The following is a 54,138-nucleotide window of genomic DNA, read 5'->3' as shown; positions in this document are numbered from 1 at the left end:
AAGGCCAGCGCCACGGACAGCCCGTCCGGCGCAATGCCGTGGCCGGTGCCCTCCATGACATGGGCGAAGACCTCGAACCCGGCGGCCTGCAGCGCATCGCCCGCCAGCCCCATGTCCTGGAACGGCACCATCGGGTCCTGGTCGCCGTGGATCAGCAGGACCGGAGGCTTGACGCGGGCCTCGTCCTCCAGCATCTCGGGCACCAGCAACCGGCCGGAAAAGCCGACGATGCCCGCCACTTCGGCGTCCCGGCGCGGCAGCACATGCAGCGCCATCATCGTGCCCTGCGAAAAGCCGATCACGATCATGCGGTCCGCTTCCAGCCCCTCATCGGCCAGAACCCTGTCCAGAAAAGCGTTCAACGCGGTGATCGACCGACCCATTGCCGCTTGCGCCTGCGCCTCGGTCGAGCCGTCCAGCCAGGGGATCGGAAACCACTGATAGCCCATCGGATTGTTGATGCTGCGTTCCGGCGCGTCGGGGGCATGGAAGGCCGTGCCCGGCAGATGCGGCGACAGCGGGTCGGCAAGGCCCAGAAGATCGGCCCCATCGGCGCCGTAGCCGTGCAGGAAGACCACGACGGCATCGGCCTTTTCGGGGCCCTTGCGGGCGGATGTCAGGTCGGTCATCGAATTCCCTCGCGTCCTTTGGCCTGCCGGTAATAGGCCCACAGCCCGCGCGCCGCAACCGCGCGCCAGGGCCGCCAGGGCTGCGACATCGCGCGCAGGGCGGCGGGGCCGGGACGGGCCTCCAGCCCATACAACATGCGCGCGGCCTCTTGCAGCGCCAGATCGCCCGCGGCCAGCACGTCGGCCCGGCCGAGCGCGAATTTCAGATAGATCTCCGCCGTCCATGTCCCGACTCCGGGCAGGGCGACCAGCGCGGCGATGGCCCCGTCATCGGACAGCGTGCGCAGCCCCTGCCAGTCCAGGCCCGCTTTCGCGATCCCTTTCAGGTAGCGCAGCTTGGGCCGCGACAGTCCGGTTGCGCGCAGGGCATCGTCATCGGCCGCCGCGATGGCCTCGGGCGCGACCAGCCCCGCCGCCTGCATCCGCGCCCAGATCGAGGCAGCGGCCGCGACCGAAATCTGCTGACCGGTAATGGCCTGGGCAATGGCCTCGAAGCCGTCGCCGCTGCGGCGCAGCGGCAGCGGGCCAAGCCGCGGAAGCACCCGTGCCCAGACCGGGCAGACCGCCGCCAGATGGGCCGCGCCAAGGGCCAGATCGGCCTCGGTCTCGATCAGCCGCATCTCTCAGCCGGGAACCCGCGCCGCCCGACCTCCGCGCCGCCGGGGCTGCCCCCCGGCCCGCGCCTGCGCGCCCTCGACCAGAACGCCGACCATCGGATGGGGCTGATCGCCCGGCGCGGCCTTGGGCGCGTAGTGATCCAGCAGAAACCGGATCGCCCGGACCGCATCGACGCCCGGAGGCAGCGACAGGGCCCAGTCCACGAAGATCGATCGGCATTCGCCAATTCCGATTCCCTCGATGCGGAAGCTTTCGCGGATCAGGTTCTTGGGATCGGCCTCGGCCATGATCAGCGGGGGTTCAGTCATGATCGGCCTGCGCCTCCAGTTTCAGCCTTGTCTCCCAGGCCATCGAGATATGTCTGCGCAGGGCCGAATCCGCCGCCGCGCCATCGCCGGCCGCAATTGCCTCGACGATCCGGCGATGTTCGACCAGCGCGGTTTCGCTGCGGCCCTCGGCTGCCAGCGAGGTGCGCGCCATCAGCGCCATGCTGCGATGGACAAGGTCCAGTTGCTGCACCAGGTATCGGTTGTGCGAGGCCAGATGAATCTGGTGGTGAAACCGCTTGTTGGCGCGAGCCAGCGCCTCGGGGTTGCGGACGCATTTCTGATCCTCGTCCAGCATCTGCGCCAGAACGCGCACCTCTTCGGGGGTGGCGTGGCGGGCGGCCAGGCGCGCGGCCAGCGCCTCCAGTTCGGCGCGCACGGTGTAAAGCTCGGCCAGTTGGTTGTGATCCAGCGAGGCGACGATCAGGCTGCGTCCGTCGCGGACCAGCATTGCCTGCGTCTCCAGCCGTTGCAGGGCCTCGCGGACCGGGGTGCGGCTGACGCCGAACCGCTCGGCCAGTTCGGATTCGACCAGCCGGTCGCCGGGGCGATAGGTGCCGGCCTCGATGGCCGTCAGGATCAGGGAATAGGCGTCCTTCATGGGCGCCACGATTGGCCGCGCCGGCGCGAATTGCAAGCGCGAGCATACCGGTCTAGGCAGGGTCATGGATTTCGCCGAAGCCGATATCTGGATCTTCGATCTGGACAACACGCTCTATCCGCCCGAGATGGCGCTGTTCCCGCAGATCGAGGCGCGGATGACCGAATGGGTCATGCGCATGCTGTCCGTCGAACGCGAGGCCGCCGACCGGCTGCGCCGCGATTACTGGATGCGGCACGGCACGACGCTGGCCGGACTGATGGCCGAACATGCGATCGACCCTGCCGCCTATCTGGGCCATGTCCATGACATCGACTTCACCGGCCTCGTGCCCGCGCCCGGACTGGCCCGCGCCATCGCGGCCCTTCCGGGGCGCAAGATCGTCCATACCAATGCCGACAGCGCCTATGCCGCCAGGGTTCTGGCGGCGCGGGGGCTGGACGTCTTCGAGGCTGTCTTTGGCGTCGAGGAGACGCATTTCCACCCCAAGCCCGATCCCCGCGCCTACGAGGCGGTGATCGACATGGCCGGGATCGACCCCGCCCGCGCCGTCTTTTTCGAGGACGACCCGCGCAATCTGCGCGTGCCGCACCGGCTGGGGATGCGGACGGTTCTGGTCGGGCCGGGGCGCCACGGTCCGAACGACAGCGCGCCCGAGGCCGAGATCGGCAATCACGTCGATCACCGGATCGGCGACCTCGAAGCGTTCCTGTGCCGGATTGTCCCCGGGCAGCCGCCGGGGCAGAATGGCGGCCGGGATCGCAATGTCCGGGGCCGCCGATGTCGATGATCAGGAAACCTGCCGCCGATGAGGTCGATGTCCTCGTCTCGGGCGGCGGAATCGCCGGGCTGATCGCCGCGGCCGCGTTCGGCGCCGAGGGCTTGTCGGTCCTGTGCGTCGATCCCGCGCCTCCGGTCACGGATGCAGGCGCCTCGGGGGCCGATCTGCGCACCACCGCCTTTCTGGCCCCTTCGGTCGATCTGCTGCGGCGGATCGGACTCTGGGACCGGCTGGCGCCCCATGCGACGCCCTTGCAGGTCATGCGGATCGTGGATGCGGGCGGCGCGCGCCCCGAGCCGCGGCTGATCCGCGATTTCGATGCCGCCGAGATCGGCGACGCGCCTTTCGGCTGGAACCTGCCCAACTGGTTGCTGCGCCGCGAGATTGCGGCCCGGCTGGGCCAGTTGCAGAACGTGCGGTTCCAGCCCGGAACCGGCACCGCCGGGGTGGTCGCGCGCGACGAGGCGGCGCTGGTCACGTTGACCGATGGTCGGCGCCTGCGCGTCCGGCTGCTGATCGGCGCCGATGGGCGCGATTCACCCGTGCGGCAGGCCCTGGGCATCGGCGTGCGGACGTTCCGCCATGGCCAGAAGGCGCTGGCATTCGCCGTCACGCATGAGCAGCCGCACGGCAACGTCTCGACCGAGGTGCATCGCTCGGGCGGTCCCTTCACGCTGGTGCCGCTGTCCGATCGCGACGGGCGGCCCTGTTCAGCCGTGGTCTGGATGGAAAACGGGCGCGAAACCGCGCGTCTGGCCGCGCTGCCGCCAGAGCAATTCGAGGCGGCCCTGAACGCGCGTTCGGCCGGGGTCATGGGACATCTGACCCAGGCGACACGGCTGACCGAATGGCCGATCATCAGCCAGATCGCGGACCGGTTCTGCGGCCCGCGCACCGCGCTGATCGCCGAGGCAGCCCATGTCCTGCCGCCGATCGGCGCGCAGGGACTGAACATGAGCCTGGCGGATCTGACCGCGCTGCTGGATCTGATGCGCGCGGCGCCGGGCGATGCGGCAGGGCTTGCGGCCTATGACCGTTCCCGTCGGCCCGAAGCCCATGCAAGGCTTCTGGGCATTGATGCGCTGAATCGCGCCAGCCAGGCGCAGGCGCGGCCGCTGCGCGACCTCAGGGCGGCCGCACTGGGCGGGCTTTATGGCATCGGTCCGGTGCGACGGATGATGATGCGGGCCGGTCTGGGGCTGCGCTGAAACCCGCGGCTTGCCCGCGCAGGGCCCCCCGCGAAACGGAACGGGGCGTCGGCGGACGGCCTTGAAAGCGCCGCCAACCGGACCCATCTGGCTGGTTCCGGGGACGACCTCGCCTTCATGATCTGCATTGCCGGGACGACCCGGCCCGCCTGAGGTCGTTGCCATGCCCTGGATCATTCTCATCATCGCCGGTCTGCTGGAAATCGTCTGGGCCGCTGCGATGAAGCAGTCGCACGGCCTGACCCGCCCGCTGCCCACCGCGATCATGCTGGCCGGAATGGTCGGCTCGTTCTGGCTGCTGGCGGTTGCCATGCGGCAATTGCCGCTGGGCACCGCCTACATGGTCTGGACGGGGATCGGTGCCATCGGCAGTTTCTTGCTGGGAATCGCGCTGTTCGGCGAGGCCGTCAGCGCCGGCCGGCTGGCCGCGGCCGCGCTGATCGGGACCGGCATTCTGGTGATGAAGCTGTCATCGTGACGCCTGCCGGCAGGGCGGCAGATGGCACGGCCCAGACGTCGCACAGGGCAATTTCCTTCCGGCAGAGGCGGTGTTAAAGGACCGCCAGCCACAGGAGATCAGCCATGCCCGCCTATCGTTCCCGCACCACAACCCATGGCCGCAACATGGCTGGCGCACGCGGCTTGTGGCGCGCGACAGGCGTCCGGGACGAGGATTTCGGCAAACCCATCATCGCCATCGTCAACAGCTTCACCCAGTTCGTGCCGGGCCATGTCCATCTGAAGGATCTGGGCCAGCTGGTCGCGGCCGAAGTCGAGGCAGCCGGCGGCATCGCCAAGGAATTCAACACCATCGCCGTCGATGACGGGATTGCGATGGGCCATGACGGGATGCTGTATTCGCTGCCCTCGCGCGAGATCATCGCCGACAGCGTGGAATACATGGTCAATGCCCATTGCGCCGACGCGATGATCTGCATCAGCAATTGCGACAAGATCACGCCGGGAATGCTGATGGCGGCGCTGCGGCTGAACATCCCGGTCGTGTTCGTTTCGGGCGGGCCGATGGAGGCTGGCAAGGTCGTGCTGGAGGATGGCCGCGTCAAGGCGCTGGATCTGGTCGATGCCATGGTCGCCGCCGCCGATGACAGCGTGTCCGAGGCCGATGTGGCCGCCATCGAACGATCCGCCTGCCCGACCTGCGGGTCATGCTCGGGCATGTTCACCGCCAATTCGATGAACTGCCTGACCGAGGCCTTGGGCCTGTCGCTGCCCGGCAACGGCTCGACCCTGGCCACCCATGCCGACCGCAGGCGGCTGTTCGTCGAGGCGGGACACCTGATCGTCGATCTGGCGCGGCGGTATTACGAGGGCGACGATGCCTCGGTCCTGCCGCGTTCCATCGCCGGATTCAACGCCTTCAGGAACGCGATGACGCTGGATATCGCGATGGGCGGGTCCACGAACACCGTGCTGCATCTGCTGGCCGCCGCGCATGAGGGCGAGGTGGATTTCACCATGTCCGATATCGACAAGCTGTCGCGACAGGTGCCGGTCCTGTGCAAGGTCGCACCGGCCAAGTCGGATGTGCATATGGAAGATGTCCACCGCGCCGGCGGCATCATGGCGATCCTGGGCGAACTGGACCGGGCCGGGCTGCTGGACACCTCGGTCGGCAACGTTCATTCCGGCACGCTGGCACGGGCGCTGGACCGCTGGGACGTGGCGCGCACGGACGCCGCATCCGTCCATGATTTCTATCGCGCCGCGCCCGGCGGCGTGCCCACGCAGACCGCCTTTTCGCAGGACCGCCGCTATGACAGCGTCGATCTGGACCGTGCGGGCGGCGTGATCCGCGATGCCGCCCACGCCTTTTCGCGCGATGGCGGGCTGGCTGTCCTGTATGGCAATCTGGCCGAGGATGGCTGCATCGTGAAGACGGCGGGCGTGGACGAATCGATCCTGACCTTCACCGGTCCGGCGCATATTTTCGAAAGCCAGGATGACGCGGTTTCGGGCATCTTGACCGGCAAGGTCAGGGAAGGCGAGGTCGTGCTGATCCGCTATGAGGGGCCGCGGGGCGGACCAGGCATGCAGGAAATGCTGTATCCCACCAGCTACCTGAAATCGAAGGGGCTGGGAAAGGCCTGTGCGCTGGTCACGGACGGGCGGTTCTCGGGCGGCTCATCGGGGCTGTCGATCGGCCATGTCTCGCCCGAGGCGGCCGAGGGCGGCACGATCGGTCTGGTCGAACAGGGAGACCTGATCCGCATCGACATTCCCAACCGGGTGATCGCGCTGGAGGTCGATGACGCCACGCTGGCCGCCCGCCGGGAAGATCGCGAGGCGTGGGGCTGGAAGCCTGCAAGACCGCGCCGGCGCAAGGTCTCGACCGCGCTGCGCGCCTATGCCGCGATGACCACCAGCGCGGCCAGGGGCGCGGTGCGGGTGGTGCCCGAATAGCATTGGCCGCGTCTGACGATCAAAGGGCGCTTGGCCTTGGGGCGATGGCCGTGGCGATGCTGATCCTGCCGGCCGGCGACGCGATCTCGAAGGCTTTGATGAGCTTTGCCGGACCGTTCGAGGTCACCTTGTGGCGCAGCGTCGCCAACGGGATGCTGTTCGGCCCCGTCGCCATCCTGGCGCGGCGCAGGCTGGGCGGTCCGCCGGTCTCGGGGGCGGCGGTGTTCTCTGGCCTGTTGCTGATCACAATCTCGTTTCTGCTGATCTCGGCCTTCCAGCGGATGCCGATTGCCACCGCCATCGCGATCTTCTTCGTCGAACCGCTGCTGCTGACCCTGCTGGCCGGACCGTTTCTGGGCGAGGTGCCCGGCCCGCGTCGGCTGGTCGCGGTCGGCGTGGGATTGATCGGCGCGCTGATCGTGATCCGGCCGAATTTCCAGATCTTCGGCCCGGTCGCCCTGATGCCGGCCCTGGCGGCGCTGGCCTATGCGGCGAACATGATCGTGCTGCGGCGCGCCAGCATGCGGCAATCGGCGCTGAGCCTCCAGATCGGCGCGACGCTGACGGCGGCCCTGCTGGCCGCTCTTGCCGCGCTGACGGCCGCCTTGTCCGGCCGTGGCGGGCCTTCGTATTTCCTGGCACCGGTCTGGGTGCAACTGGCCGTCCCTGCTGCGGCGATATTGTTCGCGGCGGCCTTCCTGCTGATCACCTTCGCCTTCAGCCGCTGCGAGGCCAGCACGCTGGCGCCGCTGCAATATCTGGAAATCGTCGGCGCGACCCTTGTCGGCCTGATCTTTTTCGGCAGCCTGCCTGATGCCTGGACCTGGATCGGCACTGCCATCATCCTCGGCTCGGGCCTGTATATCCTGCATCGCGACCGACGGGCCTAGATCACAAATAGCCGCGTCAGCGTGAACAGGCCCATGGCGATCATCACCAGATTTTCGGTCAGCGACACGAAGCCCAGCGGCACGTTGCTGTTGCCGCCGACGCAGGCGCATTTCAGTTCGCGTTTCTCGATATAGACGGCGCGAAAGACCGACCATGCGCCGAAACAGCCGATGAACAAGGCCACGGGGCCGGACAGCCAGGGCAGCAGCCCCGCGATCATCAGCAGTCCCGCGCCGGTTTCGAGAAACGGATAAACATAGCCGTAGGGCACCCATTTCTGGGCCAGCAGATCGTAGTTCAGGAACATCGTGGAAAAACTTTCCACGTCTTGCAGTTTTTGCAGACCCAGCAGGACCATCGCGGTTGCGGCGAAATGCGGCAGCACCATCCAGAGCGGCCCGCCGGCGAAGGCGAAGATCGCCAGCGCGATCAGCGCCGAGACGGCGAAGATGGCGATTACCGGCGTGTAGCTGGTTGTTTCCGCGTCAGGCAGAGGCTTGCCGAAGAAGGCACGGAGATCATCATAACCGCCGATCCGCTTGCCGTCGATCCAGGCCTGCGGGGTCGTCTCGACCTCATGTTTCCGCATGAAATCGTCGGTTTCCTCGCGGGTGCGCAGCGGGTGATCCTCGACCTGGTAGCCGTTATGTTCCAGCAGCCACTTGGACTTGCGGCCATAGGGGCAGAGATGCTTGGGCATGACCATTCGGTAAAGGGCGGCGCTTCGGGCCATGGCATTCTCCTTGGACTGAACCTTGGGTCCAACGCACCGGGCCGCGATTCGTTCAGTCGGGCGCGCCCAGCGGACCCGGTCGGCGTTCTTCGGACAGCATCACATTCGCCTCGACCTGCCCGACGCCGGGCAGGGTCATGATCCGGCGACGCAGGATGCGTTCGAAATCGGATATGTCGCGGGCGGTGACGCGCAGGCGATAGTCGAACTGGCCAAGGACGTGCTGGACGATCTGGACCTCGGGGATCGCGGTCACGGCGCGTTCGAAATCTTCCAGGCTTGTTCGGCCCTTGGTGGCAAGCCGCACACCCAGGAATACCGACACCCCGAAACCGAGGGCGGTGTTGTCCACCACCACGCGCCGCCCGGCAAGAATGCCCTGATCGGTCAGCTTGCGGATGCGCCGCCATGCGGCGGGCTGGCCGATGCCGACCGCGCGCCCGATCCGGGCGGCGCTTGTGGTCGCGTCAGAGGCGAGGATGCGCAGGATCGCCAGATCGGTCGGGTCCAGGTCGCTCACAGCGCCAGCTCCACGCTGTCCTTGATCGTCGACACCAGCATCAACGCGTCGCTGTCCGAGACATGCGGTAGCCGCAGGATCCGGTCGCGATAGATTTGCTGCCAATGCGCCATGTCCCGCGCGATCACCGACAGACGCAGATCGACGCTGCCGAGGAAGGTCTGGATTTCCAGGACCTCGGGCACCTCGCGGGCGGCGGCGATGAAGTCGTCGAAAGCGCGCGGATCGGTCTTGTCCAGCGTGAAGCGCAGGCTGACCTGCACTTCGTAGCCAAGCGCGCGCCAGTCGATGCGGCCCTGGATCGCCGCGATGATCCCTGTCGCGCGCATCCTGTCCAGCCGCCGCCACAAGCTGGCCTGCGTGACGCCCGCCCGCTGCGCCAGATCGCTGTTCGGGGCGTCGGGATCGGCCAGAAGATGGCGCAGGATGCGGCGGTCGGTGGCGTCGTGCATGAATTATTCACATGAAGGGTCAACAGGCATGATCTTCGCGCTTTATTGCCATATTTCGATCAGAATGACCAAACGTCTTGTCCCGATTGATCGTAAAACCCGCTGATCGAGAGGAAAGGAAGAACCGATGCGTGTTTACTATGACCGCGATTGTGACGTGAACCTGATCAAGGACAAGAAGGTCGCGATCCTGGGCTATGGGTCGCAAGGCCACGCCCATGCCCTGAACCTGCGCGATTCCGGCGCCAAGAACGTCGTCATCGCCCTGCGCGAGGGCAGCCCCTCGGCGAAGAAGGCCGAGGCTGAGGGCCTGAAGGTCATGGGCATCGCCGAGGCAGCCGCCTGGTGCGATCTGATCATGTTCACCATGCCGGACGAATTGCAGGCCGAGACCTACCGGAAACACGTTCACGACAATCTGCGTGAGGGCGCAGCGATCGCCTTCGCCCACGGTCTGAACGTGCATTTCGGCCTGATCGAGCCGAAGCCCGGTGTCGATGTGATCATGATGGCCCCCAAGGGCCCCGGCCACACCGTGCGCGGCGAATACGTCAAGGGCGGCGGCGTGCCATGCCTGGTCGCGGTGCACAACGACGCGTCGGGCAAGGCGATGGATCTGGGCCTGTCCTACTGCTCGGCCATCGGCGGCGGCCGTTCGGGCATCATCGAGACCAATTTCCGCGAGGAATGCGAGACCGACCTGTTCGGCGAACAGGCGGTGCTGTGCGGCGGTCTGGTCGAACTGATCCGCATGGGATTCGAGACGCTGGTCGAGGCCGGCTACGAGCCGGAGATGGCCTATTTCGAATGCCTGCACGAGGTAAAACTGATCGTGGACCTGATCTATGAGGGCGGCATCGCCAACATGAACTATTCGATCAGCAACACGGCCGAATACGGCGAATATGTCAGCGGCCCGCGCATCCTGCCCTATGACGAAACCAAGGCGCGGATGAAGGCGGTTCTGCGCGACATCCAGTCGGGCAAGTTCGTGCGCGATTTCATGCAGGAAAACAGCGTCGGTCAGCCGTCGTTCAAGGCCACGCGCCGGATCAACGACGAACACCAGATCGAAAAGGTCGGCGCCAAGCTGCGTGAGATGATGCCCTGGATCAGCAAGGGCAAGATGGTGGATCGCGCCCGCAACTGATCGCGGGGGACGGAAAACAGGGAAAGCCCGGGCCGGTCCCGGGCTTTCCGCTGTCAGGACTGCGGATCCAGCTTGTCCTGCGTCCTGGTCGCGAAATCCGATGCGTCGTGGCGTTCCCACAACTGCCCGGACGGCTCGCCCGAGGTCCTGTTCACCATGATGCCGCGTTTGACGGCGGGGCGGGCGGCAATTTCGGCTTCCCAGCGGGCGACGCTGGTATAGCTGGCGCCGTCAAGGAAGGTTGCCGCGTCGCCATAGGCGCCGCCTCTGATCAACCGACCATACCAGGGCCAGATCGCCATATCGGCAATCGTGTATTCATCGCCCGCCATGAAACGATGATCGGCCAGATGGCGGTCCAGCACGTCAAGCTGGCGTTTCACCTCCATCGCGAAACGGTCGATCGCATATTCGATCTTCGTTGGCGCATAATGATAGAAATGGCCAAAACCGCCGCCCAGATAGGGGGCCGAACCCATTTGCCAGAACAGCCAGTTCAGGGTCTCGGTCCTCAGGCTGGGGTCATGCGGCAGGAAGGCATCGAACTTTTCGGCCAGATACAGCAGGATCGCGCCCGATTCGAAGACGCGGCGCGGCGGCGTCACGGAATGATCCATCAGGGCGGGGATCTTCGAATTGGGGTTCACCTCGACGAAACCGCTGCCGAACTGGTCGCCATCGCCGATCCTGATCAGCCAGGCGTCGTAGTCGGCGGATTTGCCGGCCTCCAGCAATTCCTCCAGCAGAATCGTGACCTTCTGCCCGTTCGGCGTGGCCAGCGAATAAAGCTGCAGGGGATGCTTGCCGACGGGCAGGGGCTTGTCATGGGTCGGCCCGGCGACCGGTCGGTTGGTGCTGGCGAATTGTCCGCCGTTTTCCTTTTCCCAGGTCCAGACCTTCGGCGGGGTGTAGTCGTCGTTCATCACATCTCCTGTCGGCTGCCGTGGTTGCAGCCAAGATGTGATGCGCGCGGCCGAAGTTCAACGTGAAGGCGTCGCACAGGTCATGTGCGCCCGTCCGAAGGACATCAACCCGCCGAAAGCTGGTTGTGCCTGCGCGCGATGAAGGTCTTGGCGGTTTCCACCGCGACGGCCGCATCCCGGCAATAGGCGTCGGCGCCGATGGCACGGCTGAATTCCTCGTTCAGGGGCGCGCCGCCGACCAGCACGATGTAGTCGTCGCGAATACCCCTTTCCTTCATCGTGTCGATCACGACCTTCATATAGGGCATGGTGGTGGTCAGCAGGGCCGACATGCCCAGGATGTCGGCCTCTTCCCGCGCAATGGCTTCCAGATAATTCTCGACCGGGTTGTTGATGCCCAGATCGACCACCTCGAAGCCGGCGCCCTCCATCATCATCGAGACCAGGTTCTTGCCGATGTCGTGGATGTCGCCCTTGACGGTTCCGATCACCATCTTGCCCATGCGCGGCGCGCCGGTTTCGGCCAGAAGCGGTTTCAGAATGGCCATGCCGCCCTTCATCGCACCCGCCGCCAGCAACACTTCGGGCACGAACAGGATGCCGTCGCGGAAATCATGGCCGACGATGGTCATGCCCGCGACCAGCGCCTTGGTCAGCACGTCATAGGGCGCCCAGCCACGGTCCAGCAGGATGTGGACGGCTTCCTCGATCTCGTCCTTCAGACCGTCATAGAGGTCGTCCATCATCTGCTGGACAAGCTCGTCGTCATCCAGTTCGGACAGGATGATCTCGTCGTCGTTCTGGGCCATCGGCACGACTCCTGATGCGTTTCACCGCGAAATGGACGCGATTTGACGAAATTGGAAAGCTGCAAAGCGACATGGCGGATCCCGCGCGCGACTTGTGTGTCGAATCGCTGGAAAGTGTTGCCATAATGTTCTAGATTTGCCGCATGTTGCCGCCCAGAAATCCCGATGAGCGTCTGAAGGCCCGCGGCGCCGATACCCGGCCCGTTGGCCGGTTCGAGGTCCATAGCCGCGCGCGCGAGCATGACGGCTGGGAGATCCCCGAGGACGAGACGCTGCTGCGCACCGAAGTCGTGACCGAACAGCCGCGCAGCATCATCACCCGAAACACCTCGCCCGATATCTCGTTCGACCGGTCGATCAATCCCTATCGCGGCTGCGAACACGGCTGCATCTATTGCTATGCGCGGCCGAGCCACGCCTATCTGGGCCTGTCGCCCGGGCTGGATTTCGAAACCAGGATCACCGCCAAGCCCGATGCCGCGCGGCTGCTGGAACGCGAACTGGCCCGCCCATCCTACAGGCCCGCACCGATCGCGCTTGGCACCAATACCGATCCCTATCAGCCGATCGAGGCGAAGCTGGCGATCATGCCCGGTATCCTGCGGGTGCTGCGGGACTGGAATCATCCGGCGACACTGGTGACGCGCGGCCAGACCGTCCTGCGCGACCTGGACTTGTGGGCCGAGATGGCGGCCAGGGATCAGGCGGCCGTCGGCATCAGCATCACCACGCTGCAGCAGGATCTGGCCCGCGCGATGGAGCCGCGCGCGCCCGCACCCGCGACCCGGTTGCGGATGATCCGCGAATTGTCGCGGGCGGGCGTGCCGGTGCGGGTCATGGTCGCGCCCGTGATCCCGGTCCTGACCGAACCCGAGATCGAGGCGATCCTGACTGCCGCGCGCGAGGCCGGCGCGACCACCGCCAGCATGATCCCGCTGCGCCTGCCCTACGAGGTCGCGCCGCTGTTCCGCGACTGGCTGGAACGTCACCGTCCCGGCATGGCCGCCCATATCATGAACCGGGTCCAGGCGATGCGGGGCGGACGCGACAACGATCCGCGCTTCGGTCACCGCTTCAAGGGCGAGGGGGTCGAGGCGCAACTGGCCTTGCAACGCTTTCGCCTGGCGCGCAAGCGACTGGGCTATCGCGAGGGCAGCCCGCCGCTGGATTGTTCGCGCTTCGGGCCGCCGCCGCGTGCGGGCGATCAATTGTCCCTGTTCTGACGCGCGCGATCGCGCCAGAGTGACCCGATGCGCCCGTTTCTGGACAATCAGACCGCCCGCCGCCTGTTTCTGGACCGGCATCTGCTGCTGCGCCCGGCATCCGGCCCCGGCCAGGGCGCCGATCTGCAATCGGTGCTGGACGATCTGGGCTTCGTGCAGGTGGACAGCGTCAACACCCTGGCCCGCGCCCATGACCTGATCCTGTGGTCCCGGCGCGGGCAATACCGGCCGCGGGGCCTGTCGCGCCTGGTCTCGCACCGCCGCTCGGCATTCGAACACTGGACCCATGACGCCTCGGTCATCCCGATGCAGTTCTACCCGATGTGGCGGCTGAAATTCGCGCGCGACGAGGCGCGGATGCGCCTGCGCTGGCCGGGGTGGCGCGGCAAGGGTTGGGACGCCGAGATTGACGGGGTTCTGCAACAGGTGGCCGATCATGGGCCGGCCTCGTCCCTGGAGGTGGGCGGCGGCGACAAGAAAGCCTCGTCAGGCTGGTGGGAATGGCATCCCTCGAAGACCGCGCTGGAATTCCTGTGGCGGTCGGGTCGGCTGGCAATCTGCCACCGCGCGGGCTTTCGCAAGTATTACGACCTGGCCCAGCGGGTTATCCCGGCCGAGCATCTGAACCGGCGGCTCGATGATGCCGAGATCGTCGATTGGGCCCTGTCTCGGGCGCTGTCGCGGCTGGGCTTTGCCAGCAGCGGCGAACTGGCCGCCTTCTTTGCCATTGCCACCCCCGCCGAGGCGAAATCATGGTGCGCCGGGGCGCTGGCGCGGGGCCGCATCATCGAGGTTGATGTGGAAATGGCCGATGGGTCGCGCCGCCGCAGTCTGACGTCGCCGGCAATGCTGGACGCGGCCCGGTCGCTGCCCGAGCCGTCCAATCGCGTGCGGCTGCTGTCGCCCTTCGATCCGGCCCTGCGCGACCGGACCCGCGCCGAGAGGCTGTTCGGTTTCCACTACCGGATCGAGATCTTCGTGCCCGAAACGCAGCGGCGATTCGGCTATTACGTCTTTCCGGTCATGCAGGGTGATCGCCTGATCGGGCGGCTGGATGCGAAACGCGAGGGCAGGACGCTGGCGGTTCGCGCCTTCTGGCCCGAAACCGGGGTGCGGATGGGCAAGGCACGCATGGCCGGGCTGTCGGCGGAACTGGACCGGGTCCGGCATCTGGCTGCGGCAGATGAGGTGACTTTTGCCGCGAACTGGCTGCGCTAGCCGCGCCGGCGGCCGCGCCGCTCGCGCACGGGACCGCCCTCGCCGGTGCCGTCGCTGGACGAACTGAACCCGCCCAGCTGTGACGCAATGGTTTCCAGCGAGGGGCGATCGCCGCGCGGGCGGGTTTCCAGCGCCTCGCGCATGGCGCGCAGGTGATCGGGCATGGTGCCGCAGCAGCCGCCGATGATCCTGACGCCCAGATCGCGGGCGAGGCAGGCGTAATCGGCCATCAAATCCGGCGTGCCGTCGTAATGGATGTGACCCGCCTCGAATCGCGGTATCCCGGCATTGCCCTTGGCGATAAGCGGGCGCTCGTTGCCCGAGGCGGCGAAACCCGTCACCGTCCGCAGCAGATCGGCGGCGCCGACGCCGCAATTCGCGCCATAGGCGACGGGCGGATTGGCCAGCTTTTCGACCGAGGCGGCCAGCTCGGCCGAAGTCACGCCCATCATCGTACGGCCGGCGGTGTCGAAGCTCATCGTGCCGCACCAGGGCATCCCGGCCAGCCTCGCGGCCTCGGCCGCGGCGCCGAATTCCTCGAAGGCGCTGATCGTCTCGACCCAGAGAACGTCCGCACCCCCGTCCTTCAGAGCCTCGGCCTGTTCGTGGAACATCTCGACCGCGGCCTCGCGGGTCAGGGTTCCCATGGGCGCCATGATCTCGCCCGTGGGGCCGATGCTGCCGGCGACGATTACCGCCCGGCCCGCCCTGTCGGCCACCTCGCGCCCCAGTTCGGCCGCTGCGCGGTTCAGTTCGGCCACCCGGCCCTGGGCCTTGTGCAGCTTCAGGCGGCTGGCATTGCCGCCGAAGGAATTGGTCAGGAACAGGTCGGACCCGGCCTCGACCGCGCCGCGATACAGCGCGCGGATCCTGTCGGGCTGATCGACATTCCACAATTCCGGCGGCTCGCCCGATTCCAGTCCCATGTTGAACAGGTTGGTCCCGGTCGCGCCATCGGCCAGCAGCCAGTCGTTTTGGTCCAGAAGTCGGCTCAGCGGATCGGTCATTTCTCTAACCTCGGTCATCGGGGCGAAAACCGTCCGGGGACGGTCACATGTCAACTGGTCCATGCTAGAAGCAGATCCGCCCGGACACAATTTCCGACCGAACGAATGAAAGACCGCGCCGGTTTCCCGACGCGGCTTCGATCTTTGTGTATTCGCGGAGGAAAGATCAGCGATCTTCCGCGTCGTCTTCGTCCGATGCGCCGCCGATATCGTCGAACAGCTCCGAGATCTCGAATTCGGCTTCGGCATCGGCTTCGGCCGCCAGGTCCTGGATCGATTTGCCCTGCGCCTGAAGCTCGGCCTCTTCGGGCGAGCGGGCGACGTTCAGGGTCACGTCGGCGGTGACTTCGGGGTGCAGCACGACGTTGACGACGTGCAGACCCAGATCCTTGATCGGGTTGCCCAGCACGACCTGCTTGCGGTCGATGCTGAAACCCGCCTCGGTCGCGGTGTCGGCCACGTCGCGAGTCGTCACCGACCCGTAAAGCGCGCCGGCATCCGAAGCCGAGCGGATGACCACGAAGGTCTTGCCGTCCAGCGACTTGGCGATCTTTTCGGCCTCGGCCCTGGTTTCGGAATTGCGTGCTTCCAGTTGGATCTTGCGATCCTCGAAGGCAGCGATGTTGGCGTCGGATGCGCGCAGCGCCTTGCCCTGGGGCAGCAGGAAGTTGCGGGCATAACCCTCTTTCACCTTCACCACTTCGCCCATCTGGCCCAGCTTGGCCACGCGTTCCAGCAGGATGACTTGCATGTTCCGGTCTCCTTACTTCACGGCATAGGGAAGCAGGGCAAGAAAGCGGGCGCGCTTGATCGCGCGGGCCAGCTCACGCTGCTTCTTGGCCGAGACGGCGGTGATGCGCGAGGGCACGATCTTGCCGCGTTCGCTGATATAGCGTTGCAGCAGACGGGTATCCTTGTAGTCGATCTTCGGCGCGTTATCGCCCGAGAACGGGCAGACCTTGCGACGACGGAAGAACGGTTTGTTCGCCATTTTTCTGATCTCCTCAGTTCCGGTCGCGACGGTCGCCGCGATCGCCGCCCCGGCGGTCGCCGCGCTCTTCGCGCTTCTGCATCTGGATCGAGGGACCTTCCTCGTGCTGGTCCACGCGGATGGTCATCACGCGCATCACATCGTCATGCAGCCGGGCCAGTCGCTCCATTTCCTGCACGGCGTCCGAGGGGGCGTCGCTGCGCAGGAAGGCGTAATGGCCCTTGCGGTTCTTGTTGATCTTGTAGGCGAGGGTGCGCACACCCCAGTATTCGTTGTCCACGACCTTGCCGCCATTATCGGCGAGAACGGTCGAGAAATGTTCGATCAGCCCTTCGGCCTGCGTGTTCGACAGGTCCTGACGGGCGATCAGCACATGCTCGTAAAGAGGCATGGCGATCCTTTCGGGTTCGGGCGCACTTCATAGGCGGGCTTCGACCTTCCGCGCCCGCCACGAGAGGTTGCGCGGATTGCATGTCTCGGCGGAAGGATGCGGCCTTATAGCCGGGAATGCTGCGGATGCAAGGCGATTCGGTGCCGCGCGTGTGGGCCAGTCCGCCCCTTGCCGAGCCCGCCGCGCGCCGGCATCGTGGCGGGGACAGCAGACAGGAGGCGGCGGATGGCGCTGGAAGATGCGAAGACCCAGGTCGATCAGGCGTTCACGCGCGACGATGCGCGCGGCCTGTCCTACGAGAATGCCTTTGGCGGCGCGACCAGTTTCCTGCGTCGCCGCTATGCCAAGGATCTGGCGGGCGTCGATCTTGCCGTGACCGGCATCCCCTTCGATCAGGCGGTGACGAATCGTCCCGGCACCCGTTTTGGCCCGCGCGCGATCCGCGAGGCATCGACCCTGCAACCCTATGATCCGCCCTATGGCTGGGGCTATGATCCGCTGAGCCTGCTGAGCGTCGTGGATCACGGTGACATGGCCTTCGATTACGCCAATATCCGCGAGGTGCCGGCCCGGATCGAGGCGCATGTGGGCAAGATCCTGGATGCCGGGGCCGCGCCCGTGACGCTGGGCGGCGATCACTTCATCACCCTGCCGATCCTGCGCGCGGTCGCGGCCCGGCGCGGGCCAGTGGCGCTGATCCAGTTCGACGCCCATTCCGACACCTGGGTCGATGACGATCCGGACCGGATCGACCACGGCACCTTTCTCTACAAGGCAATCCGCGAAGGCGTGGTCGATCCCGCGTCCAGCGTCAGCATCGGCATCCGCACGGAAAATCCCGACACGCTGGGCGTGACCATCCTGGATGCGCCCGGAGTCCATCGCGACGGCATCGACGCCACGCAGATCCGCATCCGCGAGGCGGTAGCAGATCGTCCGGTCTATGTCACCTTCGACATCGATGCGCTGGACCCGGCCTTCGCGCCGGGCACGGGAACCCCGGTCTGGGGCGGGCTGGCCAGTTGGCAGGCGGCGGCGCTGCTGCGCGGCCTGGCGGGTGTGGACCTGATCGGCGGCGACGTGGTCGAAGTCTCACCCCCCTATGACACGACCGGCGCGACGGCGGTGGCCGGCGCCCATGTCGCGATGGAGTTGATCGCGCTTTACGGCTGGACCCGGCGCTGATTGCGTCCCGCGATGGCCGGCGGCCAGCCCACGGACCTGCGGATATTTGAGGACCGAGACAGGACGGGTCGCTTGCCGATACCGTCTGGCTTGGGTAAGCGGTTCGGATGCTTCCCGAAGACCGCCTTGTCCAGATCGTTCAGCGTTTCGAGTTTCTCGAAGCGCGGCTGAACGCGGGGGCCGAGCCTGCCAGGATCGCCGAGATCAGCCGCGAATATGCCGAGCTGAAACCGGTCGTCGACGAGATCGCGGCATGGCGGACGGCGCGCGAGGGCATGGCCGAGGCGCAGGCGATGCTGGCCGATCCCGAAATGCGCGAACTGGCCGAGGACGAAGTGGCCCGACTGCGCGAGGCGCTGCCCGCGCTGGAACAGAAGCTGCGGATCGCGCTGCTGCCGCGAGACGCGGCCGACGCGCGGCCCGCGATCCTCGAAATCCGGCCCGGCACGGGCGGCGACGAGGCCGCGTTGTTCGCGGGCGATCTGCTGGCCATGTATCGCCGCCACGCCGAGGCGCAAGGCTGGGATTTCCAGGTTCTCGAACTGGCCGAAACGGAACTGGGCGGGGTCAAGGAGGCCGTCGCCCGGATCGCCGGCGAAGGCGTGTTCGCCAGGCTCAAATACGAATCCGGCGTTCACCGCGTCCAGCGTGTTCCCGCAACCGAAAGCGGCGGTCGCATCCATACCAGCGCCGCCACCGTGGCCGTCCTGCCCGAAGCCGCCGAGGATGCCGATATCGACATTCCGGCGGGCGATATCCGCATCGACACGATGCGCGCCTCGGGGGCGGGCGGGCAGCATGTCAACACGACCGATTCGGCCGTGCGGATCACCCATCTGCCGACCGGAATCGTCGTCACCAGCAGCGAGAAGTCGCAGCATCAGAACCGCGCCAATGCAATGGCCGTGCTGCGGGCCCGCCTTTATGACATGCAGCGCCAGAAGGCCGATGCCGACCGCGCCGCCGACCGCAAGTCGCAGGTCGGCAGCGGCGATCGAAGCGAGCGTATCCGCACCTACAATTTTCCCCAGGGGCGGATGACCGATCATCGGATCAACCTGACGCTCTATGCACTGGACAGGGTGATGGCCGGTGATCTGGCCGAGATCATCGACGCGCTGACCGCCCATGACCAGGCGGCGCGGCTGGCCGCCGAAGCATGAAACTGTCGCAGGCCCGGCGCGCGGCCGCGGCCGCGCTGCGTGCCGCCGGTATCGAGGGCGGCGCGCGCGATGCCGATCGCATCCTTGCCGCCATCCTGGGATTCGCGCCGCAGCGTTTGCGCCTTGTCGACGACCGCGATCTGAACCCGGTCGAGATCGCGCGTCTTGATCGTGACATCGCCGCCCGCGCCGCGCGGCAACCGGTTGCGCAGATCGTGGGCTTTCGCGACTTCTACGCCCATCGCTTCCGGGTCACCCGCGACACGCTGGACCCACGCCCCGAGACCGAAACCCTGGTTCGGGCGGCGCTGGATCTGCCGTGGCGCAACCTGCTGGACATGGGCACCGGCACCGGCGCGATCCTGATCTCGTTGCTGGCGGCACGGCCCGGCACGGCAGGGACGGGCACCGACATTTCCCAGGCCGCGCTTGACGTGGCGCGGACCAATGCCCAGATGAATGGCGTGCCGGCATCGTTCATGCGGGCCGACTGGTATGACGGCATTGTCGGACGTTTCGACCTGATCGTGTCGAACCCACCCTATCTTGCGCTGCACGAGATGGACGATCTGGCCCCTGATGTCCGGCAGTGGGAGCCGCATTGCGCCCTGACAGATGGCGGCGACGGGCTGGCCGCCTATCGCATCATTGCCGCCGGGGCGGCGGACCGACTGACCGAGGGTGGACATGTTCTGGTCGAAATCGGGCCTGCCCAGGGGCCCGATGTCGCCGGCCTGTTCCGCGAGGCCGGGGCGCAAACCCGCCTGATCCGCGATCTGGATGGGCGGGATCGTGTCGTTCTGGCCGGTTTCCAGCCCTGAAACGGCAGGTTGTCGCGATTTTGCGGGAAATCGGACAAGTTTTCCCTTGTATCGGCCGGTCGCGCATGGTTAGTCGGCATCGTGCCGGGGCCGACAAGCCACCGCACGGGTCAGCCTGACACAGCCGAAACCGACTGGCGCGCGCCGCGTGCCGTCAGGTGCAAGGCCGGGTTGAACGGTATGGCGTCTTTCGCCGCAGATGCCGCCCGCAACGCCGTCCAGACCAAACTGGAACCACTGACAGACAGAGTGATGAGATCATCGAAATCCCGTTCGCGCAACAAGTCGAACCGCCAGCGTTCGCTGGGCAATATCGTAAACCGCGTCTTTGACAGCTCGGGTCCCGAGGGCAAGGTGCGTGGCACGCCCCAGCAGATCATCGAGAAATATCTGACACTGGCGCGCGATGCCCAGCTGTCCAACGACCGCGTGGCCGAGCAGAGCTTTCTGCAACATGCCGAACACTACACGCGGATGCTGGGCGAGGCGCAGCGCGAGATGGCCGAGCGCCAGAATCAGCACCAGCAGAACAATCCGCATCATCAGCAGAACCGCCAGGGCGGCGATGACGAGCAGGGTCGCGATGCGCAGAATCGCGATTCCGGTCGCGGCGAAGTGACGCCGCAGCAGAATGGCCGCGATCATGCCGGCAGGGACCGCGATCAGAATCAGCGCGACGGCCACCCCCCGCGCGATCACGCGCAGTCAGAGAGCGAATCGGTCCCGGATCGGCGCGCCGATGCCCCTGCCACGACCGAAACTTCGGTGGAATCGGTCACGCGTAAATCGCCCGGTCGTAACCGCCGAGCCGCGCCGCCTGAATCCGGCGATGGCCTGCCCGATGCCGTGGGTGCCGGCGAAGACGACAAGACCGGACCGGTCGAGACGCCCGAGGCCGGCGCTGCAAAGCCGGCCCGGTCGCGGGCACCGCGCGGCACCGCCCGCGCACCCGCGACGCGCAGTCGCCGCAAGCCCGCCGCCGAGCCGGACGAAGGCGTCGCGGTTCCCCAGGGCGGCCAGAATGCGGCACCCGAGGAAAACCAGTCCTGATCCACACCCGGAGCCCGTCCGCGCGCGGCGCTGCGGCCCACCGGGGCGGCTGGATCGGCAGGTCGGCGGATCCTCGAGTGTGGCTCGACGGCGCAGCGCCGGCCGTGACCGGATTGCGCGAATAGACCTTGGGTCGACGGCAGGGATGGCTCGATTCTAGCCGCGGGTTTCGGCCAACAGGCGGGCCAGCGCGCAGAAATGGTCGAGGTCGATTTCCTCGGCCCTAGCGGTGGGGGCGATATCCGCCCGTTCCAGCAGCCCTTCGATGGCGGGGTGAAGTCCGCGCAAGGCGGCGCGCAGCATCTTGCGGCGCTGGTTGAAGGCGGCGGCCGTCACCTGCGACAGGATCGCGGGATCGGCCGGGAAGCGCGGCTGCGGCAGCGCGGTCAGCTGGACCACGGCGGAATGAACCTTGGGGGCGGGCACGAAGGCCTCGGGCGGCAGCGTCATCACGATCTGCGCATCGGCCCGCCACTGTGCCAGCAGCGCGAGGCGGCCATAGGCCTTGCTGCCGGGTCGGGCGACGATCCGTTGGGCCACCTCTTTCTGGAACATCAGCGTCAGCGATTGCCAGAAGGGCGGCCATTCGGGCGGGGTCAGCCAGCGGATCAGCAATTCGGTGCCGACGTTATAGGGCAGGTTCGCGGCGATGCGGATCGGCGGTGTCAGAAGCGCCAGCGGGTCGATCTCCAGCGCGTCGCCGTGCAGCACCGTCAGCCGCCCCGGATAGGCCCCGGCGATCTGGGCCAGAGCGGGCAGGGCACGAGCATCCTTTTCGATGGCCAGGACATGACGCGCGCCCTCGGCCAGCAATCCGCGCGTCAGGCCGCCGGGGCCGGGGCCGATTTCCAGCACATCGCATTGGCTGATGTCCCCCGCCTGACGGGCGATCTTCGCGGTCAGATTCAGATCCAGAAGGAAGTTCTGGCCCAACTGCTTCCTGGCCCGCAGATCGTGGCGCGCGATCACCTGCCGCAGGGGCGGCAGATCGTCGATGCCGCTCATGCCGGCGCGGCCGGGGGTTTTGCACCCCCGGACCCCCGCAGGGTATTGGGACAACGAAGAAGCCTCATTCGCGGGCGGCCGCCATGTCGCGGGCCATCTTCAGGGCCGCGATGGTCGAGGCCGGATCGGCGCGGCCGGTGCCGGCGATGTCGAAGGCGGTGCCGTGATCGGGCGAGGTGCGGACGAAGGGCAGGCCCAGTGTGACATTCACGCCGCCCGCGAAATCCAGCGTCTTGATCGGAATCAGCGCCTGATCGTGATAGGCGCAGATCGCCGCGTCCCAGCGGGCGCGGGCCGGAGCGTGGAACATCGTGTCGGCGGGCAGCGGGCCGGTCAGGTCCAGCCCCTCGGCGCGAAGCCGGTCCAGCAGCGGCAGGATGCGCTGACTTTCCTGGCGGCCCATCGCACCGCCCTCGCCGGCATGAGGGTTGAGCCCGGCGACCGCGAGCCGCGGCGCGGGGATGCCGAAATCGCGAATCATCGCGGCGTGGGTGATGCGGATCGCCTGTTCCAGCGCCGCATCGGTCAGCGCCTCGGGCACCTGTTCCAGGGGGATGTGGATCGTCGCGGGCACGACACGGCAGGGCGGCGCCACCGTCGTCGAGGCCAACATCATCGCCACCGGCATGCCGCCCGCCAGATCGGCCAGATATTCGGTATGGCCGGGAAAGGCAAAGCCCGCGCCATCCCTCAGCGCCTGTTTGCTGATCGGCAGGGTGGTGAGCCCCGCCGCCTCGCCGCGCATGACCAGGGCCACGGCCTGCGCGATCACCGCGATCACGCCGGCCGCATTGGCCGGATCGGGGCGGCCGGGTCGGGCGAGGGCGGGGAAATCGTGGCGCAGCACCGGCAGATGGCCATCGGGCACCGTGTCGGAGGGGGCGGCGATCTGGGTCCATGCGGTGCCGTCGGGCAGATGGCGCGGATCGCCCATCCAGGCGAAATCGACGCCTGAAGCCAGAGCCAGCGGCGCCAGTTCCGGGCCGATCCCGGCAGGTTCGCCACAGGTCAGGATGATCCGCCCCGGCATCGTCTCAGGGCCGCCGGATCACCGCATCGGCGCGGAGTTCCGCCAGATAGGCCTCGGCGGCCTCGTTGGCCTTGCGGTTGAAAAGATCCTCGCGCAGGGTTTCGCGGCTGGGCAGGCCGCCGAGGGTCGGGACCGCGTTCTCGACCCCGTCGGCGGGTCGCGCGGTGACCGGCACATCGGGTCCGGTGTCTGCCAGAAGCGCGGGCTGGCGCGAACACAGCATGACCAGATCGGCCGCGCCGCCGTAGCTCACCACCGCTGCCTCGTCCGGGTCGAGAGAGGCGAGCCGCGTCGCGATCAGCGTGGGAATCCGGTTCTGCGAAGCGGTCTGCCTGGCAATTTGCGCACCGGCCTGCGGCCCCGCCTGGACGTAGAGATCGTCGCAGGACCGGGTCCGGGCCGCCAGCGTCGCCGCCTCGCTGGCCGAATTCATCCGCAGCGTCATGTAGTTCAACACCTGTTCACGCGCGCCGGGGCGCAGCGTGCCCTGCGTGTCGCGCAGCAGGAACAGCACCACGGCGCCCTGCACCGTCAGCGGCCGGCTGACCTGTCCCGGTTGCAGCGCGGTCACGATCGGGCGCAGGCTGGGTGGCAGATTGTCCAGCGCGACCCAGTTCAGGCGTCCGCCCTGCGCCGCCGATCCGGCAGCCGAATATTGCCGCGCGGCGGCGGCGAACTGCGCTTCGGACGGGTTCGAGCCGGCGATCTGGCTGGCCCGCGCCATCGCCTGCTGTTCCTGGCCCGGGGGCGCCGGGATGACCAGTTCCGACAGCAGCACACGATTGACGACCGGCGTTTCGACCACGCGCTTCAGTTCCTGATCCAGTTCGGCGTCGCTGACCTTGATCCGGGGCAGCAGACGCTGGCGGATGACCGCCCGCCAGGCGACGCCCGCCTTGACGAAATCGCGATAGGCCTGCTGCTCGACTCCGGCGCGTTCCAGCGCCACGGTGAATTCGGCGGCGCTGAGACCGGCGCGGCTGGCGAATTCCTCGAGCCCGTTCTGCAGGCCTTCCTCGGTCACCTCGATGCCCAGTTGCTGGGCCGCATACATCCGCAGCCGGTCCTGGACCAGCGCGTCCTCGGCCGCTTTGGCATCGACGGCCGGCGCGCCCAGGATCTGCATGAAACGCTGGCGCTGGCCGACTTCGTAGCGGGTTACGGCCTTGTTGTTGACGTAGATCACCGGCTCGAACGGATTTTGCGCGGCCGCGGGCGCCGCTGCGCCGAAAGCCATCACCGCCGCGATGGCCAGGCCGGAAAGGATGTGCCGCATCTGCTGCCCCCAAATCTGTCTTTGGCGCGACACTAGCGCATGCATGTGCGTCGCGCCACCGTGCCCGACGCGTCATCGCTGCGTCCGAACCCGCCCAGCCGCACCGACAGGTCGAAGCTGGTTTCGGGGCGCACGCTGTCCGAGGCGGTGAAGCGCCGCGAGACACCCATTTCCATCGTCAGGCACTCGTTGCGATAGGCCAGATCCAGCGACGCGCTTTGCGCCCGGTCGGCCACGAAGTCGTAGCGGGTTTCCGCGTTGGCCCACCAGCCGCGCCTGACCTGCCAGCCGACATTGCCCGTCAATTCGCTGATATCGCTGTCCCGGCCCTCGGCGGCGTCGCTGTCGATCCACAGATGTCCGGCCGAAACCTGCAAATCCGGCCGCAGCAGGCCAAGCCGCAATTCGTTGCGCGAAATGTTGAAATCGTCGTCGAACAGGGCCCGGTTGGCGATCGCCAGCCCGTTGCCGCTGTCGTAATTCGCGGCCAGCAACCAGTCCGACCGCCGCCCGGCCAGCGGCGAATCGGGCGCGAAGGCCCGATCGGGACGGTTGCGCAGCACGCGGCCGGCGGTCAGGCCCAGCGACCAGCCGGTCGGATCGATCCGGGTCCAGCTGAGTCCCAGATTGGCCCTGAGTCCTGTCTCGCGGGCATCATAACCGGGAAAGCGGTTGTCCGAGAAAAGGTTGCCTTCGTCGAACTCGATCAGGCGACTGTCTTCGTTCGGGATCTCCTTGTCGCTGCCGGGCGGGCTCCACAGCAATTGGGCGACAGGTTCGACCAGATGGGTCGCGCCGCCGCTGCCGCCGATCAGCGGCCAGCGCAGTTCGACGCCGATCCGGGGGTCGACGCGGGTCTCGACATCGTCATATCGGCTGTCCTGCGCGATCCGGTAGAGATCGGCGTCCAGCCCCGCGATGGCCGCGCCGACAAGACCGCCCGGCAGGATTTCCTGCCGCCGCCAATCCAGCCCGACCGAGCCGCGCGCCACGTCCCGCCCGACCTGATCGGCATCCGACGGCCGACGATGGGCATGGGCGGACCATTCCATCAGTCCCTGGCCACCGATCAGATCCGGGACGAAGCGGCGCTGCCAGATCACATCGGCGACCTGCGCGGGCGAGGTGGCGTTGTTTTCATCGTCGCGCAGTGATTCGTAGTTCCCGACGCGGCCGAAGAACAGCTTTTCGCGGGTGATCCGCTCCAGCGAGATGCCGCTCCACAGCCGGTCGGCATCGGTAATGCCGTAATCCAGCAGATAGCCGCGATCGGAGGCCGCCTGGACCTGGATGCCCAGCCGGTAGCCGCGCGGCAGATCGAAGGCTGCATTGCCGAAAACATAGCCGCGCGTCTTGCCCGGCATGATGTCGTCTCGGCTGATCGCGCCGTTCCATTCGGTTACGCCACGTGCGAATGCCTGACGATAGCGCAATTCCAGCGTCCGCGTGCGATTGGCCGAAACATAGGGCGTGATGGTCAGATCCGCCTGATCGCCGAGGGTCTGGAAATAGGGGATTTTCACCCCGAAACCCAGATTCGAGGTCGTGCGGATTTCGGGCCGTAGAAAGCCCGATTTCCGATCGACCGTCGGGTCAGGCGCTGTGATCGTGAAAGGCGTTGCGGCAATGGGGATGCCGAAGGCGCGAAGCTGCGGGTTCTCGAAGGTGATCAGCCTGGTCTGGGCGTCATGCGTGATCGAACGGGCGCGGATTTCCCACAACGGGGTGGGATTCTGGGGGCTGACCAGACAGGCCGAGGCGACAACGCGGTCCAGCCTGGTGAATCGCCCCTCGCCGCTGCGGGTGGCCTGGCGTGCCGCCAGTTGCAATTCGCGGGCGATGATCAGCCGCGCGCCGCGGATGATCCCGTCCTGCAACTTGCGGTCAAGCTGCGCGGAATCGGCGATCACGATCGCGTCACGCCCGGGATCGGTGACGCCCGGGCGCGACAGGTGGATCGGGCCCTCGATGGTCAGATCGCCGCTGTCGCCGTTCACGATGATGCGCGAGGCAACGAGGCGCGCATCCTGATACCAGACCACCACGCCACCCGACGCGATCAGGGTATTGTCGGCCTGCAGGATCATCCTGTCGGCCAGCACCGTCGCCGCGTCTGCCGTGGCGCTGCTGGGTGTGAACGGCTGACCAAGGGAATCGCCGGTCGTATCGGGGGCCACCGATTGCAGCGGCGGCTGTTCGGGGGTGCGATCGCCAAGCACCATCCGATCGCTCAGCGGCGTGGCCAGGGGCGCAAGGGCGGGTTGCTGCGCGCTTAGCGTCGACAGCGGCGCGCCGCCCGCGCCCGAAACCTCGCCCGCGCCGCCGGTCGTCATCTGGGCCCAAATCGCGCCCGGCAGCAATGCAGCCGCGATCCCGGCCGTGATCGAAAGTCCTTTTCCGCGTGCGCCGATCATCCATCCTCCCGCGCCAGGATCACGCCCAGGGCCAGCAGCGCACCGACCAGCGGCGGCGCCCAGCCCGCCATGATCGGCGGCACCTGTCCGTTGTCACCCAGAATCTGCGCCAGATTGCGCAGAAAGAACAGCCCGATCCCGGCCCCGAAGGCGATCAGCACCGCAACGCCCGTATTGCGCCCGCGAACGTGGCGCATGGTAAAGGCGGCCGCGATCAGCACCATCGCCGCCATCACGAAGGGGCGGGCCAGTTCCATCTGGAACCAGACCTTGTGTCGCGCGGCCGAGAATCCGGCCCGCTCCAGCCCGGCGATGAAGCCCGGCAATTGCCAGACCGGAACCGCCTCGGGGCGGCCGAACCCGTCGCGAATCCGCTGCGCGGTCAGGTCCGAGGCCAGAGACAGGGTTTCGTCCGTTCGGGCCGAAGCCTCGGGGTTGGGCTGGTCCAGCGGATAATCTCGCGCGTCGCGCAAACGCCATTCGCCCGGCACCAGCTGCGCCTCGGCCGCCTCGATCCGCCGGTCCGGGCCGCTGCCCGCGCCGAAGACGAGGAAGGTGGCATCGTAGAGCGTGGTCGCATCGGGACTGGCGCGTCTGGCGCGGATGACGATCTGCCCGGCCTCCTTGCCGTCGCTGATCAGCGCCTGCCGCAGCCAGACTGCGCTGTCGCCCAGTGAAACCGTCTGACTGCCGTCGCGCTCGATCTCGGCCACGGCCCGGTCGAATCTGGCCCCGGTCGCCGCAACCATGGGGTTCAGCAGGCCCACCGCCAGCGCGCCGACCAGCCCGGCCGTCACTGCAGGCGCGGTCACGACCTTGATCCCGGACCTTCCCGAAGCCCGGATCGCGACCATCTCCGATGACCGCGCAAGCCCCAGAAACAGCGCGATCCCGGCCAGAACCGTGATCAGCGGCAGGATCGAATAGAAGGACGAGGCAATGTTCAGCGCCGCCAGCCGGAAGGCTCCGCCCAGCCCGATATCGCGCCCGGAAAAGCGGCGGATCATCTCGATCATGTCGATCAGCAGCAGGATCAGCAGGAACGCACCCGCGATCAGCAGAAGCCCGCGCAGAAAACGCCGGGCGACATAGCGCGCAAGGATCATGGCGCCGCCCCCGCCGCGCGTGCGGGCCCACGTAATCGCCGGGGTCGCGCCGCCAGCCACAACAGCGCGACCGAGATCGCCGCCCCGGCCAGGGCGGGCACATACAGAACCGGCCAGAGCCGCGGGTCGCGCCCGGCCTGATCGGCCGCGGCATTGCCCAGGAACTGAACCGCGATCAGGCACAGGATCGCCCAGAAGACCTGCCGCCAGACCCCGAATCGCGAATATCCGCCGATCAGCAGCGTGGCAAAGCCGATCATCGCCGCGACCGGCGACAGCAACGGCTTGGCGATCCGTTCATGCGCCTCGCGCAGCGATTCGGCGGCGCTGGCCCCGGTCGCCTGCAACAGCGCCGCATCGGGGTTCAGCAGCCGCCAGGTGCCGTAGTCGCGCAGATCGCGACCGCTGCGGGCGCGGTTCTGGAAAAGGCTGCCGATGTCATAGCGAAATTCGTCAAAGCGCGTCAGCGACAGCCGCCGGTTCTGGTCCCGGACCTGCAGGTTCTGGACCATGCCCGACAGCAGCACCAGCACAGGCCCGGTCGTGGCCCTGACGACCAGCGCCTCCTCCGAGGTATAGATCTTCTGGTCGGCGGGATCGCGCGCATCCTCGATGAACAGGTCCAGCAGGCGGCCGTCGCTGGCAATGTCGCGGATGAACAGCGTCACCCCGTCGGCCGGATACTGAAAGATCCCCGGACGCAGGAATTGGCCGGTGACATTCTCGGCCAGTTCGGCCTGCCGCTCGGCCAGCCGCGCCCGCGCCGCGGGCACGAGACCATGAACCAGCACCGCCACCATCAGGCCGACGAAGACGCCGAAGATCAGGACCGGACGCGCCAGCCGCCAGGGCGACAGGCCCGCCGCCTGCATCGCCACCATCTCGGACTCGCCCGACATGCGGTTGGTGCCATAGGCCGCCGCCGCGAAAGCCGCCACCGGCAGCACGATCGAGATGACCAGAGGCAGGGTCAGCGCGGTGAATTCCAGCACGACAAGGGCGGTCTGGCCATCGTTCAGAAGCTGATCGAACAGGTTGACCGCGCGATTGACCCAATAGACCGAAACCAGCACCAGGGCGAAAAAGCCGAACAGCGTCAGCAACTGGCTGAGGATATAGCGGTCGATCCGGGGCATCGGGGCGGGCGGGCTTTCGGCTGCGGTGTCGGGCCCTGCTTACCGGCTGGCGCGGCTCTGGCCAAGAGCCGGAAGCAGGACTAGGGTCCGATGCGAACAGATCGCCAGGAGGCCCGCATGACCCAGCCCGTCGAAATCGCCTTTACCGAAACCGCGCCCGGCACGCTGGCCACGCATGAGGGCCGGGTTGCGCTGATCGTCGCGCCCGGCGGGAATCTGCCAAGGGGCCTGCCGCGGTCGGCGCGGGCCGCCGCGCGGCGGGCGCTGGATTCTAAGGCCGGCAAGGCGCTGAAGCCGGGCGGGGCGCTGGAACTGGCCTTCCCCGCGGGCATGGCCGCCGAGGCGCTGCAACTGGTTTCGCTGCCGGCCCGCGCCTCGGCCGCCGAAGCCCGAAGGGCCGGCGCCGCCATCGGTGCGAAACTGGGCCGGACCCATACCCTGGTCCTGGCGGGGGCGCACAGGCAGGCCGCCGAGATCGCCCTGGGCCTGGCACTGCGCGGCTATGACTTTTCGGTCTACCGGACCGGTTCCGAAAGCGGCGATTCCGCTGCCGCCGAGAACAGCGAGACGCCGCCGCAAAGCCTGTCTCGTCAGGGTGCGGCCGGCGATGCGCGGCTGTCGGATGCCCAGACGCCGGGAGAGGCGACCGGCGACGACGGCGAGACGCCCGTTTCGGCCAAGGCCCGCGTGACCTTCATGGCCAAGAACCCCGAGGCGCTGGCCAAGTCGGCGAAGGACGGCGCCGCCGTGGCCGAGGGTGTGTTCTTCACCCGCGATCTGGTCAGCGAACCGGCCAACGTTCTGACCACCACGGATTTCGCCGACCGCCTCAAGGCGATGGAAGAGATCGGCCTCGACGTCGAAGTGCTGGACGAGGACAAGCTGGCCGAACTTGGGATGCGCGCGCTGCTGGCGGTGGGGCAGGGAAGCGCCTCGCCCTCGCAGGTGGTGGTTCTTCGCTGGAATGGCGGCGACAGGGATGCGGCGCCGCTGGCCCTGTGCGGCAAGGGCGTGGTGTTCGATTCCGGCGGCATCTCGATCAAGCCGTCGGCCGGCATGGAAGAGATGACCATGGACATGGGCGGCGCGGGGGTCGTGGCGGGCGTGATGCGCACGCTGGCCCTGCGCCGGGCCAGGGCCAATGTCGTCGGCCTCGTCGGTCTGGTCGAGAACATGCCCGACGGCGCGGCCCAGCGACCGGGCGACATCATCCGTTCGATGAAGGGCGATACGATCGAGGTCGTCAACACCGACGCCGAGGGCCGTCTGGTTCTGGCCGACGTCCTTTGGTATGCGCAGACCCGGTTCCAGCCCGCCGCCATCGTCGATCTGGCGACGCTGACCGGCGCGGTGATCATCGCGCTTGGCCATGACAATGCGGGCGTGTTCAGCAACGACGACGATCTGGCCGGCAACATTCTGGCTGCCGCGCGGGCCGAGGGCGAGGGCGCGTGGCGCCTGCCGCTGGGCAAGTCCTATGACGATCTGATCAAGTCGCGTCTGGCCGACATGAAGAATACGGGCGGCCGCGCGGCGGGCTCGATCACGGCGGCGCAGTTCCTGCAACGCTTCGTGCGCAAGGGCCAGCCCTGGGCGCATATCGACATCGCCGGCGTCGCCCTGCCGCCCTCGGCCACCGATCTGGCACCGAAAGGGGCGACCGGCTGGGGGGTGATGACGCTGGACCGGCTGATCCGCGACCGCTTCGAGGCCGAATGAGACGCGCGAGGCTGGCAGCCCGGACATGCGCCGCCGACAAGGAACCGGGCCTTCGCGCCGGCGCCCGACCCGGCGGCGTGCGCCGATCCGACAGCGGATGGTACCCGGTATCCTGAGCGATGGGAAACGCGCTGTTCTATCATCTCACCCGCTCGCCCGCCGAATCGCTGCTGCCGGTTCTCATCGGCAAGTCGCTGGCGGCGGGCTGGCGCGTGGAATTGCGCGGCACCGACCCCGAGCGCATGGACCAGCTGGACCGCCATCTGTGGCAGGGCGACGGTTTTCTGCCCCACGGTCTTGCCGGAGGCCCCCATGATGCACGCCAGCCGGTTCTGCTGACCGTCGCGGGACAGCCCGCCACCAACCGAAGCTCGTGCCTGATGGCGCTGGAGGGGGTCGAGGTCGCGGTGCAGGAGGTCCAGACATTGCAACGCGCCTGCATCATCTTCGATGGCGGGGACGCCGTCGCCACGACCCGCGCTCGCGACCAGTGGAAGGCGCTGACCGGCGCCGGCGTGACCGCCGAATACTGGTCCGAGGAAAGCGGCCGCTGGGAACGCAAACGCTGACCCGCGGATCCGCGCGGCGTGATTCGCGGCGGCGATCATCCGATGCCGGGGTGCCGTCCCTTGCTATGCCGGCCTCGGCGTCAGGCCGCCCTCATGGATCAGGAAATCGGCGATGGCATCGGCGCCCTCGGCCCGGCGCAGCGAAGCCATGATCACCGGACGGCAAGCACGCGATTGCCGCGCATCGCGTTCAAGCAGGGCAATATCGACGCCGACATGGGGCGCCAGGTCGATCTTGTTGACCACCAGCAGATCCGATCGCGCCAGGCCCGGGCCGCGCTTGCGCGGAATGTCCTGCCCGGCGGCGGTGTCGATGACATAGATCGTCAGATCCGCCAGTTCCGGGCTGAAGGTCGCCGCCAGATTGTCGCCGCCGGATTCGATCAGCACCAGATCCAGATCGGGAAAGGCCGCGTTCAGATCGGCGATGGCGGCCAGGTTGATGCTGGCATCCTCGCGGATCGCGGTATGCGGGCAGCCGCCGGTCTCGACGCCCCGGATCCGTTCCGCCGGCAGCACCTGCGCGCGCATCAGCGCCTCGGCATCCTCGCGCGTATAGATGTCGTTGGTGATGACCGCCATCGACAGGCGTTGCGCCAGCGCGCGGGCGAGCTGTTCGGTCAGGGTGGTCTTTCCCGCGCCGACGGGGCCGCCGATGCCGACGCGAAGGGGGCCATGATGGGTCATGATCGGAAAATCCTCGTCTGCATGGTCTCGTGCCGCATGGCGGCGATATCGGCGCCCCATGTCGCGCTGTGAAGCTCGGTTTCGCCGGCCGTCGATGCGCGATGCGCCGCGCGCAGGATCGCCGGCTGCAGCGCGGCCAGCATCGCCTGGCCCTCGACCGGGCCCAGCGGCATGAACCGAACCGCCGTGCTGATCAGCGCCGCCGCCTGCGCCTGAAGGTAGGCCGCGATGCTTTCCGTGTCCGGCAGCGGCATGTCGGCGCAGGCGCGTCCGAAGGCCACGGGCAGGGCGGCGGCGGGCAGCGCCTGGCCCAGGGCCGAGGCGTTGGCGGAAAACGCCGTGCCCTGTTCTACCGTCTCGGCCAACCGCTGCGCGCTTGGGCAGGTCGCGCGCGCCAGATCGTCAAGCGCGTCGTGGTCGGCATCCGCGCGCAGCGACAGCGCGACCAGAACCGCATCCGTCCAACCTGCCCCGTGTTCCAGCCAGTCGCCCAGCCATCCGGGCAGCGTGGCGCGCGTCGCCGCGCCCTGATCAATCGCCCATTCCAGTCCCTGCGACCAGGCGAAGCCGCCCACCGGAAAGGCGGGCGACAGGTATTGGGCCAGACGCAGCCGGGCTGCTTCAGGCGTGGTGATGATCATGATCGTGCTGGTCGTTATGGTGGTGGTGGCCGGGGCCTGCGGCGTGGCCGTGATCATGGCCGAAGGTGCGGCCATGGCCATAGGCGCCGCCTTCGGGGCTGAAGGCCAGACAGGCTTTCTCGATCTTCGCGCCAAGCTGGCGCAGCATCGCCTCCAGCACGTGATCCTGGCGGATGACCAGCCGATCGGGCTGGATTTGGCAGGGGGTGTGGCGGTTGCCGATATGCCAGGCCAGGCGTGGCAGGTCGCCCCGGATCAACAGCACCGGCTCTGGCGCGGCGCGCACGAGGATGCGGCGCCCGTCGGACAGATCGAACGCATCCCGATCATCGAGGCTGGTCACCTCGGCCAGATCGACCATGAAATCGCCCGCATCGCAGACCAGCCGCCTGCGACGCAAAAGCCGGCCTTCGTAATCCAGTTCCACCTGCCCGGCAAAGGGACCCTCGGCTTGGCGGATGATCTTGTGGGCATGGGTCATGGCGGCCTCAGAACAGGAAATAGCGCTGCGCCAGCGGCAGATCGGTGGCCGGTTCGCAGGTCAGAAGCTGGCCATCGGCGCGGACCTCGTAGGTTTCGGGATCGACCTCGATGGCGGGCAGGGCGTCGTTCAGCGCCATATCGGCCTTGCCGATGCCACGGGTTTCCGCGACCGCGATCAGGGTCTTGGACAGGCCCTCGCCCGCGCCGTCCTCCAGCCCGGCCCGGCTGACAAACAGCGCCGAGGCGCGGCCGGAATGGCCCCACATCGGCTGCGAATAGACCGGCTGGACCGGGATCGAGCCGTTCGGATCGCCCATCTGCGCCACGCAGATCTGGCCGCCGACCAGCACCATTTCCGGCTTGGCGCCGAAGAAGGCGGGCGACCACAGGACCAGATCGGCGCGCTTGCCCGGCGCGATGCTGCCGATATGGGCCGAGACTCCATGGGCCACCGCCGGATTGATCGTGTATTTGGCGATATAGCGGCGGGCGCGCAGATTGTCGTTCTGGCCCGTCTCGCCCTCCAGCCGGCCGCGCTGGACCCGCATCTTGTGGGCGGTCTGCCAGGTGCGGATGATGACCTCGCCGATCCGGCCCATCGCCTGACTGTCGGACGAAATCACGCTGAACGCGCCCAGATCGTGCAGGATATCCTCGGCCGCGATGGTTTCCCGGCGGATGCGCGATTCGGCGAAGGCCACGTCCTCGGGCACCCGGCGGTCGAGATGATGGCAGACCATCAGCATGTCGAGATGTTCCTCGATCGTGTTGCCGGTATAGGGCCGCGTCGGGTTGGTGGACGAGGGCAGGACATTGGTCATTCCGACCATGCGGATGATGTCGGGGGCGTGGCCGCCGCCCGCGCCTTCGGTGTGATAGGCATGGATGGTGCGCCCGGCGATGGCGGCCATCGTGTCCTCGACGAAGCCGGATTCGTTCAGCGTGTCGGTGTGGATCATCACCTGCACATCCATCCGGTCGGCGACCGACAGGCAATTGTCGATGGCGGCCGGGGTGGTGCCCCAATCCTCGTGCAGCTTCAGCGCGCAGGCCCCGGCGCGGACCTGTTCTTCCAGCGGTGCGGACAGGCTGGCATTGCCCTTGCCCGCAATGCCGATATTGACCGGCAGATCGGACACGGCCTCCAGCATCCGGGCGATGTGCCACGGTCCGGGCGTGCAGGTGGTGGCCAGCGTGCCATGCGCCGGTCCGGTGCCGCCGCCCAGCAACGTGGTGATCCCGGAATGCAGGGCGTGATCGACCTGTTGCGGACAGATATAATGGATGTGGCAGTCGAAACCGCCGGGCGTCACGATCTTGCCCTCGCCCGCGATGATCTCGGTTCCGGGTCCGATGATGATGGTCACGCCGGGCTGGGTGTCGGGGTTGCCCGCCTTGCCGATGGCGGCGATGCGGCCGTCCTTCAGCCCGACATCGGCCTTGACGATACCCTGATGGTCGAAGACCACGACGCCGGTGATGACGGTATCGACCGCGCCGCCCGCGCGGGTGATCTGGCTTTGCCCCATGCCGTCGCGGACGACCTTGCCGCCGCCGAATTTCACCTCTTCTCCGGGGATGGTCAGGTCGCGCTCGACCTCGATCAGCAGCTGGGTATCGGCCAGGCGGATGCGGTCGCCGGTGGTCGGGCCATACATCGCCGCGTAGTCGGCGCGGGACAGGGTCTGCGCCATGCTACAGTGCCCCCATGATGTCCTGGCGGAAGCCCTGCACCACGCGCTTGCCGGCATAGGGGATCAGGCTGACCTCGCGCGACTGGCCGGGTTCGAACCGGATGGCGGTTCCGGCCGGGATTGCAAGGCGCATCCCGCGTGCCGCCCGACGGTCGAAATCCAGCGCCGGGTTTGTCTCGGCAAAGTGGTAGTGGCTGCCGACCTGGATCGGGCGATCGCCGGTATTGGCGACCATGATCGCCACCGGATCGCGGCCCTCGTTCAACACGATCTCGCCCGCTGCGACGAGGATTTCGCCCGGCACCATCATCCTAAACTCCGAAAGCCAGCATCAGGCCGGCCACGGCCGTTCCGCCGCCCAGACCGCGCAGCAACGCGCCTGTCCGGATCAGCCTGCCCGCCTGAATACCCGCCAGGTGCAGCGCCGATGTCATCAGCGCGAAACCGGCCGCATAGGCGATCAGGCCCTCGGCCGGCGCCTCGGCGCCATGCGCCCAGCCATGGGTGAAGCCGAACAGCGCAGCGCCCGGCAGCAGAACCGCCAGCGGCGGCCTTGCAGCCATCGCCACGAGCGCGACCAGAACCACGACCGAGGCAAGGATCATCGGCTCGACCCCCGGAAAGCCGAAGCCGGCATGGCCCGCCACGCCGCCTGCGACCATCGCGCCGACGAAGCTCAGCGGCAGCGCCAGCAGGGCGCGACCCCCGATCTGGGCGGCCAGCAGGCCGACGGCGATCATTGCCAGCATGTGATCGGCGCCGCTGACCGGGTGGATCAATCCGCCAAGGAACCGACCCTGATCGCCGCCGCCATGGGCAAGGGCGGTCCGCGGCACGAGCAGCGTCGCGGCAATGATGAGAAATCGTGTCATGTCAGACCTCCTGCCGGATCGGATGGTGGACGGTGACCAGCTTGGTGCCGTCGGGAAACGTCGCCTCGACCTGCACCGTTTCGATCATCTCGGGCACGCCGGCCATGCATTGTCCGGCGGTGATGACATGGGCCCCGGCCTGCATCAGATCGGCGACACTGCGGCCGTCGCGGGCGCCTTCGACCACGAAATCCGTGATCAGCGCGATGGCTTCGGGATGGTTCAGCCTGACGCCCCGGGCCAGGCGGTTGCGGGCGACCATGGCGGCCATCGAGATCAGCAGCTTGTCGCGTTCGCGCGGAGTCAGGTTCATCTCAGATCTGCCAGGTGCGAGGAAGCGGAGCGGGACGAAGGACGGCCAGAAGCCGGATGATCTGCCGCCGCAGGGGCCAGCCATCGGCGGCCAGCAGCCGCAGGACCAGCCGGCCGGGCGGCGCGCTGGCCGCCGCCGTGACGCCGGGTTCGTCCAGAACCGCGCGGGCAGAATGCAGCAGATCCGGCGCGTGATCCGCCACGATCGCCAGCGAGGCCATCGCGCGGGCGCCATCCAGCATTGCCGCATGGTCACGTCGCGTCAGCGCCGCATCATCCAGCGCCAGCGTGTCGTGATGCAGCAGACGGCCCTGCCGGCGAACGATCCGACGGTCGCGCAGATGCAGGCGGCGCAGCGTCTCGCCCATCGCCAGCCGGCCCAGAATGACCGTTTCCAGCAACATGCAGCCCGCGCCCGGCGCCAGATCGACTTGGGTCACGCGGTTCAGCCGGGCGCCGTCGAACAGGATCGTCTCTTGCGGCAGCCAGTCCAGCCAGCCGCCTTCGCCGACGCTCAGCGCGACACGCGCCTCTGCCGGCGGGCCCTCGGCGCGATAGGCGCGCTCGGCCGTCTGGGTGGTCGCCAAGGCCCTGCTGCCGGGCCGCAGATCCACCGCGAAGGACAGATCGTCCCCCGAGGCAAGTCCGCCCGAGGTGTTCAGAAAGACGATCTCGGGCAGGCCGGCGGTCACACGCGGCAGGATCGCCCTGGCCGAGCCCGATTGCGCCAGATCCAGCAGCCCCGTCGCCGCCATCGCGACGCGGGCGCGGCCGCGGCTGCGCTGCATGGGAAAAACCTGGTGGCCTGCATCGAACATGATCGGAAAGGGCGCCGCCTCGTGCACAAGGTCAATGCGCGACTTCGGGCCTCTGCCCCTCTGAAAGGCAAAATCCCGTTCGCTGCATCCGTCTGCGGCGATGTGCCCGGGAATTGGGCAGCGTTGCGTCAGCCAGACACCGCGCGCAGCAGGCGCTTGCGGGACGGGGGGATCGCCGCGACCTCGACGCCGGTAAAGACGTGCATGGTCTGCATCGCCGGATCGACGACCGCATGATCGCTGACCCAGCCTCCCATCGCCAGATAGCTGCGCAGCAAGGGTGGCATCGCCGCCATCGCGCGGCGCGGATCGGGCTTGCGCAGGCGCAGGGCGCGGGCGAAACGGAACACCTTGGGTGCCTTGACGCGCGGCAGCCAGCGGCGCGGGGCAAGGTGGCGCTCCTTCAGCATCGCGAAGGCTTCGGCGTGGTCGTCGGGTTCGGTCCCTGTGAAGCTGGAACAGCCGAACAGCATCTGGGTGCCGGTCTCGTCCACATGACGGGTGATCGCGGCCCAGGCGGTGCGGATGATGTCGGGATCTCGCGTCTGCGGATCAACGCAGAAGCGGCCCAGTTCGATCATCGGGCCGTCAAAGCGTTCCAGCGCCCCGAGATTGTAGAATTGCGCGGAATAGGAACGCCCGATCCGGGATCCGTCCGAGAGCGGCAGAAAGCGGAAGCAGCAGACGAGCCGGTGATCACGGATATCCTCGATCAGCACATGACGGTAGCGGGCGTCCAGATCGTCGGCATCCCTTTCGCTGCTTGCCGAAGCGCCGTTTCGCGACAGAAAGCATATCCAGCGCAGCCGCTGCGCCGCGTGCAGATCGGCCTGCGTTTCGGCCATTCTGGCCAGATAGCGTCCCTTGGCGAAAGGCTGCATCCTGCGCTTGTCCCGTCTGTCGCGCCACTGGGTCTAGCCCAATCATGTGTCGGTTTGGCGAAAGCGCAATATCGAAGCGGTGATTTTCCGGCGCTGCGCGGTCTATTCCGGGGAACCGCCGCCGCCGCGCCTGTCGTGCGGGCTGTCGCCCAGCACGTCCTCGACATAGAGCCGCTGGATCAGGATGATCGAGACCAGCAGCAGCGGCGTTGCCAGAACGACACCGAACAGGCCGAACATGCTGCCGAAGGCCACGATGGCCAGAACCGTCAGGACCGGCGGCAGATGGGCGGCGTATTTCTGGATCATCGGCATCAGGATATTGCCCTCGATCTGCTGGATCACCAGGAACAGCAATGCCACGTAGAGGGCCTGATCGACGCCCTGCGTCAGCGCGAACATCACCGCCGGAACGCCTGACAGGAACGGGCCGACCACCGGAATGATATTGGTCAAACCGGCGATCAGACCCAGCAACAGCGCCAGCGGAACACCCAGCAGCCACAGCCCGGTCCCGGTCAGCAGCGCCACCACCAGCATGTCCAGCGCCTGTCCGCCCATCCAGCGCCCCAGCGAACGGCCGCATTCGTCAAGCACGCTGCCCGCCCGTTCGCGGTAGCCAAGCGGGACCAGCCGCAAGAAACCGCTGCGATAGCTGGGTGCGTCAAGACCCAGAAAGATCGCCATGATCAGGATCAGGACAAGATTGGCCAGCCCGCCGAAGATGGTGGTGACGGTGCCCTTCACATAGCCGAAGATCGACGGGATGCTGCCCGTGGCCCCGCCGCCGCCGTCCATGCCGTCGCCGATGCGGCGTTCGACGAACTGGGCGATGCTGCTCTGGTCCAGCCAGTCGCTGATCTGCTGCCAGGCATCGGGCAGGCTGCTCAGCAACTGGCTGAATTGCTTCGAGACGGCCGGACCCACGGCGCTGAACAACGCGGCGAACAGGGCCACGAAGGCCGTGGCCGTCAGCAGGACACCGGGCTTGAAGCCCAGGCCCAGGCTGCGGTGCAGCACCGCCGCGCCTGCGCGCAGCGCGATCGCGACCAGAATCGCGGCAAACCCCATCAGCAGCACGCTGGACCAGGTCCAGGCCGCCAGCAGCAGCAGCACGAGGGCCAGGACCGCGACGATGGTGGCGAAGGGAACGTCGTGGCGCCTCGACAGGCTTGGCTTGTGGTGGGGATCCTGTCTGTCGCGCGGCTCTGTGCTCATGCCGGGTTCCTTCGGTGGCGTGACGATCTGGGCCAAGGACTAGCATGTTTTGGCGCACCCGACAGTGCCGGATCCGCCGCCGCGCCGTCATGGCCGCTGGTCCTTGCCGGGCGCGGGCAAGCCTGCTAACCGGACGCGGATTCATTGCCGCGGGCCCCAGCCGCCTGCCATCAGACAAGGTAGAACAGACATGGCCATCGAACGCACCCTTTCGATCATCAAGCCCGACGCGACCCGGCGCAACCTGACCGGCAAGATCAACGCCAGGTTCGAGGAGGCCGGCCTGCGCATCATCGCGCAAAAGCGCATCAAGCTGTCGCCCGAACAGGCCGGCAAGTTCTACGAGGTCCACAAGGATCGCCCCTTCTATGGTGAACTGGTCGAGTTCATGGCCTCCGAGCCGGTGGTCGTGCAGGTCCTGGAAGGCGAAGACGCCATCGCGAAGAACCGCGACGTGATGGGTGCCACCAACCCGGCCAACGCAGAAGAAGGCACGATCCGCAAGGAATTCGCCCTGTCGGTCGGCGAGAATTCGGTCCACGGCTCGGACGCGCCGGAAACCGCGAGGGAAGAGATCGCCTTCTTCTTCTCGGGGTTGGAACTGGTCGGCTGAACAGCCGGACGTTCAACACTCTCGGGAAAGGGGCCTTCGCGGCCCCTTTTTCCCTTTCGGGAACCAGCCGCCGGGCCGATCATTCCGCGACGCGGCACCCGCGGCCCGGCGCCGCCCCTGTCCCGGGGCTGCTGGCGCGAGTTGCGGCTGCCGCCGCCGCAGGCTAAGTCTCTTTCGGGGATTGTCAGATCAGGGGGCCGCGATGCGCGCATTCGTTTTTCCGGGCCAGGGGGCGCAGACCATCGGGATGGGGCGCGAGTTGGCCGAAACCTATCCGGCCGCGCGCGATGTCTTCGATCAGGTGGACGAGGCATTGGGCGAGAAGCTGTCGGACCTGATCTGGAACGGCGATATCGAGACCCTGACCCTGACCCAGAATGCCCAGCCCGCGCTGATGGCGACCTCGATGGCGGCCTTCCGGGCGCTGGAGGCCGAGGGGATCAACATCCAGGACGCGAATTTTGTGGCCGGTCACTCGCTGGGCGAATATTCGGCGCTTTGCGCGGCGGGCTCGCTGACGCTGGAGGATACCGCGCGCCTGCTGCGCCTGCGCGGACAGGCGATGCAGGAGGCGGTTCCCGTGGGACAGGGCGCGATGGCCGCGATCCTGGGGCTGGATTTCGAGACGGTTGAGCGGATCGCCCGCGACGCCGCGGGCGACGAGGTGGTCGAGGCCGCCAATGACAACGACCCTGCGCAAGTGGTCATTTCCGGCCACAAGGAGGCGGTCGAGCGTGCCGCCGAGGCGATGAAGGCGGCCGGGGCCAAGCGGGCGATGATGCTGCCGGTCTCGGCCCCGTTTCACTCGATGCTGATGCAGCCGGCCGCTGCGGTGATGGCCGATGCGCTGGCCGGGGTCGATATCCAGCCGCCGGCCGTACCGCTGATCGCCAATGTCCGCGCCGAAGCCGTGATCGAGCCCGGCGCGATTCGGCGACTGCTGGTCGAACAGGTGACAGGGACCGTCCGCTGGCGAGAATCGATCGCCAACATGGCCGAGGCGGGTGTGTCGGAATTCTGGGAGATCGGGGCGGGCAAGGCCCTGTCGGGGATGATCCGGCGCATCGCGCGGGACGCGACCGTGCGCAATATCGGCGTTCCGGCCGATGTCGTCGCGCTGCGGGGCTGACCGGTCTGATCGGGTATTTGAACAACGAAGAAGAGGCAGGAATGTTCGATCTGAGCGGGAAGAATGCATTGGTGACGGGCGCCTCGGGCGGGCTGGGCGGAGCCATCGCTGCCGCCCTGCACGCGGCCGGCGCGAACGTGGCGCTGTCGGGCACGCGCGAGGAACCGCTGCGCGCGTTGGCCGACGGGCTGGGCGATCGGGCCTTCGTGGTGCCCGCCAACCTGTCGGACCCGGAGGCCGTCGCGGCCCTGCCCAAGGCGGCGGCCCAGGCGATGGGATCGGTCGATATCCTGGTCAACAATGCCGGGATCACGCGCGACAACCTGTTGATGCGCATGTCGGACGAGGAATGGCAGCAGGTCATGCAGGTGAACCTGACCAGCGTCTTCCGGCTGAGCCGCGCGGTGCTGCGCGGGATGATGAAGGCGCGGTGGGGGCGGATCGTCAGCATCACCTCGGTCGTGGGGCAGACCGGCAATCCGGGGCAGGGCAACTATGCCGCCGCCAAGGCCGGGCTGGCCGGCATGTCGAAAAGCCTTGCCTATGAGGTGGCCAGCCGGGGCATCACCGTCAACTGCGTGGCGCCGGGCGTCATCGAGACGGCGATGACCGGCAGGTTGAACGAAGCCCAGAAAGGCAAGCTGCTGAGCCATATCCCGGCCGGGCGGATGGGTACCCCGGACGAGATCGCGGCCGCGGTGCTGTATCTGGCCAGTCGCGAGGCCGGCTACGTCACCGGCGCCACGCTGCATGTCAATGGCGGGATGGCGATGGTCTGAGCCCGCTCTGGCCGGCCTGTGCCGCGCTGCAACGCGGCGCGGAAATCCATGGAAAAGCGGTTGCATGGGGGCTCATGGGTGCTATATGCCCGCCTTTAGCAGCAGGGAAACCGCCCTGTGCTGGACCGGGCCTTTGCCTGTGTAAAACTTTGGGCGGATGCCCGCGAGAATGAGGATGTGACATGAGCGATATCGCTGATCGCGTGAAGAAGATCGTGGTCGAGCATCTGGGCGTCGAAGAGGACAAGGTGGTCGAATCCGCTTCGTTCATCGACGATCTGGGCGCCGATAGCCTCGATACCGTCGAACTGGTCATGGCTTTCGAGGAAGAATTCGGGATCGAGATCCCCGACGACGCCGCCGAGACCATCCAGACCGTCGGCGATGCGGTGAACTTCATCAAGGGTGCGGTCTGAACCGCCCGATCGCCGACACGCGGATCTTGAACGGCGTCTGTCCCCCGGGGGCGGCGCCGTTTTCCGTTGCGCGTCCGGCCTGGAGGCGTTCGCAGGCCGGCCCGGGTGCACCGCAGCGGGCGTCATGCCTGTTTTGGAACCTCCGCGCCTTGCCGATGTTGTTCAGACGAATGACCGAAAGGAGCCGATCATGGCCGTCAATCTGAAGGGGCTGAAAGACAACGCCCGCAAGACCTCGATCTCGGAACTGAATGCGCGCCTGGCCGATGCGCTGGCGCTTGGCATGGCGATCAAGCAGGCGCATTGGAATGTGAAGGGTCCGAATTTCATTGCCGTTCACGAATTGCTGGACACGGTCTATGCGAACAACCAGGAGCATGTGGACACCATGGCCGAGCGCGTGCAGATTCTGGACGGTGTTGCTGTCGGAACCGCCGAAACGGTGTCCAGGGACGCGACGCTGAAACCCTATCCGACCGACCTGACCAAGGCGCAGGACCATATCAAGGCGATCTGCGAGCGGATGCGCGACCATGGTGAAAAGCTGCGCGCCGCGATCGGCGCGACCGACGACGCGGGCGATGCCAATACAGCCGATCTGTTTACTGCCGCCTCGCGCACGGCCGACAAGGATCTGTGGTTCCTGGAAAGCCATCTGGAATAAGGCCGGCGAACGTCAGGGCGCGCGCCCGCGGGGTCGGCGCGCGTCTTGCCGTCAGCGGCCCAGCCTGGCGTGGATCTCGGCCAGATTGACCTCGCCCAGCGGCATCTTGTTGTCGGGGTCGTCGAAATCGTAGCGGAACAGCTCGAAATCGTCTTTGTAGATCTCCCAGACCAGATGGCGTGACAGGTCGTCGAAATAATCGCTGATCCTGTGCGCCCTTTTCGGGCCGTGGCCTTCGGATTCGTTGAAGCGCGGCACCTTGGCCAGATCGACCTGCACCGGCGTTTCGCAGCCATCCAGAACCTTCTGCATTCCCTCGTCGAACCGTTCGGTAAAGAAGATCCGGTCATAGCTGCCGCCATTCACGATGAAGGTCGAGATATGCGAAGACATCGCCGACCAGTGGATGTCGGGATCCATCGGGCGCCGCCAGCGGATCGTGTCGCGCGCAAACAGAAGAAAACGCCGAAAGCTGGCGATCTGGTCAAAGTCGAACCCGTCCTCGGGGCTGCCGACGGTCACTCCGTATCGCTGCATCAGCTGCGGCACCAGATTGCCGCGATAGCGTTTGCCGTTGCGCTGGATGCCCGCGATCTTGTCGAAGAACGATGACAGGATGCGGCCATAGGGATTGCGCACGCAAGTAAATGTCAGGGCACTGTGGTCGCGGACTGCCCCTGAAATGCGGTCCTGGCTATGTTCCTGAGACCACTTGGCGATGCCTTCGGTTGCATCGTGGATATCGCCGTCGAAAAATCGCCCGTGATCGGAAAAGAACATGATCTGGCCGATGCTGGAACAGGCGCATTTCGGCACCACGCGATAGACCATGCTTCCGGTCTCGGTCATCCAGACGCCGGGAAATCCCATCGCGCGACACTCCGTTTTCTGGGCGAACCGCGCGAGCCCCTGCCCGGCTCGGGCAGGCGGTGCTTGCCCGCGCGCCAGAATTCTTTAGACACAGAAAGCAAATGCCGTGGCAAGTTTCAACTTTTTCCCGTTCTTTCGAAACCTTGCAATCCCATCTTCTTGTCTGACCCATGGCCCGGATCGCTTTCATCCTTCTTGCCCACAAGGATCCCGCAGGCGTTATCGCCCAGGCCCGCCGGCTGTCGCAGACCGGCGATTACGTGGTCGTTCATTTTGACCGTCGCAGCCCCGAGGCCGATTACCGCGCCATCCGCGAGGCGCTGAAGGACGAACCGGGCATCGCCTTCCCCCGGCGCCGGCACCGGTGCGGCTGGGGCGAATGGTCGCTGGTCGCGGCCTCGCTGGAGGCCTTGCGCCTGGCCGAACACCGCTTTCCGCTGGCCACGCATTTCTACATGCTGTCGGGTGACTGCATGCCGATCAAATCGGCCCAATACACGCATGATTTCCTGGACCGGGTCGATTGCGATTATATCGAGGCGGTCGATTTCTTCGACGGTGGCTGGATCAAGACCGGGATCCGCAAGGAGCGGCTGATCTATCGCCACTGGTTCAACGAACGCAGGCACAAGCGGCTGTTCTATGCCGCGATGGCGTTGCAGCAGCGCCTGGGGTTGGAGCGGCCCGTGCCGCGCGGCATCCAGGTCATGATCGGCTCGCAATGGTGGTGTCTCAGGCGGCAGACGGTCGAAGGGGTTCTGGCGCTGCTAAAAGCCCGCCCCGATCTTGTGCGCTTCTTTCGCACGACATGGATCCCCGACGAGACGTTCTTCCAGACGCTCGTGGCCCATGTCGTGCCCCGCGACCAGCGGCGCAGCCAGTCGCCGACATTCCTGATGTTCACCGATTACGGGATGCCCGCGACCTTCTACAACGACCACTACGATCTGCTGACCCGGCAGGGCTATCTGTTTGCTCGCAAGATCAGCGCCGAGGCGATCGAGCTTCGCGACAGGCTTGGCGCGCTGTGGCGGACCGAGGGTCAGGATTTCGCCATTTCGAACGAGGGGCGGCGGCTGTTCGCCTTTCTGACCGGCAGGGGGCGCGTGGGCCGGCGCTTTGCGCCGCGCTTCTGGGAAACCGACGGATCGCTGGGGCGCAGCCATGTGATTCACCTGATCGTGGCGAAACGCTGGCACGTCGCCAAGGAACTGGCTCGCCGGATCCGAGACGCGGGGACGATTCCCGCGGTCGACTACATGTTCAACGAATTGCAGGCGAACCTGCCCGATCTGGGCGGCATCGCCTCCACCCTGTCCAAGCGTCAGCATCACCGCCGCGCCTTGCTGCGCCTGTTGTTCGAGGATTTCGGCAGCCGCAGGCTGGTGCTGTGCATCGACCCCTCGGCGGTGTCGCTGATCAGCGATTTCGCGGGCGACCGCGCCGAGACGCGGATTCTGTTCATCGAAAGCGATCTGGACGACGACTACATGCGCGGTCACATGCAGCGCATCGGCCTGATCGGCAGCTTGACCCCGCCCGACCTTGTCGATCGTCTGCTGCCCATCGTCCGCGACGACCTGATCCACGAGGCCGAGCAGGTGCGCGACATGGGATTCGAGAGGTTTCAGGTGCTGTCGAACGACCAGGGCGCGGATGAAAACGCCGCCGCCATTGCCGGTTTCCTGGACATCGACCGGGCAGCCGGCGCCGCCCTGATCGCGCATCTGGATCTGCGCTGAGCCGGGCGGCGGGGCATTGTGAAGCGTGCCACGTCCTGACAGGATGCCGCCAGCCAGGGGCCTGCGCGCCCCGTGCCGAGAAAGGGATTGCCATGCCACGTGCCTATGACGACGACAACATCTTCGCAAGAATCCTGCGCGGCGAGATTCCGAACGATACCGTGGCCGAGAACGATCACGCCTTGGCGTTTCGCGACATCGCGCCCAAGGCACCCTCGCATGTGCTGGTGATCCCCAAGGGCAGGTATGTCAGTTTCGAGGATTTCGCGGCCCATGGCACGGAAGCCGAGATCACCGGTTTCATGCGCCTTTGCGCCGAGGTGGTGGCCATCGAGGGGCTGGGCCTGGAAGCCGGCAACCAGGGCTTTCGCGCCATCACCAATGCCGGGGCACATGGCGTGCAGGAGGTGGCGCATTTCCACCTCCATATCATGGGCGGCCGGATGATGGGACCGATGCTCAGCCTGCGGGACTGAATTTCAGCCGCGTGTCATCTCGACGAAGACATCTTCCAGATCGGGCTGTTCGCTGGCCACGTCGATGATCGGCACGCCCGCTCCGCGCAGCGCGTCCAGCAACTGATCGGCCCGGATCCGCGAGGGCGGATAGCTGATCGCCAGCCGCCCGTCTGCCCGCCATTCGGCGCTTGCGCCTTCGGGCAGGGGCGGGATCTCGATCCGTCCGCCGGCATCGATCACCAGCGTCTTGCCATCCGTGCGCGCCAGCAATTCGCGGGTGCCCTGGCGGACAATCAGTTCGCCATGGTTGATGATCGCGATCTCGTCACACATCTGCTCGGCCTCTTCCAGATAATGCGTGGTCAGGATGACGGTCATGCCGGCCTCGTTCAGGCGGCGGACATTCTGCCACAGCATTTCGCGCAGGGTGATGTCCACGCCTGCCGTGGGTTCGTCCAGGACCAGGATCTGCGGGCGGTGGACCAGCGCCTTGGCAAGCAGCAGCCGCCGGCGCATCCCGCCCGAAAGATTGCGCGCATAGGCATTGGCCTGGTCCCTCAGCCCGACGAGATCCAGCAATTCGTCTGTCCAGCGTTCGGATTTCGGCACCCCGTAAAGACCCGCCTGCACCTCCAGGCTGGCGCGGGGGCTGAAGAACGGGTCCATGTTCAGTTCCTGTGGCATGACCCCGATCGCGGCGCGGGACTGGCGCGGGTTCACATCCTGATCGAAACCCCAGATGCCGACCTTGCCGGCGCTCTTGTTGACCAGACCCGCGAGGATGTTGATCAGGGTGGACTTGCCGGCCCCGTTCGGCCCCAGCAGGCCGAAGATGCTGCCCGACGGGATGGCAAGGTCGATGCCCTTCAGCGCCTCCTTCGCGGGCGCGTTGCCTTGGGCGGCATAGGTCTTGCGCAGACCGGCGATATCGATGGCGTTGGGCATGGATCGGTCCTTGCGGTGCTTGCGAAGGCAGGCGGCGCTGCGGTAATGAGGTTAGACCAGATCATCCAAGCCGCCACAAGAAGGCCAGCCATGACCCAGCATGTGACCCCCGAGAATCCGCTGTCCACGGGACAGGAACCCGATGCGGTCCTTATGCCGGCTCCGGAAGAGGTGGTCGTGACGACCTGGAAGGTGGCCTGCGACGGCGATGATGCCGCCGGGCTTGGCCATCCCCGGGTCTGGCTGGCGATCTCGCCCGATCAGGGCTATGTCGATTGCGGCTATTGCGACCGGCGTTTCGTGATCGACCGCGACCACGCGGAGGGCGATCACTGAGGCGGGACACGTGACTGAACCAGCGTCCTCGACCGGCTTTTACCCCAATGCCGCCGCGGCGCCCGGCGCCCCTCGCGCTCTTTGCAAATACCTGCGGGGGTGAATTGGCCGCAGGCCAAGAGGGGGCCGGCGAGGCCCCCTTTGGTCGCGGGACGCAAGCGCGGCCGACTTTGCCGCACGCGTATGCGGCCGGCCGATTTCAGTCGAAGATACCCGCCACACGCCCCAGCAGCATGAAGGCCCGGGCCGAGCGGGTCTGGGCCAGAACCTCGATTTCGGCATCATCGAGCTGTGGCACCAGGCGGCTGATGGCGGTGTCGAACTGGCGCAGGAAATGATGCGCGGCGTCGCGGAAAATCTCGTCTCCGCGCAGGATCCCAGATACGATCTGCAAGGCGGACTGGTCATGGATGCCACCCAGGGACGCGGCGTTGCCGCCCCGCGCGCCTTCGGCAAATCGGCGCCAGACGGCCGGATCCGGGGGCGACGGCTGCAGGTCGTCCATATACAGATCCTGTCCGGCCAGCAGCGTCACCACATCCTGCGCCGCGCGCAGCAGCCGTGAATTGTCGTGGTCCTTCAGCGCCGTGCGCAGGGCCGCGATGGCCTCGGTATCCTCGGGTCCGTTTGGAAAATCCAGCGCCCGGATCAGCGTCCGTGGCGGGACGGAAACCGATTCGGGGGCGTCAAAGCGCAGCGCCGCCTGCCGCGTATCAGCGGGCCGAGGCGGCGGCGCCGCGGTCGTCACCGCGCCCGCGGCTCTTGTCGCCGGGCCGGTCGCGGAAACCGGTGCGGGCAGCCCGGCGGGCGCGGCAACCACGCTTGTGCCCGAAGCGATGTCGCCGGTCGCGGCCGGCCGACGCGATTGTGGCGGCGCGCCGCGTGTCGCAGCCATCTCGCGCAGCTGGGTCAGACGCTCGCGCAGGTCTTCGGCCTCGGCCCGCAGGATCGCGATCGACCGCGCCAGCGTCACGGCCATCCAGATCAGCGCCAGCGGCAGGATTGCGCCCGCCGCCGCGACCAGCCGTCCCACGCCCCCGGCCGCGCCATCGCCGCCTGGCGCCAGCACCCAGAACAAGGCAATCAGGAGCAGCCACGCGACGCTCAGCGCGATGCCGAGGCGCGTCAGGGCGTCCCTCTGGGTCAGGGATGCGATTTTGGCGACCAGCGACATGGGACCTACTCGAAGCGGATCGCCACGATCTCGTAGCTGCGCACGCCGCCGGGGGTGGTGACATCGACGCTGTCGCCCTCGTCCTTGCCGATCAGCGCGCGCGCCAGCGGTGATCGCAGGTTCAGCAGGCCGCGCTCGATATCGGCCTCGGCCTCGCCGACGATCTGGTAGGTGCGCTCTTCCTCGGTATCCTCGTCGATCAGGTCCACCGTTGCGCCGAACTTGACCGAGCCGGACAGTTTCGCGGGATCGATCACTTCGGACCGCGACAGGATCGATTCCAGTTCCTTGATGCGGCCCTCGATGAAGCCCTGCTTTTCGCGGGCGGCGTGATATTCGGCGTTCTCGGACAGGTCGCCATGTTCGCGCGCCTCGGCGATCTGCCGGATGATGGCGGGCCGTTCCTTCGATTTCAGCTCTGTCAGCTCTGCTTCCAGTGACTGAAAGCCGCTGCGGGTCATCGGTATCTTGTCCATCGCTGCCCAATCCTTCGCGGGTATGCGGTTATCGCGGTCACGCTAATCGAACGCCCCCGCCATTGGGGATGGCCGGGGGCGCGTCAAATCCTGTGCGTGCCGCATCGTGAACCCAATTCCGCGCCATTTGCAAGCCCGCCTTGCGCAAGGGCGGCGGAATACGGCCTTTGCGCGTGGCGTCACGATTGCCCCTGCGGGCCTCGCGCGTTAGGTGTTCTGCCAGCCATACGCAAGGAAAGAGCGGCAGCCATGACGAATGACAGCACGGTCGAACGCGAATCGATGGAATATGACGTCGTGATCGTGGGCGCGGGCCCGGCCGGGCTGTCGGCGGCTATCCGGCTGAAGCAGATCGACCCCGAACTGCAGGTCGTCGTGCTGGAAAAGGGCAGCGAGGTGGGCGCCCATATCCTGTCGGGCGCGGTGCTGGATCCATCGGGACTGGACCGGCTGATCCCCGACTGGCGCGACAAGGGGGCACCGGTCGACACCGAGGTTACCGATGACAATTTCTACGTGCTGGGCGAGGCGGGCGGGATCCGGGTGCCGAACTGGCCGATGCCGCCGCTGATGAACAATCACGGCAACTACATCGTCAGCATGGGCAATGTCTGCCGCTGGCTGGCCCAGCAGGCCGAGGAACTGGGCGTCGAGATCTTTCCCGGCATGGCCGCCAGCGAGGTCGTCTGGGATGGAGAGCGGGTGAAGGGTGTCGTTGCCGGCGAGATGGGGTTGAACGCGGACGGCACGCCGGGCCCTCAATACGAGCCCGGGATGGAACTGCACGGCAGGTATGTCTTCATCGCCGAGGGCGTGCGCGGCAGCCTTGCCAAGCAGATCATGGGCAGGTTGAACCTGTCGGCCGGCCACGAGCCGCAGAAATACGGCCTGGGCATGAAGGAAATCTGGGAGGTTTCGCCCGAGAAGTTCAAGAAGGGCCGGGTCGTGCACACGATGGGCTGGCCGCTGGGCAGGAACGCCGGCGGCGGCAGCTTCATCTATCATTTCGAGAACAACCAGGTTCTGGTCGGCTTCGTCGTCCATCTGAACTACGAGAACCCCTATCTCTACCCCTACGCCGAGTTCCAGCGTTTCAAGCATCATCCGATGGTCGCTGAGCTGCTGGAGGGGGGCAAGCGCGTCGCCTACGGCGCGCGCGCGATCAGCGAGGGCGGCTGGCAGTCCATGCCGCAACTGTCTTTCGCGGGCGGCGTGCTGCTGGGCTGTTCGGCGGGAATGGTCAACGTGCCCCGCATCAAGGGCAATCACAACGCGATGATTTCCGGGATCGAGGCGGCCGAGGCCGCGGCCGCCGCGCTCAAGGCGGGCCGCGAGGGCGACCGGCTGGAAACCTATGACGCGGCGGTGCGCGGCGGCGCCATCGCAAGGGATCTGAAGAAGGTCCGCAACGTCAAGCCGATCTGGTCCCGCCTGGGGCTTTGGCCCAGCCTCGTGCTTGGCGGTTTCGACATGTGGGTGGCGAATCTGACCGGCCGAAACCCGCTGGGCACCTGGAAACATGGCAAGACCGATGCGCAGGCGACCGGCAAGGCCGGGGATTTCAAGCCGATCGACTATCCTCGCCCCGACGGAAAATTGTCCTTCGACCGGCTGACCAACGTGGCTTTTTCCTTTACCAATCACGAGGAAAGCCAGCCCAGCCATCTCAAGCTGAAGGACCCCTCGGTCCCGATCGACGTGAACCTGCCGGACTATGCCGAACCGGCGCAGCGCTACTGCCCGGCGGGGGTCTATGAGGTGATCGAGGAAGGCGGCAAGCCACGCTTCCAGATCAACTTCCAGAACTGCGTCCATTGCAAGACCTGCGACATCAAGGATCCCTCGCAGAACATCGTCTGGACCACGCCGCAGGGCGGCGACGGGCCGAATTACCCGAATATGTGATCGTGGGCCGGGGCGCAGCGATTGCCCCGGCCGGACGCCGCGTTTAGGGTCCGCCAAACGCCTTCGTGATGAACGGGATCGACGCCGTGACCCAGACCCGCTTGAACCTTGCCCTGATCGCCGCGCTGAGCGCCGCGACCCTGCCTGCGGTTTCCGCCGTCGCGCAGGGGCGGCCCGAACCGCGCCCGGTCCAGGCCCAGACGCCTGTCGAAACCCTGCCGCAGCCGCCCGTCGATTCCCTGCCCGCGGCTGAACCGGCCCAGGCAGATGCCGCCGGGGGCCGCGCACCCGCACCTCTGACCATGGGTCTGGCAGGCCCCTATCTGGCGGCGCGGCTGGCGACGGTCGAAAATGATTTCAAGGCCGCCGCGCGCTATTATTTTCAGGCTGTGGCGCATGATCCGGGCGACAGCTATCTGCAGGACAACGCGCTTCTGGCGATGGTCTCGGCCGGCGAGATCGACCGGGCGGTGGAACTGGCCGACCGGATGCGCGGCGATGGCCAGCCGACCGAGCTCTCGGCTCTGCTTGTGCAGGCGAAGATGGTCAGGGATGGCGACTGGGCCGGCCTTGTCGAGGCGATCGCTCCGGGCGGCAAGACCGACGACGGCAATCGCCTTATGGACGGGCTGGTGCGGGCCTGGGCGCTGCTGGGCGACGGCAAGGCGCAGGACGCGCTGACCGCCTTCGAAGACCTCGCCAAGCTTCCCGGCGTCGGCCCGGTGGTGAACTACCAGCTTGCGCTGGCCCGCGCGCTTGTCGGCGACTACGAGGGCGCCGAGACGCTGCTGGCGGAACCGGCGACTGGCGGGCATTTGCCGGGAATCGTCGCGCGGGCCCAGATTCTGGCGCAACTGGAACGCCGCGACGAGGCAGTGGCGATGCTGGACGATATCCCCAATATCGAGGCCGAACCGCAATTGCTGGCCCTGCGCGACCGGCTGGCCACGGGCAAGCCGGTTCCCTTCGATGTGGTCAAGGCGCCTGCCGACGGGATCGCGCAGATTTTCCTGACCTTCGCAACCGCGCTGGCCAGCAGCCCAGAACCCGAGCCGCTGTCGCTGATCCATGCGCGGCTGGCCAGTTGGCTTGCGCCCGACAATGCCGAGGCGCGGCTGGTGACGGCACAGCTTTTGCAGGAGCGCGAGCAATTCGATCTGGCGGAACCCGAATTCGAGGCGCTGCGCCGGATGGGGCAGATGCGCCCGGTCGCGGAACTGGCCCGGATCGACGCACTGTCCCGCGCCGATCGCGAGGACGAGGCCGAAAAGGCCGCGCTGTCCTTGACCGCCGCCTATCCCGATCTGCCGCAGGGCTGGATCGCGCTTGGCGATCTTCTGCGTCAGCAGGAAAGGTTCGCCCAGGCAGTGCCGGCCTATGACAAGGCGCTGGCGCTGCTGAAGGATGGCCCTGACGAGGCACGCTGGTTCCCGCTTTACGCGCGTGGCATCGCGCTGGAACGATCGAAGCAGTTCGACCGCGCCGAGGCCGATCTGCTTGCAGCCATCGAGATCAATCCCGACCAGGCCAGCTTGCTGAATTATCTCGGCTATTCCTGGATCGACCGGAACGAGAACCTGGATCGCGGACTGGACATGATCCAGAAGGCCGCCGAATTGTCGCCGGGCGACGGATACATCCTCGATTCTCTGGCCTGGGCCTATTACCGGCTGGGCCGCTATGACGAGGCGGTCGCGCCGATGGAAGAGGCCGTGGGCTCGATGGCCTCGGACCCGCTGGTGAACGATCATCTGGGCGATATCTACTGGATGGTGGGCCGCCATCGCGAGGCCGAGATCCAGTGGCAGCGCGCGCTGTCGCTGAAACCGACCGAGACCGGAGATGTCGATCCCGACCGGATCCGCGCCAAGCTGGATCGCGGGCTGGACGCAGTGCTGCGCGACGAGGCCAGGACCGGCGAGAACGAGACCCCCGTGCCGCAGGCCGAAGCCGCCAGCCGATAGCATGATCTTCGAGGCCGCGCGGGCCAAGCTGAACCTTGCCCTGCATGTCACCGGCCGGCGCGAAGACGGCTATCACCTGCTGGATTCGCTGGTCGCCTTCGCCGATATCGGCGATCGCATCGCGCTGATGCCGGGGCCTCTGTCGCTGAAGATCGACGGTCCCTTCGCGGACGACCTGTCGGCCGGCAACAACCTGTGCCTTGACGCGGCCCGTCTGGCAGGCGGCGCGGCACAGATCACGCTGACCAAGATTCTGCCGGTCGCCTCCGGTGTCGGCGGCGGCTCGGCCGATGCGGCTGCGGTCCTGCGCGGGCTTGCCCGGATGGGCCATCCGATGCCGGCCGATCCCTGGCGGCTGGGCGCTGATGTGCCGGTCTGCATCGCTTCGGTCCCTGCCCGCATGGCCGGGATCGGCGAGAAGGTGACGCCGCTGCCCGCCTTGCCGCCGGTGCCGCTGGTGCTGGTCAATCCGGGCTTTCCCGTGGCCACGCCGCAGGTCTTTTCGGCGCTGACCTGCCGCGAGAATTCCCCCTTGCCGCCCATCCCCGCCTTCGCCGACAGGGCGGCGCTGATCGGCTGGCTGCGCGGCACCCGCAACGATCTGGAAACGCCGGCCCGGACCATCGCGCCGGTGATCGGCACGGTCCTGCGGACCCTCGATGCGACCGGCGCGGCCTTCACCCGCATGTCGGGTTCCGGCGCGACCTGTTTCGGTCTTTTCGACAGCGTGGCGCGCGCGCGCGCATCCGTGGAAACGTTGAAACAGCATGGCTGGTGGGCGGTGGTCTCGGAACTGGCACCGCGGCCCGCGCCCGGATAGGATAGGGCCAGCAACAGGGGAAAGATCGACATGCTGCGTCTCGGCGTCAATATCGACCACGTCGCCACCATCCGCAATGCGCGCGGCACGCCCTGGCCTGATCCGCTGCGTGCGGCCCGAATCGCGCAAGAGGCCGGGGCCGACGGGATTACCGCCCACCTGCGCGAGGATCGCCGCCATATCAGCGACCGCGACATCGATGCGCTGATGGAACACCTGACCCTGCCGCTGAACCTGGAAATGGCCGCGACGCCCGAGATGCAGGCGATCGCTCTGCGTCATCGTCCCCATGCTGTCTGCCTGGTTCCCGAAAAGCGCCAGGAGCGCACGACCGAAGGCGGTCTGGACGTGGCCGGCAACGACAATGCGATCGGCGATTTCATTGCGCCGCTGCGCGAGGCAGGCTGCCGTGTGTCGCTGTTCATTGGCCATGACGCCGCCCAGATCGAAGCCGCCGCCCGCATCGGCGCGTCGGTGGTGGAACTGCATACCGGCGCTTATTGCGATCACGACACCGAAGGCCGGACCGCCGAACGCGATGCCGAATTGTCCGGTCTGGCCGAGGGCGCCCGCCTTGCCGCCAGCCTGGGGCTGGAGGTCCATGCCGGCCACGGCCTGACCTTCGACACGGTCGGTCCCATCGCCGCCCTGCCACAGATCGCCGAACTGAACATCGGCCATTTCCTGATCGCCGAATCGGTGTTTACCGGTCTTGGCCCCGCGATCCGCGAAATGCGCCGCCATATGGAGGAGGCAAGGGGATGATCCGCCACGCCGTCGTCCTGACCCTGCTTGCCGCCGCGCCCGCGCTTGCCCGGGACGGCCCCGTGACCGTCAGACCCTGTGACGACACCGCCCGCGTCGATACCATCGCC

The 54,138-nt window shown here is 67.0% G+C and carries 59 protein-coding genes; 26 read left to right on the top strand and 33 right to left on the bottom strand.

Translation table 11 applies throughout. The features are described 5' to 3' along the window. The 4 genes from B4A72_RS02315 to B4A72_RS02300 form a co-directional block, all read right to left on the bottom strand. A partial coding sequence (locus B4A72_RS02315) for an alpha/beta hydrolase (protein WP_292978039.1) occupies positions 1-629 on the bottom strand: 629 nt, incomplete at its 3' end. Next, complete coding sequence (locus tag B4A72_RS02310) at positions 626-1,249, bottom strand: DNA-3-methyladenine glycosylase family protein (protein WP_292978038.1); 624 nt, start codon at positions 1,247-1,249, stop codon at positions 626-628. The genes B4A72_RS02315 and B4A72_RS02310, both read right to left, overlap by 4 nt. Positions 1,250-1,252: 3 nt before the next feature. Next, positions 1,253-1,555, bottom strand: coding sequence for a hypothetical protein (locus B4A72_RS02305; protein WP_292951767.1), 303 nt, complete (start codon positions 1,553-1,555; stop codon positions 1,253-1,255). After that, complete coding sequence (locus B4A72_RS02300; RefSeq protein ID WP_292951770.1) at positions 1,548-2,174, bottom strand: GntR family transcriptional regulator; 627 nt, start codon at positions 2,172-2,174, stop codon at positions 1,548-1,550. Before B4A72_RS02300 ends, B4A72_RS02305 begins: the two co-directional genes overlap by 8 nt. A gap of 64 nt (positions 2,175-2,238) precedes the next feature. On the opposite strand from B4A72_RS02300, the gene B4A72_RS02295 reads away from it, so the two are divergent. The 5 genes from B4A72_RS02295 to B4A72_RS02275 all read left to right on the top strand — a co-directional run bounded on the left by B4A72_RS02295 (position 2,239) and on the right by B4A72_RS02275 (position 7,474). Further along, complete coding sequence (locus B4A72_RS02295) at positions 2,239-2,964, top strand: pyrimidine 5'-nucleotidase (RefSeq protein WP_292951906.1); 726 nt, start codon at positions 2,239-2,241, stop codon at positions 2,962-2,964. Next, complete coding sequence (locus tag B4A72_RS02290; RefSeq protein ID WP_292951773.1) at positions 2,955-4,163, top strand: UbiH/UbiF family hydroxylase; 1,209 nt, start codon at positions 2,955-2,957, stop codon at positions 4,161-4,163. The genes B4A72_RS02295 and B4A72_RS02290 overlap by 10 nt, the downstream gene beginning before the upstream one ends. A gap of 163 nt (positions 4,164-4,326) precedes the next feature. After that, positions 4,327-4,641, top strand: a complete 315-nt coding sequence (locus tag B4A72_RS02285) for a DMT family transporter (protein WP_292951776.1) — start codon at positions 4,327-4,329, stop codon at positions 4,639-4,641. Between the two features lie 104 nt (positions 4,642-4,745). After that, complete coding sequence (gene ilvD, locus B4A72_RS02280) at positions 4,746-6,584, top strand: dihydroxy-acid dehydratase (protein WP_292978037.1); 1,839 nt, start codon at positions 4,746-4,748, stop codon at positions 6,582-6,584. Between the two features lie 44 nt (positions 6,585-6,628). Then, complete coding sequence (locus B4A72_RS02275; protein WP_292951782.1) at positions 6,629-7,474, top strand: DMT family transporter; 846 nt, start codon at positions 6,629-6,631, stop codon at positions 7,472-7,474. Here B4A72_RS02275 and B4A72_RS02270 read toward each other — a convergent pair. Genes B4A72_RS02270 through B4A72_RS02260 form a run of 3 tightly spaced genes read right to left on the bottom strand, consistent with a single transcriptional unit; the run spans position 7,471 to position 9,180 of the window. Then, positions 7,471-8,208, bottom strand: coding sequence for a MauE/DoxX family redox-associated membrane protein (locus B4A72_RS02270; protein WP_292951785.1), 738 nt, complete (start codon positions 8,206-8,208; stop codon positions 7,471-7,473). The two genes, B4A72_RS02275 and B4A72_RS02270, sit on opposite strands and share 4 nt — an antisense overlap. Before the next feature lie 52 nt (positions 8,209-8,260). Further along, positions 8,261-8,728, bottom strand: a complete 468-nt coding sequence (locus tag B4A72_RS02265; protein ID WP_292978036.1) for an Lrp/AsnC family transcriptional regulator — start codon at positions 8,726-8,728, stop codon at positions 8,261-8,263. Next, positions 8,725-9,180 carry an Lrp/AsnC family transcriptional regulator gene (locus B4A72_RS02260; protein WP_292951791.1) on the bottom strand — a complete coding sequence of 152 codons (456 nt, stop codon included), beginning with the start codon at positions 9,178-9,180 and terminating at the stop codon, positions 8,725-8,727. The genes B4A72_RS02265 and B4A72_RS02260 overlap by 4 nt, the downstream gene beginning before the upstream one ends. A 127-nt stretch (positions 9,181-9,307) precedes the next feature. Between B4A72_RS02260 and ilvC the strand changes: the two genes are divergently transcribed. After that, on the top strand, positions 9,308-10,330 hold the full coding sequence (gene ilvC, locus B4A72_RS02255) for a ketol-acid reductoisomerase (protein ID WP_292951794.1): 1,023 nt from the start codon (positions 9,308-9,310) through the stop codon (positions 10,328-10,330). Positions 10,331-10,383: 53 nt separating this feature from the next. On the opposite strand, the gene yghU is transcribed toward ilvC, so the two are convergent. Both yghU and B4A72_RS02245 read right to left on the bottom strand, forming a co-directional pair. Further along, positions 10,384-11,253, bottom strand: a complete 870-nt coding sequence (gene yghU / locus B4A72_RS02250; RefSeq protein ID WP_292951797.1) for a glutathione-dependent disulfide-bond oxidoreductase — start codon at positions 11,251-11,253, stop codon at positions 10,384-10,386. 104 nt (positions 11,254-11,357) lie between these two features. Beyond that, on the bottom strand, positions 11,358-12,062 hold the full coding sequence (locus tag B4A72_RS02245; protein WP_292951800.1) for a corrinoid protein: 705 nt from the start codon (positions 12,060-12,062) through the stop codon (positions 11,358-11,360). Positions 12,063-12,205: 143 nt separating this feature from the next. On the opposite strand from B4A72_RS02245, the gene B4A72_RS02240 reads away from it, so the two are divergent. Both B4A72_RS02240 and B4A72_RS02235 read left to right on the top strand, forming a co-directional pair. Next, positions 12,206-13,285, top strand: a complete 1,080-nt coding sequence (locus B4A72_RS02240; protein WP_292951803.1) for a PA0069 family radical SAM protein — start codon at positions 12,206-12,208, stop codon at positions 13,283-13,285. Between the two features lie 27 nt (positions 13,286-13,312). Next, on the top strand, positions 13,313-14,503 hold the full coding sequence (locus tag B4A72_RS02235; protein WP_292951806.1) for a winged helix-turn-helix domain-containing protein: 1,191 nt from the start codon (positions 13,313-13,315) through the stop codon (positions 14,501-14,503). Here B4A72_RS02235 and bmt read toward each other — a convergent pair. From bmt to rpsF, 4 genes are all read right to left on the bottom strand, one after another. Continuing rightward, positions 14,500-15,510 (bottom strand): betaine--homocysteine S-methyltransferase, encoded by a 1,011-nt coding sequence (gene bmt / locus B4A72_RS02230; RefSeq protein ID WP_292951908.1) that lies wholly within the window; start codon positions 15,508-15,510, stop codon positions 14,500-14,502. The genes B4A72_RS02235 and bmt overlap by 4 nt on opposite strands. A gap of 166 nt (positions 15,511-15,676) precedes the next feature. Continuing rightward, entirely contained in the window at positions 15,677-16,261 is a 585-nt protein-coding gene (gene rplI / locus B4A72_RS02225) for a 50S ribosomal protein L9 (protein WP_292951809.1), read from the bottom strand. A 12-nt stretch (positions 16,262-16,273) separates the two neighbouring features. Continuing rightward, positions 16,274-16,501 (bottom strand): 30S ribosomal protein S18, encoded by a 228-nt coding sequence (rpsR, locus tag B4A72_RS02220; RefSeq protein ID WP_037205280.1) that lies wholly within the window; start codon positions 16,499-16,501, stop codon positions 16,274-16,276. Positions 16,502-16,514: 13 nt separating this feature from the next. Then, the gene (gene rpsF / locus B4A72_RS02215; RefSeq protein ID WP_292951820.1) at positions 16,515-16,892 is read right to left on the bottom strand and encodes a 30S ribosomal protein S6; all 378 of its coding nucleotides are present in this window, start codon (positions 16,890-16,892) and stop codon (positions 16,515-16,517) included. Between the two features lie 225 nt (positions 16,893-17,117). Here rpsF and speB point away from each other — a divergent pair, with 225 nt between their 5' ends. The 4 genes from speB to B4A72_RS02195 all read left to right on the top strand — a co-directional run bounded on the left by speB (position 17,118) and on the right by B4A72_RS02195 (position 21,111). Next, on the top strand, positions 17,118-18,077 hold the full coding sequence (gene speB / locus B4A72_RS02210) for an agmatinase (protein ID WP_292978035.1): 960 nt from the start codon (positions 17,118-17,120) through the stop codon (positions 18,075-18,077). Positions 18,078-18,184: 107 nt separating this feature from the next. After that, positions 18,185-19,240, top strand: a complete 1,056-nt coding sequence (gene prfA, locus B4A72_RS02205; RefSeq protein WP_292978034.1) for a peptide chain release factor 1 — start codon at positions 18,185-18,187, stop codon at positions 19,238-19,240. Next, a complete protein-coding gene (gene prmC / locus B4A72_RS02200) occupies positions 19,237-20,061 on the top strand; it encodes a peptide chain release factor N(5)-glutamine methyltransferase (protein WP_292951829.1) in 825 nt (274 codons plus the stop codon). The genes prfA and prmC overlap by 4 nt, the downstream gene beginning before the upstream one ends. Positions 20,062-20,313: 252 nt before the next feature. After that, the gene (locus B4A72_RS02195; RefSeq protein WP_292951832.1) at positions 20,314-21,111 is read left to right on the top strand and encodes a DUF4167 domain-containing protein; all 798 of its coding nucleotides are present in this window, start codon (positions 20,314-20,316) and stop codon (positions 21,109-21,111) included. Between the two features lie 156 nt (positions 21,112-21,267). Here the strand turns inward: B4A72_RS02195 and rsmA are convergent, their stop codons facing one another. The 6 genes from rsmA to lptF form a co-directional block, all read right to left on the bottom strand. Next, the gene (gene rsmA, locus B4A72_RS02190; protein ID WP_292978033.1) at positions 21,268-22,116 is read right to left on the bottom strand and encodes a 16S rRNA (adenine(1518)-N(6)/adenine(1519)-N(6))-dimethyltransferase RsmA; all 849 of its coding nucleotides are present in this window, start codon (positions 22,114-22,116) and stop codon (positions 21,268-21,270) included. 64 nt (positions 22,117-22,180) lie between these two features. After that, a complete protein-coding gene (gene pdxA, locus B4A72_RS02185) occupies positions 22,181-23,146 on the bottom strand; it encodes a 4-hydroxythreonine-4-phosphate dehydrogenase PdxA (RefSeq protein ID WP_292978032.1) in 966 nt (321 codons plus the stop codon). Positions 23,147-23,150: 4 nt separating this feature from the next. Next, positions 23,151-24,422 (bottom strand): peptidylprolyl isomerase, encoded by a 1,272-nt coding sequence (locus B4A72_RS02180; protein ID WP_292978031.1) that lies wholly within the window; start codon positions 24,420-24,422, stop codon positions 23,151-23,153. A gap of 32 nt (positions 24,423-24,454) precedes the next feature. Continuing rightward, the gene (locus tag B4A72_RS02175) at positions 24,455-26,836 is read right to left on the bottom strand and encodes an LPS-assembly protein LptD (protein WP_292951844.1); all 2,382 of its coding nucleotides are present in this window, start codon (positions 26,834-26,836) and stop codon (positions 24,455-24,457) included. After that, the gene (lptG, locus tag B4A72_RS02170; RefSeq protein ID WP_292978030.1) at positions 26,833-27,942 is read right to left on the bottom strand and encodes an LPS export ABC transporter permease LptG; all 1,110 of its coding nucleotides are present in this window, start codon (positions 27,940-27,942) and stop codon (positions 26,833-26,835) included. The genes B4A72_RS02175 and lptG overlap by 4 nt, the downstream gene beginning before the upstream one ends. Continuing rightward, positions 27,939-29,078, bottom strand: a complete 1,140-nt coding sequence (gene lptF, locus B4A72_RS02165; RefSeq protein WP_292951850.1) for an LPS export ABC transporter permease LptF — start codon at positions 29,076-29,078, stop codon at positions 27,939-27,941. Before lptF ends, lptG begins: the two co-directional genes overlap by 4 nt. Before the next feature lie 117 nt (positions 29,079-29,195). On the opposite strand from lptF, the gene B4A72_RS02160 reads away from it, so the two are divergent. After that, on the top strand, positions 29,196-30,797 hold the full coding sequence (locus tag B4A72_RS02160; RefSeq protein ID WP_292951853.1) for a leucyl aminopeptidase: 1,602 nt from the start codon (positions 29,196-29,198) through the stop codon (positions 30,795-30,797). Between the two features lie 119 nt (positions 30,798-30,916). Next, complete coding sequence (locus tag B4A72_RS02155; protein ID WP_292951856.1) at positions 30,917-31,366, top strand: DNA polymerase III subunit chi; 450 nt, start codon at positions 30,917-30,919, stop codon at positions 31,364-31,366. A 63-nt stretch (positions 31,367-31,429) separates the two neighbouring features. Here the strand turns inward: B4A72_RS02155 and ureG are convergent, their stop codons facing one another. The 10 genes from ureG to B4A72_RS02105 all read right to left on the bottom strand — a co-directional run bounded on the left by ureG (position 31,430) and on the right by B4A72_RS02105 (position 38,972). Beyond that, positions 31,430-32,053 (bottom strand): urease accessory protein UreG, encoded by a 624-nt coding sequence (ureG, locus tag B4A72_RS02150; RefSeq protein ID WP_292951859.1) that lies wholly within the window; start codon positions 32,051-32,053, stop codon positions 31,430-31,432. Continuing rightward, positions 32,050-32,751 (bottom strand): urease accessory protein UreF, encoded by a 702-nt coding sequence (locus B4A72_RS02145; RefSeq protein ID WP_292951862.1) that lies wholly within the window; start codon positions 32,749-32,751, stop codon positions 32,050-32,052. Before B4A72_RS02145 ends, ureG begins: the two co-directional genes overlap by 4 nt. Continuing rightward, entirely contained in the window at positions 32,675-33,175 is a 501-nt protein-coding gene (locus B4A72_RS02140) for an urease accessory protein UreE (RefSeq protein WP_292951864.1), read from the bottom strand. The genes B4A72_RS02145 and B4A72_RS02140 overlap by 77 nt, the downstream gene beginning before the upstream one ends. Before the next feature lie 7 nt (positions 33,176-33,182). After that, positions 33,183-34,871, bottom strand: a complete 1,689-nt coding sequence (gene ureC, locus B4A72_RS02135; RefSeq protein WP_292951867.1) for an urease subunit alpha — start codon at positions 34,869-34,871, stop codon at positions 33,183-33,185. A gap of 1 nt (position 34,872) precedes the next feature. Then, positions 34,873-35,178, bottom strand: coding sequence for an urease subunit beta (locus tag B4A72_RS02130; RefSeq protein WP_292951910.1), 306 nt, complete (start codon positions 35,176-35,178; stop codon positions 34,873-34,875). 4 nt (positions 35,179-35,182) lie between these two features. Continuing rightward, entirely contained in the window at positions 35,183-35,743 is a 561-nt protein-coding gene (locus tag B4A72_RS02125) for a HupE/UreJ family protein (RefSeq protein WP_292951869.1), read from the bottom strand. A gap of 1 nt (position 35,744) precedes the next feature. Next, positions 35,745-36,056, bottom strand: a complete 312-nt coding sequence (locus B4A72_RS02120) for an urease subunit gamma (protein WP_292951871.1) — start codon at positions 36,054-36,056, stop codon at positions 35,745-35,747. 1 nt (position 36,057) lies between these two features. Beyond that, positions 36,058-36,873: an urease accessory protein UreD gene (locus B4A72_RS02115; protein ID WP_414692483.1), complete on the bottom strand. Its 816-nt coding sequence runs from the start codon at positions 36,871-36,873 to the stop codon at positions 36,058-36,060. A 128-nt stretch (positions 36,874-37,001) separates the two neighbouring features. After that, positions 37,002-37,754, bottom strand: coding sequence for a GNAT family N-acetyltransferase (locus tag B4A72_RS02110; RefSeq protein ID WP_292951875.1), 753 nt, complete (start codon positions 37,752-37,754; stop codon positions 37,002-37,004). A 102-nt stretch (positions 37,755-37,856) separates the two neighbouring features. Further along, complete coding sequence (locus tag B4A72_RS02105) at positions 37,857-38,972, bottom strand: AI-2E family transporter (RefSeq protein WP_292978028.1); 1,116 nt, start codon at positions 38,970-38,972, stop codon at positions 37,857-37,859. Positions 38,973-39,162: 190 nt separating this feature from the next. Here B4A72_RS02105 and ndk point away from each other — a divergent pair, with 190 nt between their 5' ends. The 5 genes from ndk (at position 39,163) to dps (ending at position 42,573) form a co-directional block, all read left to right on the top strand. After that, the gene (ndk, locus tag B4A72_RS02100; protein ID WP_292951879.1) at positions 39,163-39,585 is read left to right on the top strand and encodes a nucleoside-diphosphate kinase; all 423 of its coding nucleotides are present in this window, start codon (positions 39,163-39,165) and stop codon (positions 39,583-39,585) included. A gap of 202 nt (positions 39,586-39,787) precedes the next feature. Next, entirely contained in the window at positions 39,788-40,714 is a 927-nt protein-coding gene (gene fabD, locus B4A72_RS02095) for an ACP S-malonyltransferase (RefSeq protein WP_292951881.1), read from the top strand. A 41-nt stretch (positions 40,715-40,755) separates the two neighbouring features. Then, entirely contained in the window at positions 40,756-41,493 is a 738-nt protein-coding gene (gene fabG / locus B4A72_RS02090) for a 3-oxoacyl-[acyl-carrier-protein] reductase (RefSeq protein ID WP_292978027.1), read from the top strand. A 182-nt stretch (positions 41,494-41,675) separates the two neighbouring features. Continuing rightward, positions 41,676-41,909 carry an acyl carrier protein gene (locus tag B4A72_RS02085; protein ID WP_292951885.1) on the top strand — a complete coding sequence of 78 codons (234 nt, stop codon included), beginning with the start codon at positions 41,676-41,678 and terminating at the stop codon, positions 41,907-41,909. A gap of 190 nt (positions 41,910-42,099) precedes the next feature. Continuing rightward, positions 42,100-42,573: a DNA starvation/stationary phase protection protein Dps gene (gene dps / locus B4A72_RS02080; RefSeq protein WP_292951887.1), complete on the top strand. Its 474-nt coding sequence runs from the start codon at positions 42,100-42,102 to the stop codon at positions 42,571-42,573. A 51-nt stretch (positions 42,574-42,624) separates the two neighbouring features. On the opposite strand, the gene B4A72_RS02075 is transcribed toward dps, so the two are convergent. After that, complete coding sequence (locus B4A72_RS02075; RefSeq protein ID WP_292951889.1) at positions 42,625-43,443, bottom strand: sulfotransferase family protein; 819 nt, start codon at positions 43,441-43,443, stop codon at positions 42,625-42,627. A 170-nt stretch (positions 43,444-43,613) separates the two neighbouring features. On the opposite strand from B4A72_RS02075, the gene B4A72_RS02070 reads away from it, so the two are divergent. Beyond that, a complete protein-coding gene (locus B4A72_RS02070; RefSeq protein ID WP_292978026.1) occupies positions 43,614-45,185 on the top strand; it encodes a DUF5928 domain-containing protein in 1,572 nt (523 codons plus the stop codon). Positions 45,186-45,277: 92 nt separating this feature from the next. Further along, positions 45,278-45,661, top strand: a complete 384-nt coding sequence (locus B4A72_RS02065) for an HIT domain-containing protein (protein ID WP_292951892.1) — start codon at positions 45,278-45,280, stop codon at positions 45,659-45,661. Between the two features lie 3 nt (positions 45,662-45,664). On the opposite strand, the gene B4A72_RS02060 is transcribed toward B4A72_RS02065, so the two are convergent. Next, on the bottom strand, positions 45,665-46,588 hold the full coding sequence (locus B4A72_RS02060) for an ABC transporter ATP-binding protein (RefSeq protein ID WP_292951894.1): 924 nt from the start codon (positions 46,586-46,588) through the stop codon (positions 45,665-45,667). 153 nt (positions 46,589-46,741) lie between these two features. Between B4A72_RS02060 and B4A72_RS02055 the strand changes: the two genes are divergently transcribed. Beyond that, the gene (locus B4A72_RS02055) at positions 46,742-46,924 is read left to right on the top strand and encodes a zinc-finger domain-containing protein (RefSeq protein WP_292951912.1); all 183 of its coding nucleotides are present in this window, start codon (positions 46,742-46,744) and stop codon (positions 46,922-46,924) included. 199 nt (positions 46,925-47,123) lie between these two features. Here B4A72_RS02055 and B4A72_RS02050 read toward each other — a convergent pair whose 3' ends face one another. Beyond that, on the bottom strand, positions 47,124-48,098 hold the full coding sequence (locus B4A72_RS02050) for a hypothetical protein (protein WP_292978025.1): 975 nt from the start codon (positions 48,096-48,098) through the stop codon (positions 47,124-47,126). A gap of 5 nt (positions 48,099-48,103) precedes the next feature. Then, entirely contained in the window at positions 48,104-48,574 is a 471-nt protein-coding gene (gene greA, locus B4A72_RS02045) for a transcription elongation factor GreA (protein ID WP_292951898.1), read from the bottom strand. Positions 48,575-48,823: 249 nt separating this feature from the next. On the opposite strand from greA, the gene B4A72_RS02040 reads away from it, so the two are divergent. From B4A72_RS02040 to B4A72_RS02025, 4 genes are all read left to right on the top strand, one after another. Further along, complete coding sequence (locus B4A72_RS02040) at positions 48,824-50,479, top strand: electron transfer flavoprotein-ubiquinone oxidoreductase (protein ID WP_292978024.1); 1,656 nt, start codon at positions 48,824-48,826, stop codon at positions 50,477-50,479. A gap of 68 nt (positions 50,480-50,547) precedes the next feature. Beyond that, positions 50,548-52,443, top strand: a complete 1,896-nt coding sequence (locus B4A72_RS02035; RefSeq protein WP_292951902.1) for a tetratricopeptide repeat protein — start codon at positions 50,548-50,550, stop codon at positions 52,441-52,443. A gap of 1 nt (position 52,444) precedes the next feature. After that, positions 52,445-53,263: a 4-(cytidine 5'-diphospho)-2-C-methyl-D-erythritol kinase gene (locus B4A72_RS02030; RefSeq protein ID WP_292951904.1), complete on the top strand. Its 819-nt coding sequence runs from the start codon at positions 52,445-52,447 to the stop codon at positions 53,261-53,263. Positions 53,264-53,293: 30 nt separating this feature from the next. Beyond that, the gene (locus B4A72_RS02025; RefSeq protein ID WP_292978023.1) at positions 53,294-54,028 is read left to right on the top strand and encodes a pyridoxine 5'-phosphate synthase; all 735 of its coding nucleotides are present in this window, start codon (positions 53,294-53,296) and stop codon (positions 54,026-54,028) included. Positions 54,029-54,138: the final 110 nt, after the last annotated feature.

The sequence above is a fragment of the Paracoccus sp. UBA5162 genome (assembly GCF_002413585.1).
Taxonomy (GTDB): Bacteria; Pseudomonadota; Alphaproteobacteria; order Rhodobacterales; family Rhodobacteraceae; genus Paracoccus.
This window is presented reverse-complemented; position numbering and strand designations above follow the sequence as displayed.

Bases quoted from the DNA above. Each gene is read 5' to 3' on its own strand.
- B4A72_RS02310 (WP_292978038.1), bottom strand. From the start codon at position 1,249: ATGCGGCTGATCGAGACCGAGGCCGATCTGGCCCTTGGCGCGGCCCAT.
- B4A72_RS02305 (WP_292951767.1), bottom strand. From the start codon at position 1,555: ATGACTGAACCCCCGCTGATCATGGCCGAGGCCGATCCCAAGAACCTG.
- B4A72_RS02300 (WP_292951770.1), bottom strand. From the start codon at position 2,174: ATGAAGGACGCCTATTCCCTGATCCTGACGGCCATCGAGGCCGGCACC.
- B4A72_RS02295 (WP_292951906.1), top strand. From the start codon at position 2,239: ATGGATTTCGCCGAAGCCGATATCTGGATCTTCGATCTGGACAACACG.
- B4A72_RS02290 (WP_292951773.1), top strand. From the start codon at position 2,955: ATGTCGATGATCAGGAAACCTGCCGCCGATGAGGTCGATGTCCTCGTC.
- B4A72_RS02285 (WP_292951776.1), top strand. From the start codon at position 4,327: ATGCCCTGGATCATTCTCATCATCGCCGGTCTGCTGGAAATCGTCTGG.
- ilvD (WP_292978037.1), top strand. From the start codon at position 4,746: ATGCCCGCCTATCGTTCCCGCACCACAACCCATGGCCGCAACATGGCT.
- B4A72_RS02275 (WP_292951782.1), top strand. From the start codon at position 6,629: ATGGCCGTGGCGATGCTGATCCTGCCGGCCGGCGACGCGATCTCGAAG.
- B4A72_RS02270 (WP_292951785.1), bottom strand. From the start codon at position 8,208: ATGGCCCGAAGCGCCGCCCTTTACCGAATGGTCATGCCCAAGCATCTC.
- B4A72_RS02260 (WP_292951791.1), bottom strand. From the start codon at position 9,180: ATGCACGACGCCACCGACCGCCGCATCCTGCGCCATCTTCTGGCCGAT.
- ilvC (WP_292951794.1), top strand. From the start codon at position 9,308: ATGCGTGTTTACTATGACCGCGATTGTGACGTGAACCTGATCAAGGAC.
- yghU (WP_292951797.1), bottom strand. From the start codon at position 11,253: ATGAACGACGACTACACCCCGCCGAAGGTCTGGACCTGGGAAAAGGAA.
- B4A72_RS02245 (WP_292951800.1), bottom strand. From the start codon at position 12,062: ATGGCCCAGAACGACGACGAGATCATCCTGTCCGAACTGGATGACGAC.
- B4A72_RS02240 (WP_292951803.1), top strand. From the start codon at position 12,206: ATGTTGCCGCCCAGAAATCCCGATGAGCGTCTGAAGGCCCGCGGCGCC.
- B4A72_RS02235 (WP_292951806.1), top strand. From the start codon at position 13,313: ATGCGCCCGTTTCTGGACAATCAGACCGCCCGCCGCCTGTTTCTGGAC.
- bmt (WP_292951908.1), bottom strand. From the start codon at position 15,510: ATGACCGATCCGCTGAGCCGACTTCTGGACCAAAACGACTGGCTGCTG.
- rplI (WP_292951809.1), bottom strand. From the start codon at position 16,261: ATGCAAGTCATCCTGCTGGAACGCGTGGCCAAGCTGGGCCAGATGGGC.
- rpsR (WP_037205280.1), bottom strand. From the start codon at position 16,501: ATGGCGAACAAACCGTTCTTCCGTCGTCGCAAGGTCTGCCCGTTCTCG.
- rpsF (WP_292951820.1), bottom strand. From the start codon at position 16,892: ATGCCTCTTTACGAGCATGTGCTGATCGCCCGTCAGGACCTGTCGAAC.
- speB (WP_292978035.1), top strand. From the start codon at position 17,118: ATGGCGCTGGAAGATGCGAAGACCCAGGTCGATCAGGCGTTCACGCGC.
- prfA (WP_292978034.1), top strand. From the start codon at position 18,185: ATGCTTCCCGAAGACCGCCTTGTCCAGATCGTTCAGCGTTTCGAGTTT.
- prmC (WP_292951829.1), top strand. From the start codon at position 19,237: ATGAAACTGTCGCAGGCCCGGCGCGCGGCCGCGGCCGCGCTGCGTGCC.
- B4A72_RS02195 (WP_292951832.1), top strand. From the start codon at position 20,314: ATGAGATCATCGAAATCCCGTTCGCGCAACAAGTCGAACCGCCAGCGT.
- rsmA (WP_292978033.1), bottom strand. From the start codon at position 22,116: ATGAGCGGCATCGACGATCTGCCGCCCCTGCGGCAGGTGATCGCGCGC.
- pdxA (WP_292978032.1), bottom strand. From the start codon at position 23,146: ATGCCGGGGCGGATCATCCTGACCTGTGGCGAACCTGCCGGGATCGGC.
- B4A72_RS02180 (WP_292978031.1), bottom strand. From the start codon at position 24,422: ATGCGGCACATCCTTTCCGGCCTGGCCATCGCGGCGGTGATGGCTTTC.
- B4A72_RS02175 (WP_292951844.1), bottom strand. From the start codon at position 26,836: ATGATCGGCGCACGCGGAAAAGGACTTTCGATCACGGCCGGGATCGCG.
- lptG (WP_292978030.1), bottom strand. From the start codon at position 27,942: ATGATCCTTGCGCGCTATGTCGCCCGGCGTTTTCTGCGCGGGCTTCTG.
- lptF (WP_292951850.1), bottom strand. From the start codon at position 29,078: ATGCCCCGGATCGACCGCTATATCCTCAGCCAGTTGCTGACGCTGTTC.
- B4A72_RS02160 (WP_292951853.1), top strand. From the start codon at position 29,196: ATGACCCAGCCCGTCGAAATCGCCTTTACCGAAACCGCGCCCGGCACG.
- B4A72_RS02155 (WP_292951856.1), top strand. From the start codon at position 30,917: ATGGGAAACGCGCTGTTCTATCATCTCACCCGCTCGCCCGCCGAATCG.
- ureG (WP_292951859.1), bottom strand. From the start codon at position 32,053: ATGACCCATCATGGCCCCCTTCGCGTCGGCATCGGCGGCCCCGTCGGC.
- B4A72_RS02145 (WP_292951862.1), bottom strand. From the start codon at position 32,751: ATGATCACGGCCACGCCGCAGGCCCCGGCCACCACCACCATAACGACC.
- B4A72_RS02140 (WP_292951864.1), bottom strand. From the start codon at position 33,175: ATGACCCATGCCCACAAGATCATCCGCCAAGCCGAGGGTCCCTTTGCC.
- ureC (WP_292951867.1), bottom strand. From the start codon at position 34,871: ATGGCGCAGACCCTGTCCCGCGCCGACTACGCGGCGATGTATGGCCCG.
- B4A72_RS02130 (WP_292951910.1), bottom strand. From the start codon at position 35,178: ATGGTGCCGGGCGAAATCCTCGTCGCAGCGGGCGAGATCGTGTTGAAC.
- B4A72_RS02125 (WP_292951869.1), bottom strand. From the start codon at position 35,743: ATGACACGATTTCTCATCATTGCCGCGACGCTGCTCGTGCCGCGGACC.
- B4A72_RS02120 (WP_292951871.1), bottom strand. From the start codon at position 36,056: ATGAACCTGACTCCGCGCGAACGCGACAAGCTGCTGATCTCGATGGCC.
- B4A72_RS02115 (WP_414692483.1), bottom strand. From the start codon at position 36,873: ATGTTCGATGCAGGCCACCAGGTTTTTCCCATGCAGCGCAGCCGCGGC.
- B4A72_RS02110 (WP_292951875.1), bottom strand. From the start codon at position 37,754: ATGCAGCCTTTCGCCAAGGGACGCTATCTGGCCAGAATGGCCGAAACG.
- B4A72_RS02105 (WP_292978028.1), bottom strand. From the start codon at position 38,972: ATGAGCACAGAGCCGCGCGACAGACAGGATCCCCACCACAAGCCAAGC.
- ndk (WP_292951879.1), top strand. From the start codon at position 39,163: ATGGCCATCGAACGCACCCTTTCGATCATCAAGCCCGACGCGACCCGG.
- fabD (WP_292951881.1), top strand. From the start codon at position 39,788: ATGCGCGCATTCGTTTTTCCGGGCCAGGGGGCGCAGACCATCGGGATG.
- fabG (WP_292978027.1), top strand. From the start codon at position 40,756: ATGTTCGATCTGAGCGGGAAGAATGCATTGGTGACGGGCGCCTCGGGC.
- B4A72_RS02085 (WP_292951885.1), top strand. From the start codon at position 41,676: ATGAGCGATATCGCTGATCGCGTGAAGAAGATCGTGGTCGAGCATCTG.
- dps (WP_292951887.1), top strand. From the start codon at position 42,100: ATGGCCGTCAATCTGAAGGGGCTGAAAGACAACGCCCGCAAGACCTCG.
- B4A72_RS02075 (WP_292951889.1), bottom strand. From the start codon at position 43,443: ATGGGATTTCCCGGCGTCTGGATGACCGAGACCGGAAGCATGGTCTAT.
- B4A72_RS02070 (WP_292978026.1), top strand. From the start codon at position 43,614: ATGGCCCGGATCGCTTTCATCCTTCTTGCCCACAAGGATCCCGCAGGC.
- B4A72_RS02065 (WP_292951892.1), top strand. From the start codon at position 45,278: ATGCCACGTGCCTATGACGACGACAACATCTTCGCAAGAATCCTGCGC.
- B4A72_RS02060 (WP_292951894.1), bottom strand. From the start codon at position 46,588: ATGCCCAACGCCATCGATATCGCCGGTCTGCGCAAGACCTATGCCGCC.
- B4A72_RS02055 (WP_292951912.1), top strand. From the start codon at position 46,742: ATGCCGGCTCCGGAAGAGGTGGTCGTGACGACCTGGAAGGTGGCCTGC.
- B4A72_RS02050 (WP_292978025.1), bottom strand. From the start codon at position 48,098: ATGTCGCTGGTCGCCAAAATCGCATCCCTGACCCAGAGGGACGCCCTG.
- greA (WP_292951898.1), bottom strand. From the start codon at position 48,574: ATGGACAAGATACCGATGACCCGCAGCGGCTTTCAGTCACTGGAAGCA.
- B4A72_RS02040 (WP_292978024.1), top strand. From the start codon at position 48,824: ATGACGAATGACAGCACGGTCGAACGCGAATCGATGGAATATGACGTC.
- B4A72_RS02035 (WP_292951902.1), top strand. From the start codon at position 50,548: ATGAACGGGATCGACGCCGTGACCCAGACCCGCTTGAACCTTGCCCTG.
- B4A72_RS02030 (WP_292951904.1), top strand. From the start codon at position 52,445: ATGATCTTCGAGGCCGCGCGGGCCAAGCTGAACCTTGCCCTGCATGTC.
- B4A72_RS02025 (WP_292978023.1), top strand. From the start codon at position 53,294: ATGCTGCGTCTCGGCGTCAATATCGACCACGTCGCCACCATCCGCAAT.